Below are 57444 nucleotides of genomic sequence, written 5' to 3'. Positions count from 1 at the left end.
GCGCGTCAACCAGTTACAGGATGTCATGAAGGTTTATGTAAATAACAGTGATAATGAAAAAATCATCGGGAAAGAGACCTGGCTATTAATGAAAACAGCTGAGATACTCCCGATTGTTTCACCTTCCAGTGAGGATGAATTTTTATTCCTAATTGATTTATCATTAGCAACTAGGGATTATGAATGGTTTATGGAATTAACTGAAAAGCTTCAAACGAAGAAAGAGCTCAAAGAGTTTTTTATTCAACAACCCCTTAGGCGAAAATAATAAGGGAATTGATTTCTAAATGAAGAAGCGGACCAAAGTAAAGAAGGCCTGCTTTTTTATTTTTCAAAAATATTGTAAGGGTACATTGTGTTTTTTCCTCCTTTGTATTAGGTTAATTTTTACTAAAGTAATGAAAGGAATGGCAGTTTATGAAAATAGAAAGCGAACGAACGATTCAGGCCGACCGTCTTTGGGATGATTTAATGACGCTCGGAAAATTTGGCCGTGGTGCCGACGGCGGGGTTACAAAGACTTCATTTGATACAGAAGATATAAAAGCCAGGAAACATTTACTGCAAATGTTAGCAGACGCTGATTTAGATCCCTATATGGATGAAGCAGGGAATATTTTTGGGCAAATTCATGGAAAAAACTCTGATTTGCCTGCCATTCTTATTGGTTCCCATATTGATACGGTTCGTTCAGGCGGCTGTTTTGACGGTGCAATGGGAGTGTTAATGGGAGTGGAAGTTCTTCGTTCGATAAAGGAAATAGGACTTCAACCGGAACGAACTCTGAGGGTTGTAGCGTTTACCGATGAAGAAGGAGCCCGTTTTGATTATGCTTTTGTTGGCAGTACGGCATTGTCTGGTGCTTTTAGTGCTAATCAATTACGAGAGGATTTAGCGTTAGCGGTTGACCAAGAGGGAATATCTTACACGGACGCAATGAAACGTGCTAGTATGGAGGGAGGCTATTTTAGCCGAATTAATCCTGAACAAATAAAGAGGGCTCAGCTAGGAAAAGATGAGCTAAAAGCCTATATCGAGATACATATTGAACAAGGGAAGGTATTGGAAAGTCAAAATTTAGCGGTAGGGATGGTTAGCGGAATTTCAGGCGGACACTGGGCTGAAGTGACCATAAAAGGCGAAGCAGGACATGCTGGAACAATTGGGATGTCAGAACGGAAAGATGCTTTATCAGCAGTAGGTGAATGTTTGCTCGCGATTGAAAAAATTGCTCGTCAAAGCGGCGGAAGTGTTGCGACCGTTGGAAAATTAGCCGTTCAGCCGGGGAGTGGAAACGTGATCCCCGGACAGGTTGATTTTACATTGGATGTCCGGGATATTTGCGATGAACGCCGTGAACTTACTGTACAAAAAATTTATGAAGTCATTCGGGAAATTTCTGAGCATCGTGGCGTTAGTTGTGAAATCAGACCGTTTCAATCGCTTCCTTCGGTTATGAGTTCACCTGTGGTGGTAGAAGCCATTCGAGAGGCATTTGTTGATTTGGGGTATCCGATTTACGAATTGCCGAGCGGGGCAGCTCATGATGCGATGGTGATGGGCAGCATTACGGAAATAGGAATGATCTTTGTAAGGAGTCGTGGCGGTATCAGCCATCATCCGGAGGAGTGGAGCTCTTTTGAAGATGTCGCGTTAGGTTGTGAGGTTCTTTACAGGACAACGATGAAGCTGCTTTGATGAGTTGTATATTAAAGACCTCCCTAGCAAAAAATAGTTTTGCATTGGGAGGTGACTTTTTTGGAAAAAAATCAAACAAATCAGGATTTAACTTTGAATAAAAAGACGAATGATGAAGAACTTGTGATTAGTTCGACTGGTTATGGATTGGAATCAGTATCGAAAAAGGAAACATCAGCAGAGACAGAACGCTCAAACCCATCCTGTGGCGGGTTATAGGACAAGTGGTTGCCCTATTCTTCATTCGGAATAGGGTAATTTCTTTTTTGTTCAGGTTAGAGGGGGGAGCACATCCAAAAACCATTGCAACATGTCCTTCCACTGATGCTGGAGGGACAAAACTCACTCATAAAAAAAGTGACCTGTCCCTCAATAGTGATAAAAAAAATTCTATTTAGTTTTCTCGAAAACACTCTGAATCACAAAAAAACTACCACTTTCATTATTGAAACGATTCCACCGTCCTGATCATCTGATACAGTGCTTCCTCCTCATCATCACCACTCGCTTCAAAGGTTAATTCAGCTTCTTTGGAAACAGCGAGCGATAACACCCCCATAATCGATTTCACATTGACTCTACGTCCATTATGAGTCATAAAAATATCCGAATGAAAACGTGATGCTTCCTGGACCAATTGAGAAATATAGGGCGGATACAGACCTACTTTTGTTTGCAATTTTACCAATTGTTGAATCATTACAGTGACCTCCCCAATATTCAAAACTCACTCTTATGTATGAATCTCTTAAATAAAAAATGACCATTTTATCCTAAAAAATAAAGAAAAACCCCCAAGTCCACCATAGACTTGAGGATTACTTTCAGAAAATATTTTATTTACCAACAAACTCCTGAGTCCAATAACTTCCATCTGCAACATAACCAACACCAATATAGTTATAGTTAGGGTTTAATATGTTCTTACGGTGTCCTTCACTATTCATCCATGCCTTGACTACTTCCTCAGGTGTTTTCTGTCCCATCGCAATGTTTTCACCGGCATAGTTATAGGTAATTCCATATTTTTTCATCATATCAAATGGTGACCCGTAGGTAGGGCTTGTGTGGCTAAAGTAGCCATTAGCAGACATATCGCGTGATTTTTCATGCGCCATTTTACTCAAAGTCAAATCGACTTTAAGAGCAGGTAAGCCATATTTAGCCCGTTCCTGGTTCGTCAAATCCACCACTTTTTGCTCGTAAGCGCTTAGTGTGCCGGATGTTTGGGTTGTTTTAGGCTGCACAGGGGTAGGAGCTACTTGTTGAACAGGTTTTGCGGCCACAGCAGGCTGCTTTGTTTGTGTAACATGTTTTGCTGGTGTTTGCGCTGGCTGTCTTGTAACTGTTATGTTTCTGTCCATACCCATTTTATTAAAATAATCTTCTATGAATTTATTAATCTCATTTAGATTTGTATCTTGATATACATATACCTTTTTCTGGATGTTCGCTTCATTGGTTGATGTTTGTGGATTTTGATGTGGAGCCGCTCCGAATAATGTTGATGCGGCAGCTAAACTTAATAGTGCTTTGCTCATTAACATTTTTAATCCTCCTGTTATGAAAAAATTGCTCATCAAAGCAACTACATCTTAACATGGGATTTTTGTCATATTTCAGGAACGATTTTACAGCGGTAACGTACAATAATAATTTTTCATAGTAAAAGTAACTCAGAAATCTATTAAACTAAGGATATTTAGAATGTATGGGGGAATACGCAAAGATTAATAGATTTTTGAAAAGCTTCCATATATTATAGTGAAAATAGGGGTTGACACCCTATGGAAATGTCTGCTTAGTTAACAAATATTTCAGCAAAGCGTCAATTCTTACAAGAAAATAAGACAGATAAAAAGCCCGCATTGAGGATTTTATATCCTATGCGGGCTTTATAAATAAGACTACGATTGCTTTTTCTGATAAGCAATTACCACGAGATCATCGTGTCCATTTTGATTTAATTCGTGTTCAAAAGACTTTATTTTTTCAACCTGAGATGGCTCAAGGTCGGCTGTTTCATATCTCGAATCCTGTTGATTCATTATAATTGCCCCTTTCTTAACGATTCTTATTTTTCGCGATGGTTTTTCTCTTTTAATTCATAACGAATTTTTCCGGGATCTTGTTTTCCTTTTGGTACGGACCGTTTTCCACCTAAGCTTACATTTGGATAACTTGTGCCTTTTTCACTCATTAATTTTACCTCCCACTCGTCAAGTTTTTACATCAAATTTAGTGTAAGAAATTAGTGTTCATTTCATACAAATTTTATTTGAAGAAACCAGGGAACGCTGTTAATAATTCTCCCCTGTCTTTACTTTGGGATTTCTTCATATGCTAATTTTTTTATTATTTCTACATGTTGAGGGTATTTTTCTAAAAGCTCTACTTGAGTAAACAGTTCAAAGTCTTGAAAATCAAAGCCGGGGGACACCATGCACCCGACAAGGGAGTATGTATCCTTTTCCATAACAGAGGAGCCGAAAATCGAATTTTTCGGAACCAATGCTTGAGGTGCCTCGCCATTTGCGATATTCATACCAATTTTCATTTCTTCATACTCCCCATTTTCATGAATGACGTGTACGGTTAACGCACTACCTCCATGGAAATACCATAATTCATCGGATTTAAGCCGGTGAAAATGGGAAACATCCTCTGACGTTAACAGGAAATAAATACTGGTAAACAGCTTTCTATCGCCGTCAAATCTCTCCTGATCAATAAACAATTCTTTCGATTCAAATGTTCTTTTATAATAACCGCCTTCCGGATGGGGCTCCAGCCCGAGATCTGAGATTAAAGCAGATAATTCAGTTTTTTTCATCGTAAAAATCCTTTCCAAATGGTTTTATCTATAGGGCAAAGCAATCTGGTTATTCATGGCTCTATTTTACATGATGGCATTGTATAAAACTACTTGGAGGGAGAAATGATGCATGAGGAAGGATAAGTAGAGGTTAAAGGGGCGATGAAAAAACTGAATCGTTTTAAAAGGGGAAAATTGGAACCATCCTGATGAAACACTACAGGATGGATTTTTTATGGGAATGGAGATTGTTAATGATTAAGTTTTTCTGTATCCTTAGACTGTTTGCGGGAGGATTCCTTTCTAGGATTCTTTGCAATTTTTACTAAAGAAACAACAAACACAACCCCCAAAATAGCGATAAGCACCCAGGCAAAAATTTCAATTCCATCCATATCAATAAGCCTCCTTTGTCAAATGGTGTTTATTACATCTACGCTATTAGATAAGGAAATATGTGTAAACAAAATGTAAAAACCAAATTCCTTTACAGAATGGAAGCGTCATCATATTACAATTCTCCGCCAATTCCCGTTTTCCTTTAAATAATTTCGAATAATTGAAAAAGTAAATCCGACAAAATCTGTGTGGTGCTATCTACTAATCGGATTTTGTCGAAAGGCAATTTTAATGAATTTTTCATCTTTACCGTGTATAGTTTTTGTAAAGTTGGTGGAGGTGTTGCGGATGAGGAGATTTTTGGCTTTAGTTTTGGTGGTTGGTTCTTTGTTTTATTTGTCTAAACACGGGGAGCTTCCTTCAGTGGAACAAATTAAGGGATATTTTTCTAGTTCGCAGGTGGCTCATGTGGAAAAGAAGGTGGAACAGAAGATTGCAAATGTAAGTAAACAGACGAAGAATGTTTCATCGATTCCAACCACATATGACAAAAAATATTCACCCACAAAAATTCAAACCTATTGGGTGAACATAAAAAATGGAAAATTAGTCGTAACAGGAAAAGCGACTCCGTATGGCCAGTATTACAAGGCGGATGGCGTTATACTATATATTGATGAACCGAGATCGAATAAGAAAACGACGGTAAAGGTACCGTTTTCAAATAATCAACATTTTAAGTATGAATTTCCTCTTACTTATAACGTTGGAGATGTAGTAGTGAATCTTGATGAATATTATAATGGCAAAAAAAACGATCCCAATAAAGTGTTAGGCTATGCCCAATATCATTTAACTGATGGTAATCCATACTTACAGCCAAGTTTCATGGTACAAAGTAATGACCCGGCACTAAGGGCCCTTACTGCAAATATAACAGCCGGAAAACATACGAATACTGAAAAATCAAAGGCAATTTACAAGTGGGTTGCCACCCATATTGCCTATAATGCACCATTGGTGAATGCAACAAACCCGCCGATTTATTCTGCCCTGCAAACCTATAAATCTCGTGTTGTCTTATGTTCAGGGTATGCGGATTTAAACGCCGCGCTTCACCGAGCAGCAGGGATTGAAGCCAAGGTAGTGTACGGGGAAAATCACGCCTGGAATGAAATTAAACTAAATGGAAAGTGGCAGGTAGAGGATCCGACATATGGGTCAGGATTTATTAATTTAAATACAGGGCAATTTGTGCAAAGCTATCATCCTGCCTATTTTTATAAATCTGATAAGCATAAAGCAGGGGAATATCATTGGTAAAACCCTTTTAAAAATTCTTTGGAAAAGACCGCAACATTCATAAAAGTCTCCGCATTGTGTCATCCTATTTTTATAATCACAGCATAGAAAAGGGGCACATATGAAAGAGTCAGAGAAAAAGGGATGGTTTTGGTATTGGGGTATGAAAATGTACCAATTCCGCTGGTTCGTTGCGGCCTTTTGGATTTTATTGTTTATAGTTTCTGCAGCCTTTGCCCAAAAGCTTCCTGAACGGTTAAAGGACAGCGGGTTAACACCAAGAGGAAGCGAGTCAGACCGTGGTTTCTCCCTTATGCAAAAGAAGTTGGGAACAGCGCCATCTTCGATTCAAATAGCATATACAAGCAAGAACTTGAATTTAACCAGTGAAAAACAAAAAAATGCCATTTTGCAATCTTTACTTCCATTAAAAAAGAAAGACTATGTTGAAAGGATTTATTTCAACCAAACAGCTCGATTCACACATGGGAAAGGCGTTCAATCCGTGATTGTAGAATTAAAACTAAAAAGTTCAAATGCCCTTAACCATTTTCCGGAGATCAAAAGTCTGATCGGTAAGCCGTCAGGGATGGAAACGTATATCGACGGGGATACGGCAACGCTTTACGATATCCAGCGGGCAACGAAACAGGACATGCACCATTCCGAAATGATTGGCCTGCCGGTGGCATTAATGGTCCTGCTGTTTATTTTTGGAACAGTATGGGCTGCACTGATTCCGCTTGTGATCGGGATCATGAGTGTTTCATTGTCACTCGGACTGATCTATTATATATCCGCATCCTACTCTCTCTCCAATTTTTTGCCGAATATTGTCATGATGCTCGGTCTTGCGATTGGCGTCGATTATGCGCTTTTTCTTGTAAGCCGCTTCCGGGAAGAACTTAGACGGGGAAGCAATGTACCGGATGCTGTTGCGATGGCTGCGAATACAGCGGGTAAATCTGTGTTTTTTTCAGGGTTTACGGTACTAATAGGAATGTTTGGGATGTTATTTATTAAATTACCCATTATTTATTCGCTTTGCCTTGGGGGTGTGCTGGTTGTCTTCTCGGCCGTGATTCTTTCCTGTACGCTTTTACCGGCACTGCTCGGTATTTTCGGACCTCACATTAATTCACTGCGAGTATTTCCACGAACGCAAAAAAAATTGGAAAGTTCAACGATATGGGAAGGAATCGCCAAAGCTGTGATGAAAAGGCCGGCACTTCTGGCTATCATTATCAGTATATTATTGCTTTCTCTTATGCTTCCAATTACAAGGATGAGGATCGGCGTTCCAACGGCAGATGTCCTTCCACCCTCCTTTGAATCACGAATGGGGTCAGATATCCTTAAGAGTAACTTTGACAAACGTAGATCGAGCCCGATTTTCATTATTTTAAAAACGAATGACAGGATTAAGGATGAAGGGACGATTGGAACGATTCAGTCCTATGAAAACAAATTTCGCCGAATTTCAGGAGTCATGGACGTTAGCAGCTTTATTGATGTACTAGGGAATCATTCCCCAAAAGAAACAGCAATCCTTTTAAGTTTAGCGGCTTACAAGGAACAGATGGAAAAAGAAAAGCTAGTGAAAGGGAACTACACTCTCTTGAAAGTGGTTCCGAAGTCTGATCCGGGAACAGCAAATGCTGCTAATCTGGTCAAAAAAATCCGGAAGGTAAAGTTGGAGAAGGCAGAGCGTTATGTGACTGGGCAAACTGCATTACGGGTTGACATGCTTGACCGGATTTTTACCGGTTTCCCTTATTTAATGGGATTTATTATCACGGTTACATATCTTATTTTGCTTTTTGCTTTTAAATCGGTCTTAATTCTTCTGAAAGCAGTACTGATGAATATTCTTAGTCTCGGGGCCAGTCTCGGAATTGTCGTAATTATTTTTCAGTATGGCTGGTTTGCTGAATATTTACGTATTACCTCGACTGGCTATGTCAGCATCATCATGCCAGTAACAATTTTTTGTATTGTTTTTGGAATATCAATGGATTATGAGGTTTTTCTCATTTCAAGAATCAAGGAAGAATATGATCAAACAGGGGATAATAATCGGAGTACAGCGGTTGGACTGCAAAAAACAGGAGGCCTTATCAGCAGTGCGGCATTGATTTTAATGGTCGTTGTCGGGTCGTTTATTTTTACCAACCTTGAAATTACCAAGGCCCTAGGTGTCGGCTTGTTTTGCGCAATTTTTATTGATGCAACATTGATTCGAATCATTGTAGTTCCTGCACTTATGAAATTGCTCGGACCAATCAATTGGTGGGCACCAAAATGGATGGGAGGAAGGTAAAAAGCTGCCTCAAATATTGGGGCAGCTTAATAAATTATTTATATCGTCTTGCATTATTATATTTTTGTTGATGTAAATAATCGACTAACTCGTTGGAGAGTTCTCCTATATGGATCAGCTCTTCCCATCCAGCCACTACCCCTTTGAAAAATTCTGCCGGAAGGGTGAAATCAAGTAATAGTTCACCTTTTTTGCTGTAGATGGCAGTATAAAGGTTGCCGGATGGCACATTCATATTCAAAAGATCTTTTAAGGGAATTTCTTTATTATTTACTTTAAACTTAACTTGAATCTCATATAGGTCAAAGGCTGTCGTCAAGATTTGGGATAGCTCGTTAACTTGTTCGTTAGTCAAAGCTGTTGGATCCGCTGTTTCCAGAAATTTTTCGATTCGATAATCGAGTGAATCTATTTGATCGAGTTGATTTTTGTTCTTTTCTTCAATTTGAGACAAGTAGGTAAAGAAATGTTTAAGTTCCTGCTCAGTAACTCCTATTTTTTTCAACTCATCCTTAATACCGGCCATATAATCATCATGACCCTTATAAAAGCCTACCGTGGTATCCAAATCCTCGATGAATTTATATTTGTTTAAGGAATCACCATATTCAGCCAATAAGGCGTTTAGCCCACTTTGTGTCAAGTTGTATTTTGTTAGTAAATCCCGTAAATTTTTTGGATTAATCGGCGTTCCCAGAATACTTTTTAATTCCTCAACCGAATTGAAATCACTCAATGGGATTTCGTAATAATTCAGATATTTGATTAAATCCTGCTTCGTCCAGCCAATGTCCGACAAATATTGGTTCAGTTCATTTTCAGGAGGGGTAGCGCTAGCAAACGGGACATTGGACAAAAGAAGGATCGAAAGCAAACAGGTCATTAGCGTTTTTTTATAGGACATAAATCAACCTCCATATGATATCCTTCAACCAATAATCTTCCCTTAGGCAGGAAACTTAAGAGATAAAAATTATTGGTAAAAACTTGGGTGGATTTTACAAGGAAATTTTATAATGGCGAATTAGGGAGGAAATGTTTATTTTCACCATGACATTGGATTGGATGGAAGAGCTGTTTCCTTTACAATTTGTATGTATAAAATTTTGAGCGTTTACGATTTACTTGCCGTTGCCCTTTGTTTCGTGATTTTTCAACCGTCAAAGGTTACACTATAGGAGAAGAAAACGGCATCCACTGTTTAGGAAGGAAATCAGCAATGAATGTAACCTTAAGTCAAAAGATGATCAAACAATTATGTGGAGAGCATTCCTATAAAAAAGGCGAAGAATTGTCGAGGCGCAAAAAAGTGGTTTTGTCGGATTATTCTCCTGATCAAGAAATCTTTCATGCCACGGTTCTCGGGACGAGCGATTTTGTCGTAACCGTTACGAATAAACAAGGGCAAATCGAATCAGCCTGTACATGTCCAAAGTTGGCTTCTTATCAAAAGTCATGCCACCATGTTGCAGCAGTATTGGTCGAGATCTTAGCAAAACAGGCACCCAAAGATTTCGAGTTAACAAAGGGAATCTTGGGATTATTTCAGGAGCGGCCCATCCGGCCAAGTACAGGTGAACATCATATTGAAGGCAGACAATTATTTGCAGTTGAATTTTTTTGCAAACCCATTCCCATTGCCAAAGATGAATTTAAGATGGGTATTGCCATTCGAAGCGATTCCCAATTTCTAAATCTTGGAGATTTTTTAGCCAAAGTTGAGCGTAGGGAAGCTTATCAAAATTACAATCCGCAATTCCATTATTTTCAAAGAGAAACAGATAAAGTTCTTCAGGAATTAATTCGCATCAGTGATAGGGTGTTTTACAGTGATGAATTTACTTATATTGATGCCTATGATTGGGATCGGATTTTTCCCCTTCTTTTAAAAGCACCAACGGTCAAATTGGAACATAAGGGGAAAATTTTTACCCATCTTCAGTTTTCAAATGGAACCATCCCGCTTTATTTCCTTTTTGATTCAGGGCCTAATGAAGATTTTCAACTAAGCATTAAAGGTTTAGAAAAAATCACCATCATTTACGATTACGTTCTTCTTGAAGGTCGGTTTTGGAAGCCGGCAAAAGAAGATTTGGAACGTTTAACTGAACTGAAGAAAATGTTGGATGCAACCGGTACTCAGCAAATCTCGATCCAAGAAGAACAAATGGAATTATATCTTGAGCAAGTGATTCCTGGACTGAAGAAAGTTGGCCATGTCCGAATCAGTGAAGCGGTATCCAAACGATTGGACCAGACTTCATTAAAAGCAAAACTTTATCTTGACCGAATCAAAAATCGTCTCCTTGCCGGCCTCGAGTTTCACTATGGAAATGTAGTGGTTAATCCGCTTGAGGAAAGAATTCCGTCCTTGTTAGGAAACGGGGAGCAGGAAGAGCATATTTTAAATATCATGGAAGAAAGTGGCTTTACAAAAACAGAGAGCGGTTATTTTTTACAAAATGAAGAATTGGAGTATCATTTCCTCTATCATGTGGTTCCAAACTTTAAAAAACTCGTTCAGGTCTACGCTACTACGGCTGTTAAAGCACGATTATTTAAAGAAAATCCCCAGCCGCATTTTCGAGTGGATCGACGGGAACGAACCGATTGGCTGTCGTTCCGCTTTGAATTAAAGGGAATACCTGAATCTGAGATTCGTAATCTACTAACTTCGCTTGAGGAAAAGCGCAAATATTACCGTCTTCGCGATGGTTCTTTCCTTTCATTGGAAAGCCCTGAATTTATCGAAATGAATCGATTTTTGCAGGGAATTGGTGTTAAACCAAAAGAGATTCACACAGAATTTGAGCTTCCACTTACACAAGGATTAGCTGTGATTCAATCCTTTGAAAATTCTGTAAAAATTGGTTCGTCGCTAAAGCAGCTGTTAGCTGACTTGCAAAATCCTGCAGGAATCCAGTTTAAAATCCCGGCCAAACTTACTGGAATTCTTCGTGATTACCAAAAACATGGTTATCAATGGTTAAAAACACTTGCTCATTATGGTTTGGGCGGAATCCTAGCGGATGATATGGGTCTAGGGAAGACGCTGCAAAGTATTGCGTATATTCAATCGGTTTTACCTGAGATTCATAAAACGAAACAGACCGTTTTAATCGTTTCGCCCTCTTCTTTAACATATAACTGGTGGAATGAATTGAAAAAATTTACTCCAGATATACGGGCTGAAATCGTTGATGGCAGCAAAGCACAGCGAATGAATCTTTTGAAAAATCTTGACAAGGTCGATGTCGTGATTACCTCCTACCCATTACTTATGCGGGATCGTATTAGTTATGAAAAAATTACATTTCATACCTTATTTTTAGACGAAGCTCAAGCCTTTAAAAATCCTGTTACGCTAACGGCGAAGGCGGTAAAAAAGCTACAGGCCGGCCATCGTTTTGCTTTGACTGGAACACCCATCGAGAATTCACTTGATGAGCTATGGTCGATTTTTCACGTGGTTTTCCCAGAATTGTTTCCAAATCGAAAGGCCTTCCACGACTTACGGCGGGAAGAAGTTGCGAAACGGGTTCGGCCCTTTATCCTAAGACGGGTAAAGGAGGATGTACTTGGTGAACTCCCTGGAAAAATCGAATCGATGCACGCATCCGACCTGCTCCCAGATCAGAAAAAGCTATATGCCGCCTATTTAGCCAAGCTTAAGCATGATACGCTGAAACATTTAGATAAAGATACCTTTCAAAAAAATCGCATCAAAATTCTGGCCGGGATTACCCGTCTTCGCCAGCTTTGCTGTCACCCTGCATTGTTTGTTGACGGCTACAACGGGGGCTCCGCAAAATTTGAGCAGTTGCTAAAAATTATTGAAGAATGCCGGAGCACTGGAAGAAGAATGCTGATTTTTTCGCAATTTACGCAAATGCTTGCGATTATCGCCAAGGAGCTAACAAGTAAGGGAGTTTCTTATTTTTATCTGGACGGCAGTACCCCAGCAGCAGAACGAGTGGAATTGTGCAACCGTTTTAATCGCGGCGAAAAGGCTTTATTCCTTATTTCTTTGAAAGCGGGGGGAACAGGTCTTAATTTAACGGGGGCTGATACGGTGATTTTGTATGATTTATGGTGGAATCCTGCGGTCGAACAGCAGGCCGCCGACCGCGCCTACCGGATGGGACAGAAGAATACAGTCCAGGTGATTAAGCTGGTCGCGCATGGGACGATTGAGGAAAAAATGAACGAGCTTCAGGAAAAAAAGAAACACCTGATTGACGACGTCATTAAAACAGGTGAAGAGAAATTATCTTCTTTAACAGAAGAGGATATCCGGGAGATATTGATGATTTAATTCATATCGGAGGAATAATTCATGACTAATATAAATATTCAATTCCGTAATCGAATTGGGTTCCCGGAATACGAACCCATCACATTTGATAACCTAGCAACCGTTCTTGAAAAATCAGCGAAATCGATTCCGTTTGAAAACTTATGTATTATCGCAAACCGGACCAACGAGATCACGAAAGAAAACCTAATCAATAAAATCATCAGGAATAACGAAGGCGGGCTTTGCTACGAACTTAATGGCATCCTCCATATATTTTTGCTGGAAAATGGCTTTGACGCGAAATTAATTTATGGTGTCGTCTACGACCACAAAAATCAACGTTGGAGCACGACGGGAAGATCCCATGTTGCGAATATTATCACTCACAATGGGGAGAAATATTTAGTAGATACCGGATTTGGCGCAAATTTACCTTTAAAACCTGTTCCTTTAACAGGTGAAATAATAACCTCTTCTAATGGTAAATTTCGTGTCGAAAAAGTTCAAACGGAGCATGGAAATTATATTTTATATATGAAATTGAAATATAAAGATGCAGTTTGGAAAATAGGTTATGCTTTTGATACCACAAAAGCTATTACCGACCATTCAGAATTAAATAACGTACAAAAAATCATTATCGAGCATCCCGAATCTTCTTTTAATAAAAAGCCACTTATTACCCAACTGACAGACAAAGGAAGCGTGACCTTGACTGACAATTCTGTGACTGAATGGATCGATGGAAAAGTAGAGAAGCAAGATATTGATCCCAAAAGATACAAAGTCCTTGCAAAAAATTTTTTTGGTATTCAGGCCTAAAATAGTCCACCCTTGTAATAAAATGGGTGGATTACTTTAACCCTCTTTTCACCCGCACAAATGCAATAAACTCCGCCAATTCCTCCTTTGAAAGCAGCACACCATCCAAGGATAAAACTTTTTCCGGAGTGTCCATCAATTTCGTTATTTCAATTTGAGATTTTTTCAAAAAGGAATCTTCCGTTCTTCCCAATAAATAATCTACCGAAGTATGAAATAAATCGGCTATTTGTGACAGGGAATGTAAAGATGGTAAACGATAGCCCGATTCATATCCGGCATAGGTGCTTTTGGCAATCCCCAGCTGGTCGGCCGTTTCCTGAAGAGACCATTTTCGTTCTTTTCGTAATTCCGATAATCGTTCCAACATTCGTCTCAAACTCCACTCTAAAGATTTTGAAAAAATTATATCATAGGTTCCTAGATTAGAATAGAAAAAAAGTGCGCGTATTGAATAATAATACTTGATTTATATAAAAATAATTCTATAATTTAGAGTATAATACGCATAACGCGAATGAATGCAAAAATTTCCTGCTTATTCGGGGTGATACTTTTTGAAGAAAATTTTAATATTGGCAACAGGTGGCACGATTGCTTCTGTGGAAGGGAATGAAGGACTTGTTCCCGGATTATCTGCCGAAGAATTACTGCATTTTTTTCCAAAATCGGCCGGTAACATCAACATCGAATGTAAGATTCTTATGAACATTGATAGTACAAATATGCAGCCGGAGCATTGGGTTAAAATTGCTCAAGCTATATACGAACAATATGAAAACTACGACGGCTTTGTGATTACACATGGAACGGATACGCTAGCCTATACTTCTGCCGCTCTTTCTTACATGCTGCAGGGACTTCGCAAGCCGGTCGTTTTAACAGGATCCCAGGTCCCGATTAGCTTTAAAAAGACCGATGCGAAAAAAAATGTGGCCGATGCCCTAAGATTTGCAACAGAGGATATTGGCGGCGTGTTTATCGTTTTTGATGGGCGAGTCATCATTGGAACAAGAGCAGTAAAAATGCGCACGAAGAGTTATGATGCATTTGAAAGTGTGAATTCTCCGTACTTAGCCTATATAATTGAAAAAGAAGTAAAATATCAGTGGAAACCTGTACCATCCGGCGCAGGACTTGCATTGAATCCTAATATCAACACCGATGTTTTTTTAATGAAATTATACCCAGGGACAAAACCAGAAGTGTTTGATTGCCTAAAAAGACTATACAAAGGTATAATTATTGAGAGTTTTGGAAACGGCGGCCTGCCGTTTGAAGGGCGCAACCTTCTTGTGAAAATTAAAGAACTAACAGAAGCAGGGATTGCCGTTGTCATTACGACACAATGCTTGGAAGAAGGTGAAGATTTACTATTATATGAAGTCGGCCGAAAGGTAGCCCAGCATGAAGTCATTTTATCAGGCGATATGAATACCGAGGCAATAGTGCCGAAGCTCATGTGGGCACTTGGACAAAAATCATCTATTAATGAAATCAAGGACATTTTTGAGACACCGATAGCAGGTGATTTATCCATCAAAGGCGAAAAAGAAGAGTAGTAGATTTTTACTAAAAACAAAGAGGCGATAATGATGTTGACCAATAATGTAAACATGCGGGTGGAGAAAGATTTTTTAGGGGAAAAGGAAGTTCCTGTTGATGCCTATTATGGCGTTCAGACTCTCCGGGCGGTTGAAAACTTCCCAATTACAGGGTATCGAATTCATGAGGAATTGATTAAAGCAATGGCCATGGTGAAAAAGGCTGCTGCGATGGCAAACATGGATGTTCACCGACTATATTCCGGAATTGGTGAAGCGATTGTGAAGGCCGCTGATGAAATGATTGAAGGGAAATGGCATGACCAGATCATTGTTGATCCAATTCAAGGCGGTGCCGGTACTTCCATCAACATGAACGTAAATGAAGTCATTGCCAACCGGGCAATTGAAATACTAGGCCATGAAAAGGGAGATTATTATCACTGCAGTCCTAATTCACATGTGAACATGTCACAATCAACCAATGATTCTTTTCCAACTGCGATTCATATTTCGGTATTGAATCTTCTTGAAAAATTACTTGGAACCATGGAAATCATGCATGGTGTGTTCATGGAAAAAGCCGGGGAGTTTGCTCATGTGATCAAAATGGGGCGGACCCATCTTCAGGATGCTGTTCCGATTCGCCTCGGCCAGGAATTTGAAGCGTATGCACGAGTACTTGATCGTGATATTAAACGGATTAAGCAATCCCGTCAACATTTATATGAATTAAACATGGGGGCAACCGCCGTTGGGACAGGCTTAAATGCGGATCCTAGATATATTGAGTTTGTTGTAAAACATCTTGCCGATATCAGCGGTTTACCTGTAGTCGGTGCAGAACATTTAGTGGATGCAACTCAAAATACGGATGCTTACACAGAAGTATCTGCAGCATTGAAGGTTTGCATGATGAATATGTCGAAAATCGCCAATGACCTTCGTTTAATGGCTTCAGGACCGCGTGCGGGATTGGGAGAGATTTCCTTACCAGCACGTCAGCCAGGATCTTCCATTATGCCAGGAAAAGTCAACCCTGTCATGGCTGAGGTCATTAATCAGGTTGCTTTCCAGGTTATCGGAAATGACCATACGATTTGCTTGGCATCAGAGGCTGGGCAGTTAGAATTGAACGTTATGGAACCAGTCCTTGTATTCAATCTACTTCAATCTATTAGTATTATGAATAATGCTTTTGGTGTATTCACAGAGCATTGTTTAAAAGGTATTACCGCTAATGAAGCTAGATTAAAAGAGTATGTGGAAAAGAGTGTAGGCGTTATCACTGCAGTCAATCCACATCTTGGCTATGAGACTGCTGCACGAATTGCCAGAGAAGCGATTTTAACTGGCGCATCTGTACGTGACCTTTGCTTAAAATATGATGTTTTGACAGAAGAAGAACTTGACTTGATTCTAGATCCATATGAAATGACACATCCGGGGATTGCCGGAAATGCGTTATTGGAGAAAGATTAATAGAATTATTAGTAACGCTAGGCTTTTATGCCTGGCGTTTTTTTTTGCTTGAGGTCCAAGGATTACTTTCCAGTTTAAGTAAAATACTTTCCACTTGGAGTATTTTACTTTCCACTTCATAGACCTTTGCGAAATGTCATTACACTCAAAAATCAACCATAATATATTAATATTACGCTTATATCAGGAGGGTGTTTGGATGGATGACCGTTTTTTTCGAAATGTCATGGGAAATTTTGCAACGGGAATCACCGTTATTACAACTGAGGTAGAGGGTGGTGCTCATGGAATGACAGCCAATGCCTTTGTTTCAGTGTCTTTGAAGCCAAAGCTTTTACTTATCTCAATTGATAAAAGGGCTAAAATGTTGGGATTCCTCCAAGAGGCGAAAAGATTTGCAGTTAGTTTTTTATCCGTAGAACAACAGGAAGAATCAATGAGATTTGCCGGTCAAAAAAAGGATGAGGAATCTTATCGATTTGAGCGTTTTGGTGAATTACCTGTGATTCAAAACGCCTTGGCCAATGTGGTTTGTACTGTATCTAATGAAGTGGAGGCAGGGGATCATATATTGTTTATTGGGGAGGTACAGGATATAAAGGTGAGGGATGGAGAACCAATTATTTACTTCAAAGGTAAGTATCGAGAATTAAAAAATTTGGATTAAAGAAGATTTCTATAATCGTATTATGTAAACTGATAATTGAATTAGACTGTGCTACCCGGGCTCAGTCTTTTTGTTTTGTCTAAAATTAAAATTATCCTATGAAAACCACTCCGCCATCATGTATGATGAAAAAGACTAATCGTATAGGAGTGACATTCTTTGGTTCAGCTTCATTTATACAGCAAAAAAATTCCTTTTTCAAAAGAAGCATTTTTTAAAAAATATCGTGAAATTTCAGAAATTTATAGCCATCATGTCCTGCTCGAAAGCGGCAGGGGCGGCCGCTATAGTATAGCCGGATTCAATCCCGAGAAGATTATTACAGGGAAAAACAATCAACTTTCCATTGACGATGGCCATCATAAAGAAATTTTAGAAGGAAATCCTCTTCATTTATTAAAGGAATGGATGGGGCAATATCAAGTTGAAAAACTAGCAGAATTACCTGATTTCCAAGGCGGAGCAATCGGATACATAAGCTATGACTATGGTCGTTATATCGAAAAATTACCCGGACTGGCAAAAGATGACCTCCAATTGCCGGAAATCTATTTTTTCGTTTTTAAAGAATGGTTTGTGTTTGATCATATTACCAATGAGTTATGGTTATTATTTTTGCATGAAACAGGGGAATCTGTGGAAGAAAGAGCTGCTACATGGGAAAACCGCTGGCTTGAAAAAATTCCGCCTATTAAATTACCTGAAACGTTCCATACCCCTAAGGATTCACTAGAAGTATCAATGAATGAACAGCAATTTATTGATGCTGTAAAAAAAGTTCAACAATACATCGCCCAGGGTGATGTATTCCAAGTCAATCTGTCGGTTCGGCAATCAAAACCGATTGAGGTAGAAGCAATGAAAGTCTATGAACAATTGCGGGGGCTAAATCCTTCCCCATACATGGGCTATTTCCACACATCTGAGTTTCAAATAGTAAGCGGGTCTCCTGAACTTTTGGTAAAAAAGAAAGGCAGTGAAGTAAGCACACGGCCAATCGCCGGAACCCGATCAAGAGGGAAAAATGAGGTGGAAGACCAAGAACTTGCCAACGAGTTAATTGAGAATGAAAAAGAACGGGCGGAGCATGTCATGCTTGTTGATTTGGAACGAAATGACCTTGGCCGGGTATGTGCGTACGGGACAGTTGAAGTAAATGAATTTATGGTGATTGAAAAATACTCCCATGTAATGCATATCGTTTCAAATGTTCAAGGACAATTAGCTGATGGGAAAGATTGCATTGATGTCATTGATGCAGCTTTTCCGGGTGGAACGATTACCGGAGCACCTAAAGTCCGCACGATGGAAATTATCGAAGAGCTTGAACCCGTCCAACGGGGAATTTATACAGGTTCACTTGGATGGATTGATTTCAGTGGAGATATGGAATTAAATATTGTGATTCGGACCATGCTGGTCAAAGACAGAATGGCACATGTACAAGCCGGTGCAGGGATTGTCATCGATTCCAACCCTAAGCATGAGTACAAAGAGTCCTTGAAAAAAGCGGCAGCGCTGTGGGGCGCAAAAGAAATGGCAGAAGGAAAAGGGGAACAGCGATGATCTTCATGATTGATAATTACGATTCTTTTACCTTTAATTTAGTGCAATATTTAGGGGAATTAGGCGAAGAATTGATTGTTAAACGAAATGATGAAACCACGAATGAGGAAATTTCCAAGCTGAGTCCGAAATTTTTAATGGTATCTCCAGGTCCATGCAGCCCGAATGAAGCCGGAATTAGTCTTGAGGCAATTAAAACCTTTGCAGGAAAGATTCCGATATTTGGTGTTTGTCTTGGACATCAGTCGATTGCCCAAGTATTTGGCGGGGAGGTAGTTCAAGCCGAGCGTCTGATGCATGGGAAGACTTCGGAGATTTTTCATGATGGAAATACGATTTTTGCAGACTTACCTAACCCTTTCCCTGCGACTCGCTATCATTCGCTGATTGTTCGAAAAGAAAGCTTACCCGATTGCTTTGAGGTTTCTGCCTGGACTCTAGAAGGAGAAATCATGGCGATTCGACACAAGGAATTTTCTATTGAAGGAGTTCAGTTTCATCCGGAATCGATTATGACGACTGCTGGGAAGGATTTGTTGCGAAATTTCGTCCGTCATTATGAGAAAGTCACGGAAGCGGTAAGAGTCTAAGCTTATGTTTATTTATGTTAACGGAGAAATTGTTAATAAAGAAGCTGCAGTGATTTCGCCATTTGATCATGGCTATTTATACGGGATGGGACTTTTTGAAACGTTTCGGATTTATGATGGACATCCCTTTTTATTGGATAATCATCTTGAACGCCTTAACATGGGGCTTGAAGTATTAAATATTCAGAAACGGTTTACAAGGGAAGAAGTAAAAGATGCTCTTAAGCATTTACTGGATGCTAATGGTTTTACGAACGCCTATATCCGTTTAAATGTATCGGCCGGGGTTGGTGAAGTTGGTTTGCAGGTCGAACCCTACCAAAAGCCAAATGTGCTGATTTTTGCAAAACCGTTGCAAGAGGCGGGAGAAATGGCAGAGAAGAAAGCTGTTTTGTTAAAGCTAAAGCGAAATACGCCAGAGGGTCTTACCCGTTTAAAGTCACATCATTATATGAATAATATTTTGGCAAAAAGAGAGATTGGGAGCACTCCGGATGTGGAAGGCATCTTTTTAACTGAGGAAGGTCATATCGCAGAAGGAATCGTTTCAAATATTTTCTGGAGAAAAGGAAAAACCTTGTACACTCCTGCCGTTGAGACAGGAATATTAAATGGAATCACTCGGCAGTTTATCATCCAGGCTGCTAAAGGTTTGGAAATGGATGTTGAAGAAGGATTCTTCCGGCCGACAGAAGTATTTACAGCAGACGAAATCTTCGTTACCAACTCTATCCAAGAAATCGTCCCAATCTTAGAGTATGAAGGTCATCAAATGCCGGGGAAAAGCGGACCAATCGTCCAAAAACTCCACCAAATTTACCGGGAATCCTCCGTGGTGCTATGGTCAATAGAATAGATAACGACAAAAATCGGGTGGTGCCTGGCATCGCTCGATTTTTGTCGAAAAACTATTTACTTCTCTAAAGTTGCTTTGTAATCTCGTCCTTTTTGAACGTAGACATCGATGGACATTTGAATTAATTCCAGGTCTTTTTCTGTGATTTCACGGACGACTTTTCCAGGGGAGCCGACGACGAGGGAGCGGGGTGGGATTTTGGTTCCGCTTGTAAGAAGGGTATTTGCCCCAATAATACATTCATCACCAATTTCGACGTTATCGAGCAGGGTGGAGCCCATCCCGATGATGCTGCGATTGCCAATCTTACATCCGTGTAAAATGACGTTATGACCTACTGTTACTCCATTACCAACTTCAACGGGACAGCCTTCATATAAATGGATGGTCGTGTTATCTTGGATACTGGTTTGTTCTCCAATCGTAATCGGACCTTCATCCCCGCGTAAGACAGCATTAAACCAAACGGTTGATTCCTTGCCAATCTTAACATCCCCAATTAAATAGGCTCCTGGTGCTACAAATACAGATTCATTGATCGATGGTGTAACGCCATTGAATGGTACTTTCATATTCTCTCTCTCCTTTAACTTTCCGAATAATCTATGTATTCAGGATTAGTATATCACCAAATTGTACCAGAAGAAAACGATAACTATTTTTATCTAAATTTGCCTAGATAAAAATTAAAATTGTCAAAAATCTTTAATAAATATTCGACAAATTTGTTAAGAAACCAACAGAATTCCCATGCTAAATTTAGTGAATGGTAAAATAATCCTATCAAAGTAGTAAAAACTAGTGATTCAATGAAATTAGCGGATAAAATAATTTGTATCAGAACGCTAAATTCGATTCCAAGAAGGGAAGTTTTATATGCGATGGAAAGAAAAATTCAAGCCTGGTTAAACAAACCGATATACTTCCGCTATGGCTTTCTTGTTATTTTAATAGCTAGCACATATTTAAACTTAACATATTTAAAAGATGAACGTATTTATATTTTTTATGTTCTAGCTACCGTTTTCCTTGGGATTGGCTTTTTTAATCAATCTCCTTTATTTCTAGTAATATGTACTTCTCTCATCGTCACCTGCCGGTATTCCTTCGCGCCAAATTTTCCTGGAGTTGGAACCTTTTTTGTTCAACTTGGCACTTATTTATTAATCATGGCCATTTCGGTCGGGCTAATGAAGCATAACCAGCGGATTAAAAAGGACCATATTGAAATGATTATCACACTCTCCAAAGCATTGGATTCCCGCGATACCTATACGTCCCAACATTCCGAGAATGTCGCGAATTATTCGCTAAAGATAGCTAAAAAGATGAAGCTATCGAGTACGTATTGTGATTTAATATACAAGGCAGGTTTATTACATGACATCGGAAAAATAGGAATCCCCGAACATATTTTAACGAAACCAGGAAAGCTTACGGAAGAGGAATATTCCATCATTAAAGAGCATCCAATGATTGGAAATGAAATGATCAAGCATGTTTACAATTTTCGTGAGACAGGAATTTTAGAAGGAGTTTTATATCATCATGAACGTTATGATGGCAAAGGTTATCCCCAAGGGTTAAAAGGAAATGAGATTCCTTTAATTGCTCGAATTTTGGCTGTTGCTGACACATTCGATGCGATGACATCAAAGCGGGTTTATCGAATGAAGCTCGATTTAAGATCCGCTCTTACTGAAATCGAGAAAAATAAAGGGACACAATTTGATCCCCAGATAGCTGAGGTTTTTTTGAGTCTATTTAATAAGGAGCAGCAAATAGACTACCAAATGGAATCTCCGAAAATGAGTTTTAATTCACCCATTAAGAATAACCTCGGCCTTTAAATGGTACGAGGATTTTTACACTTCTTTATCCTTACCAGCGGTTTTCCTCGAGTGGTATATCGCAGAAAAATAATAGCGGTGGGTGTGAAATATCTCCTTTTTCCAATGTAAGCGTTTTAATTTTGACAAAATAATAAAAATAGTCAAAAAATATTGACGAAGCGGAGTTACGGTGGTAACCTTATTACAAAATTAAGATGAATCGATGACGAGAACAGTAGGATTTGTTTTTGTTTTACAGAGAGTCGGCAAAAGGTGGAAGCCGATAACAAAGCATTTCTGAATATCATCTCCGAGATGCGTAGCTGAATTTAAAGTAAGCTAGGCCGGAAAGTCCACCGTTACATAGGAACTCGTATCATAAAATGGTACGTTGCATTGAGAGCCGCAGCCGTTTAAGATTTTTCGCTGCGGAAGTAGGGTGGTAACGCGAGCTAACTCGTCCCTATATATAGGGGCGGGTTTTTTATTGTCTAAATTGATATTGATAGTGTAATTATTTAGGAGGGACTATGAAATGAAACAACAAGTAGAACAACAACAAGTAGAACAACAAGAACCAACCTTAACTGCGGAGGATGTAATCCTTGCCAGTCACAATATAAAGGATGAGATTCAACCAACTCCTCTGCAATACAATGCGATTTTATCAGAACGATATGAGTGTAATGTATATTTAAAACGTGAAGATCTCCAAAGTGTGCGCTCATTTAAAATTCGCGGAGCGTATAATCGAATCAAAAAATTAAGTGGTGAAGAAGTCCAAAATGGCATTATCTGTGCAAGCGCCGGCAACCATGCACAAGGTGTAGCCTATTCCTGCCATCTACTAAAAATTAACGGGAAAATTTTCATGCCAAGTACAACACCAAAGCAAAAAGTCAACCAGGTAAAATTCTGGGGCAGGGAAGATGTGGAAATTGTTTTAGTAGGAGATACCTTTGATGATGCCTATGAAAAGGCAATGGAATGCTGTAAGGCAGAGAATCGGACTTTTATCCATCCGTTCGATGATTTTGATGTCATTGCCGGTCAAGGAACCGTTGCAGTCGAACTCCTGAATGATTGCCAAGATCCAGTTGATTATCTATTTGCGGCCATTGGCGGAGGCGGACTTGTCTCCGGGGTTGGAACCTATCTGAAACAATATTCACCAAATACCAAGATCATTGGCGTAGAACCAATGGGTGCTCCCGGAATGAAAGAATCTCTTTCAAAAGGAAAAGTTACATCTTTAAAAGAAATTGACTCTTTTGTTGACGGTGCAGCAGTTAAAACAGTTGGGGCTCATACGTTTGAAATTTGTAAGGATCTGGTAGAAAATATTGTTGTGGTTCCAGAAGGTAAGGTTTGTACCACATTGATTTCGTTATATAATGAAAATGCTATCGTAGTGGAACCAACAGGTGCCTTATCTATCGCCGCTTTGGATTATTATAAAGAACAAATTAAAGGAAAAACAGTCGTTTGTATTGTCAGCGGCGGCAACAACGATATCGGAAGAATGCAGGAAATTAAAGAGCGTTCCAAGATGTATGAAGGACTGCAGCATTACTTTATCGTTCAATTTCCGCAGCGTCCTGGTGCATTAAGAGAGTTTTTATTGGATGTTCTTGGACCAAATGATGACATCAGCCATTTTGAATATACGAAAAAGAACAACCGTGAAACAGGTCCAGCACTCGTGGGAATTGAATTAAAGGATAAAGATGATTACTTCCCATTAATGGAGCGGATTAAGGCAAAAGGATTTTTATATCGGGAAGTGAATAAGGATAAGGCATTATATCAAATGCTGATTTAATAAAACCATTCAAAAAACTTCGGACCTTTTGAGGTACCGAAGTTTTTTTATTTTTGGGATTAATGGTACGCTATAATTCAAAAGACCAATTTGAACACTCACTGAAAATTACATTAATAATCCATTAAAAATCCAGAATAATGGAAGAAACATGATAAATTTGAAGAAGAGTTGTATAAAAGGAGAAGGAAATCATGAAAAAACGCATTTTAGTCATTGAGGATGAAGTCAATATTGCCAAGGTGCTTAAAATAGAACTTGAATATGAGGGTTACGAAGTATTTGTAGAACATAATGGGAAATCAGGATTAACTGCCGCAACGGAAAAATCTATCGATCTTATTTTATTGGATGTCATGCTTCCTGAACTAAATGGAATGGAGGTATTGCGGAGACTAAGAAAAACGGGGAACCAAACCCCTGTAATCCTTTTAACGGCACGAAATATGACACTGGATAAAGTTACTGGGCTCGACCAGGGAGCGAATGATTATATCACGAAACCATTTGAAATAGAGGAACTTTTAGCAAGAGTACGCGCGTGCATCCGCGACTTCTCCATTCATGCACCAAAGGAAGAGACAAACGTGCTTTCAGCAGGTGATTTATCGATTGATACCAACACCCGAGAAGTGACAAGAGGAGGGGAATCGATTACCGTCACTCCTAAAGAATATGATTTATTAATCTACTTAGTAATGAATAAAAACAAGGTTGTTACAAGAGATAATATTATTTTGAATGTTTGGGGCTATGAATACGAAGGAGAGACCAATGTTATTGATGTGTTCATACGGCACCTTCGTAAAAAAGTGGATGAAGGATTTGATTCTGAATTGATTCATACTGTTCGAGGAGTAGGTTTTACCATCAAGGAGAAATAACATATGAAAATAACCAACAAAATAAACCTGATAACCACAGCATGGCTGCTTTGTGTGTTAATGCTTTTTAATGTAGTTGTCTTTGTTTCTTTTATAAAAATAACCGTGAATATGGAAGAGGATGCGTTATTACAAAAGGCGAATGATATTATCACTGAAATCCATACTGGACATCCTGGAGACCTCGCAGAAACATTGAAAGATTTTTTAACTATCCATTCTTATATCAGGGTTGTCAATCCAGATGGAAAAATCCTTGCTGAAGTAACCAATGATAAGGAAATTTCGGGTCAGATTAGGCCAAAATATACGAGTGAACAAGAAACAGGCAGAATACTGATAGGAACCGATACAGGCGAAAAACAAGTCATTTATGTCCGTGTCCCGATTAAAATGAGCGGACACCTGCGGGGAACACTTGATTTCGGAGAAGCCTTGATGGGGCTTGAAATGAGAAAAGATATCTTACTCTGGATTCTTGGAGTATGCACAGTTCTTTCGGCAATTTTGTCCCTCTTAGGCGGGAGATGGTTATCAGGTCTCATAATGCGTCCGATTTCGAATATGATCAAAACGATGGAAGATATTGAACAAAGTGGTGTTCCGAAAAAAATTGTGATTCAAAATCGAACTCGGGATGAGCTAGAACAAATGGCTTCTACCTTTAATCGGATGATTGAAAGGCTTAGCGAAAACATGGAAAAACAGGAACAGTTTATTTCCGATGCCTCTCACGAATTAAAAACACCCATTACGGTCATTAAAAGCTATGCCAGCCTTTTAAGAAGAAGGGGCGTGCAAAACATTGAGATGTCAACGGAAGCGATTGAAGCCATATATTCGGAAGCAAATCGCATTCAAAAAATGACCGAAATGTTTTTAAATATAGCCACATCTGAAAAAGAAACGACCCTAGATGTAACGAAAGTGGATTTAATTAGTTTGTGCAAGGAGATTCAAAAGCAGCTTAAAAATGCCTATAAGCGAGAGATTCATCTCCATTACAACGAAGAACATATCTTTATTCAAGCAGATGAACTGAAGCTTAAACAGATCGTGATAATCCTCCTTGATAATGCAATCAAATATAGTAAAGACCAAATCGATTTATATTTGAAAAGGGATGAACAGCGCGCAACCATTGTGGTAAAAGATTATGGGATTGGCATACCGGAGCAAGATCTTCAGCGGATATTTGAACGATTTTATCGGGTAGATAAAGCAAGAAGCCGTGAAACAGGCGGTACTGGTTTAGGGCTTGCAATCGCTAAAAATATTATGAAAATGCATAGAGGGGAAATAAAAATAATAAGTAAAGAAGAAAAAGGAACAGAAGTTGAATTACAATTTCCGCTTTAAAAAATGTGAAAAATTCACACTGTGCCTGTCACTGTAGTGAATTTTTCACATTGCATTTTATGTGCGTTTTACAGTGGATAAGATAAAAATAGTGGCGAGGATGGATGCTGCACCAAGCCATTCAAAAATGCCAAATGGAACGTGAAGCCATGCCACTGCTAAAAACGCCGCTGACAAAGGTTCAACACAAGCCAAAAGACTCGCTTCAGAGGCCTCAATGTATTTCAAGCTTTCCATATAGCAAAAAAAGGCGATTAACGTGCCAAAGACAACAACAAATAGAACTGCCATTAATGCCGGGAACGACCAATGGCCTTGAAACTGCCAAGGTGGCTGAAAAAAGCTAAATACCACACCGCCAATGAGCATCCCCCAGCCGGAGGTCATCAGGGAACCCCATTTATTTAATAGCTTTCCCGGATACAGTGTATAAAAAGCCAAGGCAAAAGCGGAGAGAATCCCCCAGAAAAAAGCAGGTCCGGAAATCGAAAGCGATCGGATATTTCCATTCGTAACAAGGAAGAAGGTTCCTAAAAGTGCTAAACCTATCGCCATTACCTCATGTTTAGCAGGTAATACCCGGGCCCGGAAACAAAGAAAACAGGTTATCATTACAGGCGCCAGATATTGTATAATGGTGGCTGTAGCGGCATTTGCTTCCCGAACAGCTGCAAAATAAGTATACTGAACACCGAGCATTCCAATGATTCCAAATATAATTAATTGCAATACATCCGATTTATTTTTCCATATGCTCCATATATTTTGTTTTCCAACCAAACGGGAAAACAGCAACAACCCCATTCCAGCAAAAAGAAGCCGGATGACAACGAGCCAGCTGACACTGAATCCTTGTTTTTGAAACAAGAATTGCGCAACAGTACCCGAAATTCCCCAAAAGGAAGCGCCAATAAGTACCAAAATTACGCCTTTTGGTCTCGGGTTCGGCATAACAACAACCTGCGAATCCAAACTAATCCCTCCAAAACATTAAAACTACCAACAAAGTAAATTATAACAATCTTTTTTAGATTTTGGATATTTAATTTCCAAACTGCAATCTAGAAAAAGAACATCAGTTTTTGTATAATGGTAAGGTAACACTTTTTTAATAGAAATATATGGAAATTATAGTTTTTTTGGAGGTCTATATGAATAAAAATAGATATGTATTTTGGGGCCTTGTCATCACTACCCTTATATCGGCATTAGATGCCAATATTATGCAAACGGCAAGTCCGACGATTGTAAAACAACTTGGCGGGATGGAACTGTTTGCCTGGATTTTTTCCGTTTATATGCTGGCAAGTACGGTTACCGTACCGCTTTACGGCAAGTTATCCGACCAGTACGGGAGAAAGAAGTTATTAATCATTTCTGTAGCGATTTTTACAATTGGTTCTTTGCTAGCAGGAATGGCAAACTCCATGGTATCTCTGATTATTTACCGCGGTATTCAAGGATTAGGGGCCGGGGGAATGCTGCCGATTTCGATGATCATTGTCGGTGATTTGTTTACCATTGAAAAACGCGGGAAAATTCAAGCGGTCTTTAGTGGAATTTGGACATTGTCTTCGATTGTTGGGCCTGTTCTCGGTTCTTTTTTTGTTGAAACCTTAACATGGAGATGGATTTTCTTTATCAATATTCCAATTGGAATTGCGACCGTGCTTTGCTTAATCCCATACAAGGAACAAAATGAATTTAAAAAGACATTTATTGATTACAAAGGGTTTGTATTATTTGGTCTTTCCATCACGTTTTTATTGCTGGCAACAAATGTTGCACACCCATTATGGTATGTTGTTGCAGGTATTCTAGGTATGATTATATTCCTGCTTGTGGAACGAAAAGTGGAACAGCCATTTCTTCCTGTTTCCTTGTTTAAAAACAGAGGAACCCTAATGGTCAATCTTTACATGTTATTTTTCTGTATCTCCTTTTTCGGAACCCCGAATTATATCCCGTTGTTTTTGCAAGATGGCAGGGGTATGAACATCTACAAAAGTGGCTTGATTCTATTAAGTATTGCGATTGGCTGGATGTTTGGAAGTACACCAGCAGGAAAATGGATTTTGCGCTATGGTTATAAAAAATTGTTTGTTATTGGTAACCTTATGTGTACTCTTGCAGGTCTGATCATCTTTTTTGTCATTAAAGATGTTTCCTACTTTTTACTGTTTGGTCTTTTGACCGTGCAGGGGTTTGCGTTTGGTTTATTATTCGCAGTCGGGACAATTGCTTCACAGGAATTTGTTGAAAACAATATAAAGGGGATGTCAACTTCCCTGCAAATTTTTCTCAGAAATATCGGCACCTCCATTGGGGTAACCGTAATGGGTCTATTGATCAACCAAGCAGCGTCAATGGTCATCGGGATGAAAAATATTTATCTTTTTGCCCTATGTGTCAGTGTGCTTTCGTTTGTGATTACCTTTTTAATCCCGACAAAGTCGCCAATTAGTAATGAGGGTTAATCGTTTATAAATAGCATAAAAAACCGACTCTTTTTTTAATGAGTCGGTTTTTTCCTTTCATTTATGCCGCTGATTTTTTCAAATTGCTTGGCTCTTTTTTATTTGAAACATAACTATGCAAAATCATGCCAAGGACAACGAGAAGAATACCGCACCAAGATATTGGAGATGGAATTGGCAGCGACAAAAATAATAGTTCACCTGATAAAGTAAAAAGGACCTCCATTGATTGTGTCGCTTCAACGGATGCTAACTTTTGAATATTACCTCGTACCATATCAGTTGCTTTGAAAAATAGGACTGTGGCAACGACTCCAGAAAAAAGTGCAACCCAGAAAGATTGGAAGACCTGCCCCTTGCTTGGTAAACCTACGGTGAAAAAGCCATATAAGGATAGTAAAAACCAGAATGGAAGACTTGCAAGAGTCATCCCTAGAACTCTTTGAAAAGTATCTAAGCGTCCTTCACAGTGGTCCATCATTTTACGATTCCCTAAAGGGTATGCAAAGGACGCAATTAAAATAGGGATCACTCCTAATAATAAACTTTCCATGGGAAGACGTTTAGCATGTTCAAATTGCATTAAAACAATACCCGCTAAAATGATGAGTGACATAAATAGACCATTAAAAGGAATTTTTCCCCTTTTATGAATTAGACCATTTTTTGTATATACAGTTTCAAAAAATAATGGTGCAAGTAAAGAGCCTGATATTATCGTAATTTGCCATGTTCCTGCAATAAGCCAACCTGGCGAGTAGGCAGAAGCAAAACATAAAGGAGCATAGAATAACCCAAATCCCACAGAACTCCACAGTACCCATGTTCCGGGTTTTTTCCTAATTTCATCTATGAGTGGACGTAGTTTTTTTCTAAATAGCACGATACACAAAAGCAATGGAGTCATAAAGATATATCTTAGTGAAGCACTCCATATCCAACTACCACCAGATAACTCCATAGATGTATTAAGAACAAATGTAAAAGCAAAAAAGAAAGAGGCACAAATGCCGATTAAAATTGGTTTCAACTGATCTTCACCCCTGTTCTATTTCAAAATAATAAAGTTTCAATTCGTTTTATAATGTTATTTTCCATAAAACCAATATATCGCATATTGGATGTAGAGGCAATTATTTTATAAGTAAATTATCAGATTTTTAATTTAGAAAAGATGGAAGGAAAATAGGAAAAGATGGAGAAATATGAAAATAGAAAATACAATGCAGGAGGAATAAAATGGTGGTTTCACAAAGAATTAGTTTGGTTACAATCGGTGCTTTTGATTTACCAACGCTTCGCAGCTTTTATCAATCATTAGGCTGGGAGGAGAGCGAAACAAGTTCTGACAGTTATGCTGTATTTAAAACTGCAGGAGTAATTCTTTCACTTTTTCCTTTGGAGGAGCTGGCGAAGGATGCTGGAATTGAGTTTCAGTTATCAACTGAAAGCTATCGGCCGATTACTTTAGCGATTAATCTTGATCATCCCGAACAGGTTGACTCTACCATTGAAAAGATTCGCGAAGCCAGTGGAAAAATCTTACGGGAGCCGAGTGCTGCTTTCTGGGGAGGCCGAACTGCTTATTTTTCTGACCCGGAAAACAATCTTTGGGAGGTTGCATGGAATCCGACAGCGGTGTTTGATGAGCGCGGGGCGATGATTTCTTTTTAAAAAGTTAATAAAAAAGGATTTTTAGAGACAAAATTGATTGTGGAATAATGAAAAATATCCTTATTGCGTGGAACTCGGCAACTTACAAAGTATTTGCCGGGTTATTTTTTGTTTTAAAGGGAAAAATAGCCAACAAGGAGGGACAGATTATGAACAAACAAGAGGCTTTGAAAATTTTAATCCTGATTGAATCCATTTATAAAGGCTATTTAACCAAAAATGAAACAGTTACCTTTTGGTTAAAATTTTCCCCTGAATTAGATTGGACTATAGTTATGACAAAACTAAAAAGGCATATCCGAACAAATCCGTATCCTCCAACAATTTCCGATTTGACTGAAGAAACCGTGAACAGACCCTTTCATTGGCTGCAGGAATATAAAAAAATATGAACAGTTTTCCCCTTACATCCCAATTGACATCCAAAAAACTCATTGATATATTGGTTTTATGAAAACAATTAAAACCATTGAGCGTCCAGTATTAAGAGATCAAATATACGAATCTTTAAAAAAAGCAATCATTACATTGGAATTAGAACCTGGGAAGCGGATCTTGGATAAGGAATTGGCGGCTGAATTCGGGGTGAGCCGTACTCCTGTCAGGGAAGCATTAAAAAGGCTTGAAGATGAAGGGCTTATCGAATCATTGCCAGGTTCACAGACAAGAATCACGAAAATCAATTTAGAGGAGGCTAGAAATGCGTTTACGGTTGTGGCAACATTAAACAGTTTAGCTGCACGTCTTGCGATTCCGCATATTTTGACTCAAGAAATTGAGCAAATGGATGCAAATAATAGTGAGTTACAGAATGCTTTAGAAAAAAAGGATGTTGTCGGAGCAGTGGAGGCAGATGATCGATTTCACCTTGTTCTTTTAAAAGCATCTCGCAATCCTGAAATTGAAATAGCGCTGGAACGAATTATGCCCAAAATCAGAAGATTGGAATTCTCAAAGTTTAGTTCTGTTGATGGCCATCATTCACTCGAGCAGCACAGGCAAATCATTGCAGCGTGTAAAGCGAAAAATAGCACCTTAGCATCTGCTTTAGTCGAGGAAAATTGGCTGAGTTTAGGCAGAGTTTTAGTTGGGGATTCAGAATAGAGTGCGGCAAAGGCTGCGCTCTTTTTTAAAGTGTAATTAACTTAATTATCAAAAAATTCATTGACCATTTATTTAATATGCGATATATTGGTTTTAAACGAGGCCTAAATCATTTTTTACATAATATATGCCTTGAAGATACACATAACTCCAAATTCAGTCAAAAGAAAAGGAATCCATTCATTGACACGATTAGGAGGAAATTTAAATGAATTCTACGACTACCACCACTCAAAACTTCGAGGTTCATGACCAAAAGGTATTAAACTGGGCAAAGGAAATCATCGAACATAGTTCTTCACCAAGATTAATTCAAAAAGAGATCCTTGATGCAGCCGATCGAAACGCAATTTGGCGCGGGCAGGAATGCCTGAATCTATTGGCTCCAGAAGCACCGACAAGTCCAACCGTCCGCCAATTATTAGCATCTGAGGTAGGTACACGTGCTGCCGAAGGGCATATCGGACCAACCCAAAGATGGTTTTCCGGAACAAAGTATATCGACGAAATTGAATCCCTTTGCGTTGAATTACTCAAAAAAGTTTTTAACTGCAATTATGCGGACCATCGTCTTGTTGCCAGTATGATTGGAAACATGACGGTTTATGCTGCCCTGACAAAACCGGGGGACAATATTTTAACTATCGCACAGCCACTCGGGGGCCACTCAAGTAATCGCTACGATGGACCTGCAGGGATTCGCGGCTTGAACATTTTTGATGTTCCAATGGATCCTGTTGATTTAGTGGTAGATATTGACGAATTTGCCAAAGTGGCAAGAGAGGTCAGACCGACATTGGTTACCCTTGGTGCCTCTATGACACTGTTCCCATTCTCACTGAAAGAAATGTCCGAAATCGTCAGTGAATGGGGCGGAAAAATATTTTTTGATGGCGCTCACCAGCTCGGACTTATCGGTGGCGGACAATTCCAGGATCCGCTAAACGAAGGAGCATGGATTATGACCGGATCAGCTGGAAAAACCTTCAGCGGTCCGCAAAGTGGTATCATCGTTTGGAATGATCCCAATCTTACGCAGCCTGTTTGCGATACGATTTTCCCAGCACTTGCAGCGACCCATCAAGTAAACCGTGTTGCAGCACTTGCCGCATCAGCCGCTTAATTCCTTGCCTTTGGTAAAGAATACATGGCTCAAATCGTAGCAAACTCAAAGGCGCTTGCCAAAGCACTTCATGATCGAGGGATTACAGTCCTTGGCGCTCATAAAGGATTCACAGAAACCCATCAAGTTATTGTTGATGTGAAGAAATTCGGCGGCGGGCTAGATGTTGCCCATAAGCTTGCCAAAGCAAATATTATCACCAACAAAAATCTGATCCCAAGCGATAAACCGGATGATTGGGATTATCCAAGCGGCCTGCGGATTGGTACGATTGAAATTACCCGCTTAGGTATGAAGGAAGCAGAAATGGATATCATCGCAGACTATATCGTTCGCGCTCTTGAGAATCAAGAGCCAGTTGAATCCGTTAGAAAGCGCGTAATTGAGATGCGCACTGGCTATCAAAAAATTCATTATTGTTTTGATTAATATGTGAATGTTTTATGAAATTCCCCAGTTCCCGAGTTGAACTGGGGAATTTTTTGATAAGATGAATTCACTTACACAATGGGAAGTGAGTTTGGATGCTTGAAAAACTTGTTAATGAACTGGAACAAAAAATAAAGCTTGACCCTGAAAATGCAAATTTAATCTCTGAATATGCACTTGCATTACTCGCGTTTGGCGATTTCCGGGAAGCATTAAATCATTTTGAAAAAGCGGCAAAAATAAAACCTAACATTCAAAACCTGCAAAATTTGGCCTACTTTTATCATTATGAAGGGGTGCCATTGGACCGTGATTCTTGGCAGTTTAAGGAGAAAGAAGCCATCGATATATTAGAAGAAATCATTAAGCAGGAGCCAGCCTCTTTTTTTCCATATAACCTGTTGGGAGAAATCTATACCTCCAATGGACATTATCATCGAGCAATGGGGCTATTGAAAAAAGCCTATCTTATTCAGCCAACATTGGAAAATTTAAATAATTTAGGAATTTGCTTTTATCATAAATCCATGCTGAAGGAAGCTGCAGAATGTTTTCGAACGGCTTTTTTAACAAATAATCATCAGCAAACTTTAAATCCAATTCTAAGTTGTGGCATCTGTATGGCCAAAATTGGAATGAGAGAAGAAGCATTACTGCTTGCGGAAAATTTACTTACTGAAAGTGCAAAGTTTGATAACTGGATGGAGAAACTTGAAGACCAAATAGCCGGTATGTATTATCTTCTTAATGATTTTGATAAATTTGTTGAAATTTATTCGGAATTAGACTTGTTCCGCTATGAAGTTCATTGTCTGCCGCCTTATCTCTATTCTTTATGGAAGCTTGGCCAGTTTGAAAAAACGGAAGAATGTTTTGAAGAACATATCAACAAACTGGAAATCGATATGCAAGATATTGTCCGGGATGATGACCCTGACTGGGATGTCGTCAGTAAGGAAGAACGGATCGAAGAAATCAAAGCGGATATTCAATTTTTGAAAACGACTAAGGAAAATATATTTGAAGGGAAAAAGCCTGAATTCGTGTTTGAACCAGAGATTGCCAGAGGGTGTTATGTATTTGGATGCAAGGTGCACAATCATCCCTATTATATTGAATTAGAGGAGAAGAAAAATGGAGAAGATACAATTCAAATATAATTTTTCTGGAATCAAATTGGACGATATGAGGGAAGTCTACGAATCTGTAGGCTGGTGTGTGGAAAATAAAAAACATGGATCTGTTATGTAGAGATCCATGTTTTTAAATCTTATAGATCAATGTATTGCATTCAAAGCTAGATGAAATAGAAAACGGTCCGGTAGATAGGCATATTCTAGACGACCATTTTGGGCTTTCGTAACCGAATACGGTCAAGTAGACCTGTTCTAGGCGACCGTTTTGTAGGTTCTTAACCGAAAACGGTCAAGTAAACCTGTTTTAGACGACTATTTTGGGGTGTTTAACCATGAACTGTCGCCTACAATCAATGAAGCCGACCCATATTTATTTTTATCATTGAAACCTTGCAGGTAAAAACAACACTAATTATCTCGGTGTCAAAGGCTTCACAGAAATTGCAGGAGAACAGGTTTTAATAATACAGCCATCCAAATGCTCTTGGTTTAATAAGCCAAGTTGAATAGCTGCTTTTATTTTAACATCATCCGGTTTTTTAACTATTTGAATCAAATCATTCATTTGCAAATCTTCTAATCTCTTAATGATGACATCTTCATTATATTTTTCGGTATTCCGAATTTGACGTTGAAGTTTGTACCCAGCTATCGTAATATCACCTTTTACATTCTCACCAACAAAGCTGTCAAAATATTGTTGAAAGGATTCCTTTAATTGATTCATTTCCAGTTCAATTTCTTTTTTCTGTTTATTAAGTTCATAGTATTTAATCAACATTTCTCCCGTCACCAAAGTTTCGTTTTTGTTTTTCATGATGTCTCCTCCCTGGATGAGAACGTACATTCTATAATATGGTGAACTTAATAAAATTATTACTGTTTAGAAAATTTTCACAATTTGAGTAGTGGTTATTAAAAAAGATATGCTAGAATAAAATTAGAAAATTCTAATTATTACGAGGTGAAAAGGATGAATGTACCTTTGGTGTTAACGGAGTTCTTAGATCGTGCAGTAAAATTGTACGGGGACAAGCAGGCAGTTTATTGTGATGAACGTATTTTTACATATAAAGAATTAAGCTGAAGGGCCAATCAACTTTCAAATGGATTAAGGGAACTGGGAGTGGAAAAAGGGGACCGGGTTGCCTATTTGGCACCCAATACAGTTGAAATGCTGGAAGGATTTTATGGGATTTTTCAGCTTGGAGCCATTATGGTGCCGCTTAATATTCGTTTAACACCTCAAGATTATTTATTCATCTTAAACCATAGTGAATCGAAAGTGCTGTTTTTGACCAAGATCTTTACCATTTAATCGTCCCGATTAAGGACAAGCTGTCAACGGTTGAACAGATTATTGTCTATTATAAAAATCAGGAAACGGATGAAATCGATTATGAGATATGGCTTGCGGGTTTCAGTGGGACAACCTTTGACCGCACCGATTTGGATGAAAATGATGTTTGCAGCCTGCTTTATACTAGTGGTACAACCGGGAGTCCAAAAGGGGTTATGCTGACACACCGCAACAATTATCTTCATGCCTTAAGTACAATGCTCATTTACGAGTCAGCGATCGTGACGTTTATCTTCATGTTCTGCCAATGTTCCATGTGAATGGCTGGGGGGCGCCATTTTACTACACAGCAAATGGATCGACTCATATTTGTTTGAAAAAAGCGACACCGGAAACCATTTTTAAGGCAATTCAAGACCATAAAGTTTCTGTCTTGCATATGGCACCAACCGTGCTAAATTCGCTATTGCAGTTTTATGAAAAAAATAAACCAGTTTTAGAACAGGATATCCGTGTGGTCATAGCTGGTTCAGCGCCTCCGCCAGCGTTTGTTATCAGAGTGGAAAAAGAATTAGGCTGGGAATTTATTCAGGTTTATGGAATGACAGAAACCACACCATTGAGTTTGGTTTCAACCATCAGGTCCGAGTTGACTCATCTTAAACCCGAGGAAAAGGCAAGAATTAAAGCAAAAGCCGGTTATCCAATGATTGGATGTGACGTAAAAGTCATCAATGATCATGGGGAGGAAGTCGCCCACAATGGAAAAGAAATTGGCGAGGTAGTCACAAGAAGTCATGGTGTGATGAAAGGATATTGGAAAAATCCTGAGGCAACAATGGAAACCATTCGCAACGGCTGGCTGCATACGGGTGATATGGGTACAGTTGACGAATATGGGCATATCGATATCGTGGACCGGATGAAGGATATCATCATCAGCGGCGGGGAGAACATTTCTTCGATTGAAGTGGAAGGAGCATTATACGAACATCCTAGTATTCTAGAAGCCGCTGTTATCGCCGTACCGCATGAAAAATGGGGTGAAACTCCTCATGCTTTTGTTGTTTTACGAGAAAACCAACAAATCAGCGAGCAAGAAATTATCACTTTTTCCAGAGAAAAATTAGCTCATTTTAAAGCGGTTACAGGAGTTACCTTTGTTGACGAACTTCCAAAAACTGCTTCAGGAAAAATCCAGAAGGTTCATCTTCGTAACGAAAACTGGGAATCCCACAGAAAGGCAGGTCGATTGGTGAATTAATCACAAGATACCTTCACCATTGGTACCAAGCACCGATATTGTCATGAATATTTGGAGAAGATGGAAAGGCTAAGGTACTAACTACCTTCCCAACAGAATTAATCAGGATTGGTTAATGTAGAAAAAAGAGTGACGAATCGCAAAGATTCATCACTCTTTTTTTAAATAATACTATTTTTCGTTATAATCGAGTCATTTAAATCACTGTCAAAAATATACGATATTGGTATAATGATTGGCACTATGTCTCCGTTTTGCTCACCAAAGGCCTGGTTCCTTTTATAGGAAATAAATTGGTCTGTAATTTGGTTTGCACCAATATTCATTACGGATGCATGGTCAAATACATTTATTTTGTAGCCCAGCAAATTGATTTCTGTCGGTGCGAAAATCACCATCAAAAACACCTCATGGAATAAGACATCTCAAATACACTGCAGGGATTTTAATTAAACAATACTGTTTTTCGCTCCATTTGAATCCGCAATATCCGGGTCGACAACCCAAGAAATCGGAATATTGATAGGGGATATATCACCGTTCTGCTCTCCCACACCTTGATTTCGCTTATAAGCAACAAACTCATCGATTATTTGATTGGGGCCAAAATTTACGTAAGAGGAGTTATCAATAGCATTTACTTTAAAACCAAGCAGATTAATCGCATAAGGCCCAACGATCATTTCCATCACTCCCTGTTTAATTTTTCCCGCATTAACTGGCGGAAACCCCCCCCCACTAATTGAAGTTTAGCTTAACTCTAGGTGAATCGATTGGGTCGTCATCATACGTCACATGGATAGGAATCATAATGGTAGACAAATCTGCCATCTGCTGCCCATACCCTTGATTTTTTTTCCCCGCCACATTTACACCAACAATATACGTTGATCCAAAGGAAACAGATGCTGCGTGATCGGGGCTGCTAATTTTCAAACCACCTATATTAATTTTTGTCGGAATGAAAAACATGTGAATGCCCTCCAAATTACAACATTTTTAAGAAAAAAAGGACGGTATTTTTAAAGTGTATTCACCTAAAAGTGAAATAATAACTGTTATAAAATTTGGCAGCCCTTTTAAGCATATGCAGATTTATTTTTATATTTGGGATATCTGCCTATGCCTTTTTCCTTCTTTTACATAGTCTAGACTGTAACCTATAAAAAGGAGTGTGTGCTTCATGGGATTTAATGTAGGATCTGGAGCCACGGGTGGATTCCCTGGTATGCCAGGAATGGGCACTACGGGCGGAGTTCCCGGTATGCCAGGAATGGGCACTACGGGCGGAGTTCCCGGTATGACGGGAATGGGCACTACGGGCGGAGTTCCCGGTATGCCAGGAATGGGCACTACGGGCGGAGTTCCCGGTATGCCAGGAATGGGCACAATGGGAGGATTCCCCGGTATGACGGGTATGGATGGAATGGGGGGGGTTCCAGGTCATGTGTATGATGGGATGCATGGAGTTCCCGGCCATTTCGGTATGGGAACATACCCAGGTCACGGATTTGGAACTATGGGAGGATTCCCTGGACACGGAAGCATGGGAGGTTATCCTGGCTACAGTGGCTTTGGAGGATTCCCTGGAGCAGGAGGTTACCATGGGTACCCTGGTTTCCCGGGAGTGGGAGGAACACCAATGTACGGTGGTCAAACAGGTATGACTGGTTACCCGGGATTTATCCCAGGAACGATGGGGGGCTTCCCCGGTTAAATTAGGCGAATCTTGCTGAAGAATTACAATTAAAGGTGTCCCAAAAATATTTTGGGGCACCACTAAAAAAATCGAAAGTGGAGATTTCCACTTTCGAAAGAAGGAAAAATGTTTGGGTTACTACAAGGTATGTCGTTGCTGTACGTTGATGTAGTTTACTTGTCCTATATAAAAAAAATGGGTCTTTAAAATGGGTTTAACAAATTTTTTGGACTAGTTCGATTGAATTATTTTTAGGTGAATTCACAAGAGAAGATACCTCGTATGCTTCCATTAACTCTTCGTTGAAGGGCTTTAAAAATTTCTGAATATATTCAAGATCAGTAATAGCCGGATTCAGCCATGTTTTTTCATCCTCAGGTGCAAGGATGACAGGCATACGGTCATGAATATCTTCCATTAATTTATTAGGCTGAGTCGTAATGACCGAACAGGTAAAAAGGGACTTGCCATCATTTGATTTCCAAGTTTCCCATAATCCCGCCATTGCAAATAACTGGCCGGTCTTTAGCTTAATGCGAATCGGTGTTTTTGAACGATCCTTATGACGTTTCCATTCATAAAAGCTATCAGCTACAATTAAACAGCGTTTTCGTTTAAAAGGACTGCTGAAACTGGGTTTCTCGGATAAAGTCTCCGCTCTGGCATTAATCATTTTATTGCCAATGGATAAATCCTTTGCCCAAGGAGGGACTAGACCCCATTTTAAAAAACCCATTCGATTCATTTTTCCATCATTTATAATCGCTAAAACTTGTTGAGAGGGTGCAATATTGTAACTTGGACTATATAGCTCTTCATCTAAAAAGGACTGAACATCAAATCGGTCTAAAATTTCTTCAATGGTTGCAGTTAACGTAAATCTACCACACATTTTTATCCCCCCAGTAAACTAAGTGTAACAAAATCTTCACTTATTTTTCAAAGTTTCCAACAAAGTATATTGACAAGACAGAAAATTTAAATTATTTTTATAGTAATTAAAGATTAAAAAGAATTCCACAAAATTCATCATAAGATAACCTTCCATCCTAGTTTTCCTATTCAATTGAAAGCGCTATTCCACATCATATGTACCTATTCTATCTAGATTTCTCTTACCATTTGATTAATTTTTTAAATTTACCCTTAATGGTATATACCATTTTAAATGGGAAGTGAGATAATAAAAAAAACTCTAAAAAAATTGGAGAACGTTAAATGCGTAAAATGATGAAAGATGAGGAAACCCTTCCATTTTATAAACAATTAAAAGATAAAATCCTTGATGATATTGAACTAGGAAAATTAAAGCACGGCGATAAGCTGCCTTCAGAAAGGGAACTTGCCGATCAATATGGGATTAGCCGGATGACTGCCAGACATACATTGTCGATTTTAGAAAGAGAAGGTGTCGTAGAAAGACGGGTCGGTGCTGGGACTTTTATTTCTAATAAGAAGATCGAAATGGATTTTATTACATTTAACAGTTTTACGAGAAATATGATTAATAGAGGTTTAACTCCAAGAACCCAAGTATTATCGATTCGGAAAATGGAGGCAAAACCGATGTTGGCAAATAAATTAAAAGTACCAATCGGAGAGGCAATGATTTCGATTAAACGCTTGCGGCTTGTCGAGGATATGCCTGTGACTATTGAAGAATCCTTTATTCCCGAAAAGCTTTGTCCAAACCTGGATCAAATTATTAACGACAACGATTCGCTTTACGAAATATTAGAAACCCATTTCGGTATTGTCCTTGTCAAAGCGAAGGAGTACATGCAGGTTACATTTTCTGAGGAAAGTGATAGTAAGTTATTAAAAATCCGTTCAGAAAGTCCATGTATTTTTCAAGAATCGGTTGCTTTTGACCGCAATGAACAAGAAATTGAATTTTCAACATCATTAACAAGAAGCGACATTGTTAAATTTTATTCTGAATTGAATCTAAATTAATTTAAGATTCATTTCAGTATTAATTCAAATGGTATATACCATTTTAAGCCAAATTAGGAGGACAAAGTCATGAAAGTCATTGGTGTAGGCGATAATGTTGTCGATCAGTATCTTTATAAAAGAACGATGTACCCTGGTGGAAATGCTCTCAATTTCAGTGTTTATGCAAAACAACTTGGAGTGGAGTCCGCCTACCTTGGGGTTTTTGGCAGCGACCGAGCCGCAGAGCATATTGCCGAAACCTTAAGGACTCTGGAAGTTGATTTATCCCATTGTAGATATCATGAAGGTGAAAATGGCTATGCTCAGGTGGACCTAGTAGATGGTGAACGGGTTTTTATCGGCGGCAATGGGGGAGGCGTCCAAAAGGAACATCCAATCATTCTTACAGACGAAGACTTGGAATATATCAAAACCTTTGAAATCGCTCATAGCAGCATCTATAGCAATATGGTTGAGGAACTACAAAAATTAAAAGCTGCCGGCGTCATGGTTTCCTTTGATTTTTCAGCTGATTATAATTACGAAATTCTTGAAATCACCTGTAAACATGTGGATGTAAGCTTATTATCCTGCGGGCAATTAAAGGAAGAGGAAGTGGAGGAACTTTTAAAAAGGGTTCACGGTTTAGGAAGCAGTCTTGCCATCGGTACATTGGGTTCACGGGGATCAATCGTTTATGATGGGCAAAGCTTTTACCGCCATAAGCCACACTTTGTACAGCCTGTGGATACACTAGGAGCAGGAGATTCTTTTTTCACCGCCTTTATCCTGCATTACTTGAAAGGGAAGAAAGAGAACCAAGCTAGGGGAGATGCGGAATTAATAGTAAGCAGCTTGGAAGAAGGAGCAAAATTCGCTGCGAAAACTTGTCTAGTCGATGGTGCCTTTGGTTTTGGGATTTCATTCTAATCCCCTTTAGGGGGAGGAATTTATTAAAGAATCCACAGGGGGTGTCATGTTTCGAATAATCTGAATGTTTTATATTTTTAAAAAACGGGAGGTTCTTGTATGAGTAAAAAAGTAAAGATTTTATTAGTAGCTATGTTGATGTTTGCTCTCGTTTTAACGGGATGTTCAAGCACTTCGTCTTCCAAAGAAGACGATTCGGGTAAAATCGTTTTAAAATTTTTGCATAAGTGGCCACAACCAGAGTACGCTCCCTATTTTGAAGAAGTGGTTAAAGAATTTGAAAAACAAAACCCAAAAATCAAAATTAAGATGGAAGCGATTGCAGACGAACCCATTAAGGATAAACTTCGTGTGATCCTAGGCGGCAGCGATGTTCCTGACATTATGTTCTCATGGTCAGGAGAGTTTGTAAGAAAATTTGTTCGTGCCGATGCAGCCTTGGATTTAACTTCTTATTTAAACGAAGATACTGCATGGAAAAACAGCTTTATTCCGGCATCCCTGCAGCCTTTCACTTCAGAAGGAAAAAACTATGGAATTCCGCTTCGTTTTAACGGAAAATTCTTTGTCTATAACAAGAAAATATTTGATAAATATCAACTTCAGACACCTAAGACCTGGGATGAATTTTTACAAGAATTAGATACATTGAAAAAGGGCGGCGAAACTCCGATTATATTTGGGAACCAAAGCCCGTGGGCGGCCATCCATTACTTAACTGGTCTTAACCAAAAACTTGTACCGCAAGATGTAAGAATGAAAGACTATAATCCTAAATCAGGCGAATTCACTGATCCTGGTTATATTAAAGCAATGGAAATGTTTGCAGATTTGAATAAAAAAGGTTATTTCATGAAAAATGTCAACTCTACTTCCCATGATATGGCAAAACAATTGTTCCTGGCTGGTAAAGGGGCCATCATGTATGTGGAATTGGAAGAATTCCCTGATATTGAGAAAGGTTTGAAAGGGAACTGGGGCTTCTTCCCAATGCCGGCGATTGCGGATGGTGCAGGAAATCAAAACTTTATTACAGGTGCACCGGATGGATTTATCGTTTCATCTAAATCGAAACATCCGAAAGAAGCGATTAAATTCTTGAAATTTTTAACAAGCAAGGAAAATGCGCTGAAACTTACCAAACAGCTTGGGTGGCCTAGTCCAATTGACGGAGCAACGAACCCGGATACTGCTTTGAAGCAAGTTGCTGAAGGTGTAGATTTCATGAAGAAGGAAGAGGGAATGGCTGAATGGCTTGATACCGATGTTCATGCCAAGGTTGCCGATGCCTACTTAACGAATATCCAGCTATTGCTCGATGGAACTAAAACACCTGAGCAAATCATTAAAGAAGTTCAAAACGTAGCAAAACAGGTACAAAGTGAAGTGAACTAAGACAAAAGGGTAGGCAGTGATTAAACTGCTAACCCCCTCTAAGGAGGAAGAAGGATGACAAAAACATTTCGAAATGGCCGTACTGCATTAATCTATATTTTACCAGCACTTCTTCTCATCCTGTTGTTTGTGTTTCTGCCAATTGTTCTGAATCTATATAACAGTTTATTTCGGTGGAATTCATTTGAAGCAGGAAAAACGTTTGTTGGCTTCGAGTATTATAGCCGGCTCTTTAAGGATCCCGTATTCTATACTGCATTAAAAAATAATTCTCTTTATGCTGTCATTTCCTTGTGCTTCCAAGTTGGAGGCGGATTAGTTATTGCCGCAATCTTGGAAGACAAACTGATTAGAAAATTTCAACCTTTTTTCCGGACTGTATTTTTTATTCCTTCTGTTATTTCCATTGCAGTGGTTGGCTTGTTATGGCAGCTTCTGTATAACCCGGAGGTCGGTCTTGTCAATGGCTTTTTAAAATTAATCGGCCAATCAGAATGGGCCCATTCCTGGCTGGGTGAGAGTAAAATTGCCATTTATGCAGTTGTCGCCGTATCACAGTGGCAGTATACAGGCTATATGGCAATGCTTTTCATCATCGCTATGCAAAAAATTCCATTTGAATATTACGAAGCTGCCATGATTGATGGTGCATCTAAGATAAAAACCTTTTTTAACATTACATTACCACAAATTAAAGAAATGACACTTGTTGGTACCGTTATTACCGTCATTGGTGCTTTCAAAGTATTTGATGAAGTTTATATTATGACATTTGGGGGACCGGGTCAATCAACAGAGGTTTTAGGAACAATGCTATACCGTGCAGCATTCCGAAATGATGAAATGGGCTACGCGTCCACAATCGGCACGATTATCTTCGTGATTACCCTAATCCTTTCTTTGTTTCAAATGAAATTGGGAAAATCGGGACAGGAGGCGTAGAAGCATGACCACAAGAGAGAATCCAATCGTTAAAACAAACGAGTTCACACAAGTGAAAACTGCTGGTCCTAAAATATCAACAAAAATAAAAAATAGACTTTTTCAAACCGTTGCCCTTGTCTGGTTTAGTATTTTTGCAATTTGCATTATTTACCCGATCATTTGGCTTTTGTTAAGCGGACTTAAATCAAATAGTGATTTCTTTTTAAGTACTTGGTCTTTACCAAAGGAATGGCATTGGAGCAATTATAAAGTGGCATGGGACGCAGGAATTGGACATTTCTTCTTAAATAGCGTTCTTGTCACCGGCATATCCGTACTATGTGTATTATTTTTTGGATCGTTGGCTGCCTTTGGTCTTAGCCGATTCCAATTTAAAGGCCAGAATTTCTTGTTGATTATTATCTTAAGCGGTTTAATGCTTGCGCCGCAGGTTAGTTTAATTCCGCTCTATAAATTGCTTCAGGCTTTAGGGCTTTACAATACCTATGGAGCATTAATTCTTCCTTATGTGGCCTTTCAATTGCCATTTGCGATTTTCTTAATGCGTTCCTATTTTTTATCCATCCCGCACGAGCTTGAGGAATCGGCAATCCTTGATGGGTGTAATAGCTGGAAGGTTTACAGGCATATTATTGTACCGATGGGGAAACCAATTATTGCTTCCTGTGCTTTATTAACGGGTATGAATGTGTGGAATGAATTCATGTTTGCCCTTGTTTTCGTAGAAAATTCCAGCCTTCGAACCATACCGGTTGGTTTAATGAATTTAAGAAGCCAATTGAACACAGATTTTGGAATCCAATTGTCCGGATTGGCGATTTCAGCACTGCCGATGATTATTGCATATATTATCTTCCAAAAACAATTTGTTCGCGGCTTATCGGCGGGAAGTGTAAAAGGATAATTGGACAACCAGCAAAGGAATGGGGAAGTATTATCCTTTCCTATTCCTAAATGATTTCGTTTCTTATGATTGGTCGAAATGGTATATACCAAATAGCCAATTTGGAAAAATATTAAATTTATTTATCTTTGATAAGGAGGAAATGACATGTTACCAGAAGTTCAAAAAGCTTTAGAGGTATTTGAGGAAAGGAATATAGACCGTGTTTATTTCGTGGCATGCGGCGGCTCGTCCTCACTTATGTTTGCCAGCAAATTTGTGCTTGATCGTGAAAGCGGTACAATTGACTCTGACCTTTACAGTTCAAATGAGTTTATTCACCGTAATCCTAAGAAATTAAATGAAAAATCATTGGTTATTTTATGTTCCCACTACGGGAAAACCCCGGAAACTGTTGAGGCAGCTCGTTTTGCCAAAGAGAAAGGTGCGTTAACGGTTTCCTTAACTTTTGATGCCGAATCACCGCTTGCGAAAACCTCAGAATATGTAATTGTTTACCTTGATAAAGACGACTCAAATTATGTGAATGAAGCACCGGCCATCATGCTCGAACTGGTTTTTGGTCTGTTAGCTGTGAAAGAAGGAAATGAAAAATTCGATGATATTATTTCTTCTTTAGAAAATTTAAGACCAATTTTAACTAAAGCAAAAGCGGAGACTTTAGTTCAAGCGAAAGAATTTGCTGAGGCTTATAAAGATGAAAAAATTATTTACACGATGGGAAGCGGTGCAAACTATGGTATTGCCTATTGGTTTGCCATCTGCATTCTGATGGAAATGCAATGGATTCATTCCCATGCAATTCATGCAGGCGAATACTTCCACGGCCCATTTGAAATTTTAGATAAAGAAGTTCCGATTATCCAGCTAGTGGGGGTAGACGAGACTCGTCCATTGGAAGAACGTTCACTAGAATTTACCGAGCGTTACGGAGAAAAAGTCATTGTCCTTGATGCAAAAGAGTTTGATTTAACCGGTACTGCCGATAGTGTGAAAGGATATATTGCACCACTCGTATTACAGACAGTTTTACGGCAATATGCTGGAGAGTTAGCTGAAGTCCGGAACCATCCATTAACGACTAGAAGATATATGTGGAAGGTTCCATATTAATTCGAAACGTAAGCTAAGCCTATTTAGAAGACTTAAACAATACCAAATATTTTTTGGAGGGATTGTCATGTTAAAATTTGAACAGGATGTTTTTTTTGAATACGTTGGAAAAGAGGCACTTGCAAAACGAGAAGAAATTGAAAGAATAGTAGACGAAATTTCCTCTAAAGACTTTAAAAATATCTTTTTAATCGGTTCTGGCGGAACAATCGCCATGATGTATCCATTCGAATATATTCTTAAATCGAACTCAAGCCTTGAGGTACATGCGGAAATTGCCGCCGAATTATTAGTTATGAATAATCGCCACCTTTCAAAGGATTCGGTTTGCATTTTTGCTTCTGTTACCGGAACCACAAAAGAAACAGTAACAGCAGCTCAATTCTGCAAGGATAAGGGGGCGACCACCATTGGCTTGGTTGCGGACCCCGGTACACCGCTGGCCGAAGCAGTTGATTATTGCATTACATCAGGCCATGACAAACATTCTTTCGATACGTTCTTCCTTCATTTACAATTGTTTACATTCCGTTTTATTCATAACAACGATGAATTCCCTCAGTACGAACAATTTGCAAAAGAAATCGCCCTGCTGCCAGAAGGAATTTTCAATGCATTAAAAAACTTCGATTCCCGAGCAGAACAATTCGCCATCAGGCATAAGGATACAGGTTATCATATGCTAGTCGGTGCAGGAAATCTATGGGGGAATACCTATTCCTATGCGATGTGTATTTTAGAGGAAATGCAATGGATAAAATCTAAGTCCATCCATGCGGCTGAATTCTTCCACGGTACACTTGAGTTAGTGGAAGAGGACTCAAGTGTTATTCTTTTTAAAGGGGAAGATGAAACCCGTCCATTAGTTGATCGTGTGGAAAGATTTGCTGAGAAAATCACCAAAGAGTTATTTATTATTGATACAAAGGATTATCCATTAGAAGGAATCAGTGAAGAATTCCGCAAACATTTTGCCATCAACCTGAACTGGGCATTAACAGGACGAATTAGTGTTTATTTGGAACGTGAAAGAAAACATCCGTTAGAGCTTAGAAGATATTACAGAAAAATGGAATATTAACGGTTCTTAAAATATTATTGTAATTTACCTGTTTATCAATTCAAATAGATGTAAATTAAATTTTCTGTCTCTTTTGCGCTTTAAACTGTTGAAAGAATATTTAGAAAATGGTACTATTTAATTGTTTAAATTCTTCTGAGTTTAGACCTCCTAAACTAAAGCTTAGCCTTGACCACTAAGCTGATCTTTGGACCTTTGAATTTGATCAAAGGTTCTTTTTTTGAATTTAATTTTGTAAATAACTGCGTTAAAAGGAAAAAAATGATACATTGTGGACAGGGAAGAAATTGTTTCCAAAAGAAATCTAAGGGAGTGTCTAAATGAAGGGGCAAATTACACCCTATTTAATGTTTGATGGCAATGCCAGGGAGGCTTTAGAATTTTATCGCGAAGTTTTTCAAGGGGAAATTTTAAACGCTCAAACCTACGGAGAGGCTGGCTATAACAATTCACCTGAAGCACAAAATCTTTTGATTCATGCGCAATTCAAAAAAGATGATTTATTCATCATGGCTTCGGACGCATTTCCAGGAAACACTATAAATATAGGAAATAATATTTCATTGGCACTTGATTTGGATAGCGAAAAAGAAATTCTACGTTTATACGATGCCTTACGGGAAAAGGGAAAGGTCTATATGGAGCTCCAGGATACCTTCTGGGGAGCGAAGTATGCAAAAGTTACAGATCCTTTCGGTATCTCATGGGATTTGAATTATCAAAAATCCTAAGATATTCAAATAACAAGTACTCGTTTTGAGTGCTTGTTTTTTTCGATATGTCAAAGTTCTACTTTGTAAAAGCAGTCTTTCACTTACTGCTATGATAAAGTATTATTGTAGTAAAATTCAGAAAATTAAATTGACAGAAAAGTCTGCATCAACTAGAATAGTAATGAAATTTAAGAATTTTAGTTGGGAATGATCGTCATGAGGCATCGTAAAAAAATGAAACAAACTTCAAAAAATAGTTTTAAAAAGAGAGGCTGAAGTCCAATTCAAATCTGAATCGGAATTCAGCCTCTTTCTTTATTAAACTAATTTGACAGAAGGGAGCTTGGCCGGATAAGTTTAACACCTATCAAAAGAATCATTCAAACCAGGATCATCAGTATTTCACACCTCAAACCTATTAAAATTGGAGGATTTCAAAATGTGGGTCATCACTCTCTATACAATGGAAAATATCAAAATGTTTGAATTTGAAAAACAAGAGGAAGCAATAGAAGTCTTCGAAAGTATCCAAGGCACCAAAATCCTGTCCGAAATTGTATACTTTAATGATCCTTGTTTTCTAAATTAAATTGTCGATTGATTGAAAAAAATCCTGTATTATACGGGATTTTTTTCTCTATTATTAAAGGGACAAAGGAATCCTGTTCTTTTTATAAAAATTGCGGATATATTTCTTTTAGGCAGTGAACAAAATTTACTCCCTAATATGGAGGTGATGCAAAGTGGAGTATATTCTAGCATTTGATGCAGGTACGGGCAGTATTCGGGCAGTATTATTTGATTTGTCGGGAAATCAAATCGGTGTTTCACAAATTGAGTGGGAACATTTAGCGGATGAACGGTTCCCGGGGTCAATGGATTTTGATTGGAAAACGAACTGGAGCTTAGTTATCCAATGTGTTAGAAATGTTATAAATGACACGGGGATTCATGCAAAAAATATCAAAGCAATCAGCGCTACATCTATGCGGGAAGGAATTGTCCTTTATGATCAACAGGGCAATGAGATTTGGGCTTGCGCTAATGTCGATGCAAGAGCCTCAAAAGAAGTAGGAAAATTAAAAGAAATCAATTCTGGATTAGAAATAGACATGTATAACTTATCTGGGCAAATGTTTGCCTTAGGTGCATTACCAAGGCTGTTATGGATTAAAAATCATTTACCAGAAATCTATGAAAAAGCCGCTGCGATGACAATGATTAATGATTGGGTACTTTTTAAGCTCTCAGGGAAGCTTCAGGTAGACCCTTCAAATGGATGTACGACCGGTATTTTTGATTTAAGAAAACGCAACTGGGAAAGGAAAGCAGCTGGTATATGCGGGATTAAGGAGGACCTGTTTCCACCGGTGAACGAGGCAGGAACCGTTTTAGGAGCTGTCACTGAAAGGGCCGCTGCTCTAACCGGTTTAACTCCAGGAACTCTTATTGTCTCAGGCGGCGGAGATGCACAAATGGCTTCCGTTGGAGTAGGTGCAGTAACGGAAGGGCAAACAGTGGTTTCAGGCGGTTCGTTCTGGCAACAAGAAGTAAATGTAACACAGCCCATATTAGATACGGGCGGACGAATCCGCGTAAACTGCCATGCGGTACCTAATCTATGGCAGCTTGAAACAATAGCCTTTTTCCCTGGTCTTGTGATGAGATGGTTCCGAGATGCTTTTTGCGATTTGGAAAAAGCAGAAGCGGTTGCAACCGGCCGCGACCCCTATGAAATTTTAGAAGAAAAAGCCAAAGATGTGCCGATTGGCTCGAATGGAATTATTCCGGTTTTTTCCGATACGATGAATTTCGTTTCCTGGCGGCATGCCGCTCCATCCTTTATAAACCTCACTCTTGATCCTCAAAAAACTGGAAAAAAAGAACTGTTTAAATCCCTTCAAGAAAATGCAGCCTTAATCACACTAGGAAACTTAAAGCTGATTGAAGAATCGACCGGTACTTATCCGAAGGAGGTTATTTTTGCCGGAGGGGCTTCAAAGGGAAAGCTGTGGAGTCAGACCCTTGCAGATGTTTTAGGTGTACCTGTTAAAGTTCCTGTTGTAAAAGAAGCAGCGGCTCTAGGCACAGCTTTATTTGCAGGAATTGGGGCGGGACTCTATAAAAATATAGAAAAAGCAGGGGAATTGGTAGTGAAGTGGGAGCAAACCTATCAACCTAATTTAGATAATCATAGAAAATACCTGGAACTCTTTGAAAAATGGAAGCAGGTATATAAAGAACAACTCATTTTGGCTGACCGCGGTTTAACCAATCATATGTGGAAAGCACCAGGATTGGATTAAGGTTTGAAGGGGGGGTAAGGGATGAAGAAAGTCAATGAGAGCGGCTTTGAATACCGGTTTGGAGACAACGGACCAAAGTATTTAACGAAGGGGCCCAATGTAGATGTGGGAGTTGTTGCCTTGAAACCAGGGCAGGACTTTCAAAACCATTATCATACCGTTTGCGAAGAAATTTTCTATATTTTAGAAGGTGAAATTGATTTTTATATTAACAGCGAACGGGTTCAGGTAAAACCGGGGGACATGATTCAATGCCGTCCGTATGATTCTCATTATTTGATTAATAAATCGGAGCAGTTGTTTAAAGCTGTGTTTATTAAGTCCCCGCATATTGCGGAAAGAGATACGGTTAATATTCCAAATCCTGTGATTAAATAAAGGAGCGTGTGATGGTGATGAGTTGGGGTTTAAAAAACCGTTTGAATAAAATTTTGCCGAATAGAAGGGCTGTTATGCTGGCGATTGACCATGGGTACTTTTTGGGGCCCATCAGGGGTTTAGAAAAACCGGGGGAAACGGTAAAGGATTTGCTTCCGTATACAGATTCCCTTTATTTAACCCGTGGAACACTTGCTGCCTGCATTCCCGATGATACGGAAAAACCGATGGTCTTGCGTGTGTCTGGAGGTCCAACAACACTTGGAAAGGATTTGGCAAATGAAACGATTGTCACCTCCGTAAAGGAGGCGCTTCGCCATAATGTGGTCGGTGTGGGGGTTTCCGTATTTATTGGCTCTGATTTTGAAACGCAAACTGTAACAAATCTTGCACATGTAGTCACCGATGCACATGATTATGGGCTCCCGGTTTTAGGGATTACAGCAGTCGGTAAAGAGCTTGAAAAACGTGATGCGAGATTCCTTGCTTTAGCCTCCAGGGTGGTAGCTGAAATGGGGGCGGATATTGTAAAAACTTATTACTGTGAAGATTTTGAACAGGTGACAGGCAAGTGCCCGGTGCCAATTGTGATTGCCGGTGGGCCGAAATTTGATACGATTCGGGAAGCGCTTGAGATTACGTATAATGCGATGGAACAGGGAGCGGTAGGCGTTGATATGGGGCGGAATATTTGGCAGTCCGAGAATCCGCTTGCCATGATACAGGCGATTCATTCAATTGTACATCATGGTTTTTCCGTAAAGGAAGCAGTGGAATTGTATGAAACAAATACGAAAATTAAAGCATAAGTGGTCGGTAAACGCCTGAAATCTATTTTTATATTCAGGCGTTTATTAATCCAAAAACCTATTTTTCAAACTTGGTGAGGGAAGCATACAGCTGTTTTTCCGGCCAAACCATTTATAGCGGTTTTTCGCTATGATATCATAGATGTAGTCTCTTATAAAAGGTGGGATAATCATGAGGATTACGAACAACTTCCATGGACCGTTTAGCTTACCGCAAATCCGTAATGCGGCAGTGGATTTTCGATAAGCTTTTTCATTTTCTATTAATATGAGGCTTTCCAATTCGGCAGGAATTCCGAAGTCCGAAATAATTCTTTTTCCCCTTTCCCCTTGGAGAGAGGCAAACTTAAATATTCCGGATGGATCTCTCTTGATAATAAACTGGACACTTTGATTACATAAATTACATACACCATCAAAAAGAACAATTCGTTCCATTACATCACCACCGTCCCTATATTTTAGATGTCCGTCCCACACGGAAAAAAGAAGATTTGTCCACGGACGGTGCCTGTCACCTTATTATATTATGAAAGGCGGTAAATCGCATGTGGCAAAATGAATTTACTCAACGATTAGGAATTGATTATCCGATTATTCAAGCTCCAATGGCGGGTGGACCAACGACTTCAAGATTGGTGGCTGCTGTTTCCAATGCTGGAGGACTCGGAATGATTGGCGCTGGTTACCTTAATCCTGCACAAGTTCGCCATCAAATAAAAGAAGTCAAGCAAATTACGGCCAAACCATTCGGAATCAATCTATTCGTTCCATCTATCTATCAACATGATGAGCAAAAAATAAAGTCGGCAAAGGATCTACTCCACCCAATTGAACAAGTTTTAGGTATAGAAACCCATCCTAAATTACCAACATACGAACAGGACCTCGAAATTTTTCATGAGCAGATACAAGTCGTTCTTGAAGAAAATGTACCAGTCTGTTCCTTTACATTTGGATTGCCGTCCCAGGATATCCTCGAACGTTTGAAAAAGAATTCAATTCATACAGCCGGCACGGCCACCACGGTTCACGAAACCATCTTATGTCAAAAAGCAGGTATGGACTTTGTCGTGTTACAGGGAAGCGAGGCAGGAGGACACCGCGGTACCTTCATAAATGATCCAGAGCAGGGTTTGATTGGATTAATGTCACTAATTCCCCAGGCAGCAGACCATATCCATATTCCAATCATTGCTGCCGGAGGTATTATGGATGCTAGAGGAATATTCGCAGCAAAATGTCTCGGTGCTCATGCTGTTCAAATGGGAACCGCGTTCCTGGTGTGTGAAGAGAGTGGAGCATCTCAAATCCATAAGGAGGCAATCATCCATGCTCAAGAAGACCAGGTGGTTCTAACAAAAGCCTTCTCAGGAAAAATGGCAAGAGGGGTAAATAACGGCTTTATTGAATCCATGAAAGAAAAGGAGAACAACTTACCGCCATATCCGATTCAAAATGAACTGACAAAAGGGATCCGAAAAGCATCTTTAGCCACACGAAACCCGGATTATATGTCCCTTTGGTCCGGCCAAAGTCCCCGATTAGCAAAAACATTAACCGTCCAGCAATTAATGAATCAATTAATCGAGGATACAGCAAGATTAAAGACCAAGTTAATATTTTAAGTTGTTAAAAAATGGTAAAATCATGGTTGTAGAACTTGTTTGTTTTGTTGTTTATTTCTTTTTCCAAACGACCGTACCTAGCCCCGAGTTAACGAGGAACGGCCTACTCATTAGGCTTGTCCAGTTGATTCATGGAAAAATCTGATACTGTTTATCTAAAAAATGAATTAAATAATTGAAAATAAAAAGCGGACTGTCACAGTCCGTTTTTAAGTGTCCTTAAAAGACACTCATTTAAGTCATATGAACTGTTTTGATATGCTGAAGATGCAAATAAACCGGTTCTTCTTTAGCTCGTATAATTTCAACGAAATTGTCTTTTATTCCTTTCACTTTTCCGATTACATGGTCACTTTCACCCATATTAAAAACGATTAGTTCTCCTACCAGTTTTTCAATTTGCACCTCAAAAGACCTTGAAAATGAAATGTTTGATGGATTTACTGGGAAATTCGCATTGCTTAGTCCATATGGACGTTGATTTTCGGAGTAAGGAATTAACCACTTCAGATGATTCAGGGAAATAAACATTGTTTTGTAAATAGGGGAGTAAAAAACGAAATAATTGTTCATGATGCTTATAATATATCCATGCAATGCTTTGTTGCCTGTTACATAAATTTCTGTGAAAATTCCTTTTGCAGAAGTTAGCGTCTTGCGAAGTGAAATTTCTTCATTATGGTTATATATAGGGGAGGGTTCTGTAGAAACATAGATTTCATCAATCTCATCTTCATTTAGAAATTCCCAATTTTGTATATTGATGGATGGAATATATAGATAATCATACCCATCAAAAAGAACCCATAAATCGCTTCCAATGTCAATTAACATGCCACTTAGTATTTTTTTTCCTGAAATCTCTAGTTTTATATATTTTCCGATATGTTCCTTAAAATTCATTAGATCACATCCTTTCTAAGGAGTTACAATATACAAGATGAGATGGACTGGTGTTTTAAGGACAACCTTAAAAAGACCAGTCCAAAATCATTTTGTAAGGATTTCTTTAGGATGCTGAAAGGGACAATGACATGGAAGGGAACTATGTTCATATTCATATTGGCTTTTTCTGGTTAGAGGTGCGAAATTAGAATCGGTTTGCTCTGTTTCTCCTACTTGGCCAACCAGCGTATGGGAAAGCTTCCTTGCTATCACGGGTAATTGGTTCCCCTGCAAAACGGATTAACCGTGATTCCTCATCCTGTTGGAGATTCATAGCACTCGTCGTATCCTTACTATTTGTTTCTTTCTTTGATTCTTTAATTTCCTTCATTTCCTTCATTAATCCAAAGATATTGGCTGTGTCGGCAAATTTCAATGCAGTAACTTCTTTATTTGTTTTTTCAGAATTAACCTCTTGTTTTACCTCTTCAACTTTTGTTTCAGATACTTCCTTTTTGGAAGATCCTTCTTTTTTGGAAGAACTTTTTGATTTTGAGTTTTTGCTAGAACTTTTGCTGCTTTTTTTACTTTTCTCTTGTTTGGAGGAGGATGAATCACGATTGCTCTTGGATGACTTTTCTTTTTCGTTTGATGTTTCTAAAACCTCCGTTACAAAATTTTCAACCGTTGTCGGTCTTATTGATTGTGACCAAACGATAGATTGAGAATTATCACTAGTTGATTGGCTGGAGATCTCAGGAGACTCTTCTTTGATGTGCTCAACTTTTTCTCCAGTTACTTCTTCAACGATATCGTTTGATTCGTTAGAACTATCTTCTAATTCCACGTACTGATAGGTTACTTCCGTTTCATTTTGTTCTTCTTCATTTTGTTCTTCTTCATTTTGTTCTTCTTCATCAGTTTCAGAGTCTGAGTTATTTGAATTATCTTCTATTACTCCCATTACAATGTTCGAAACATGGGTTAATTTTATAAGAATCCTTTCTTCACCACTAATTAAAGTGACGAAATCGGAATCCACTTCATTTACAATACCGCTAAACGTTTGTTTATTTAAGCAAAGGATACTTACCCAAGAATTGATTAAAGAGTCTAATAACTCTTTTAAGCTGGTTGTTTTTAAATATTTAGATGAAATTTCCTCTGCTTGGAATTGTTTTGTGTTCTTGGTAATTGCCTGTATTTTATCCAGGCTATAGTAAAAGATGTAATTATTTTCGTTTTCTAAAATTAAATGGTCTTCTTCCACTCCCATTAATTTTCCTTTAATGATTTCTTCACTTACATAAAGATTTACCCAATAGCCTTTGAATAAATCCAGTGTAGATGAAAAATTATCTTGACTCATACATAAATCCTCCTTAAGGGAGTAATTGTCGCTTCCCCAAAATCGAGAAGCGACGAATTATTACTCTTTATTTATTCTTATCATTGGAACTTTTATCATTTGAGTTTTTATTCTTAGAACCTTTATCATTTGAGCCTTTATTATCTGAACCATTATCCTCATCTATATTACTTTCAATTTTTAGCCCGTAGCTGATATTTCTAAGATGGATCCTTGACAAACGAACAATCTCATCCTTAACAATTACGGATACATAATCAGGATGAACTTCACTTAGAACTCCCTCAATGCTCTCAGGTCCACGGTTCAAGTGTACCCATTGGTATTGCATGCCCCTTAATAATTCCATGAAAGTTGTTGCTTTTTTATATTCAAATCCATCAGGAATTTCAATGCCAAATTCGATTTTGTCCTGAGTGCTTTCCGTAATACTTTTGATATGTTGCATACAATAGTATAGAACTCCATCCTTTTCGGTTAATAAGACAAATCCATCATCAAAAACCTCCATTAATTTTCCGACTCTGGAATTTGGCCCATGTCTATCAACCCTGATGGTTTTACCGACAAAATTACTCATCATTTCCTTATTCATACCACCATTTTCCTCCTTAAAATTAAATAAACATTTACACTGCATCTATATGTATCACGGGGTGATGTTGTACTATTATAGGTGCCTGTTTTTGAGATTTATGAAAAAAATAGGCAAAAAAAATGTATATGGAACTTGCCATATACGTCATACTGCCTATATTAAGGACATCATTTTTTCTTTCAGGTAGGAATTTCTTTTTTGAATAAACCTAATAATGTATGTTTTTTCTTTTTCAAGTGTTTGTTCATTTATGGTTAAATACGGATCTAGGCCAATATAGGGATTTAATTGTTTGAAAAGGATGGAAACAATTGGTTCCATGGTATTGACCGTTAATAGATTTTCTAATGTGGATAATAACGTATTTAAATATTTTTTCCTGAATTGTGGAATATTTAGAAGCCTGTTGGTTAATGTATTGTACCCGGAAATAGGTACGAAATCATAGCTTAATTTACGTCCATGAAGATCCCGCCCCCAAGTCCCATCATAATCCCAAGGAGATATTTCATATAGGTTACTTTCGCTATTGTGATACAAGGCATAGTTATGGATAAAACCATCAAAATTTTGCGTGCAAACGACCCCAGTAAGCCAATTTACATATTGATCTGTATCTAAATATTTAGGTATTTCCTCTTCAAATTCCGCGTTATTTAAGGTGTTAATTTTCGCAATGAACTCCTCTAATCTTTCCAGATCTTTTTCAGAACCATTCTTTATTGTATAACCTTGATCTAAGCTGGATTTTAGTTTACTTTTTGGCGTTAATAAAGAAAAATTGGCATGATAATTTGTAGCATAAATGATTGGACCTGGTGGTAAATTCCTTTTTTTCAACATGTATTGGTCAAAGGACTCGATTTCTAAATAGATCCCTTTACAATATCCATTGATATAGAGGAGCACATGCCTCGAGTGTGGGGAGATAACTCCTAATGAATCAAAAAAATCCAGTGAAAGTTTGTTCCTGCATAATGAAATATCAGAATATTCTGCGTTGAGATGGATTTCATGGGCTCCGTTAACAAGAAACGGCTTTTGAAAAATGATATCGTATGATTTTTTCTTCTTTTTTCTGATGACATTCCCACGATAGGCCAGGTGAACTGTGTATTTTTCTTTTCCAATTTTCAACACTGCTGGAACCGGCTCGTCTTCCCAAATATCGTTGTCTAAATTTTTTAGTACTTTTGGGTTTATAAAGATTTCATATTTTAACAATTTTAATACCCCTAAAAAATTTATTTTTAGAATTGTATGCATTTTTTTAGGTATTTGTGCAGTTAGACGAAGGCCATGAGTCAAATTATAGGCGAATTTTTCTAAAAATGTATTAAATGTCCATGTCAATACTGACTTAATTCCCATAAGTTAGAAAGGAAAATACTTATTTTTGGAAGTGGTGAAAAAATGGTATTAAAATTGGACATTGAACAGTTATTAGCCCAAGCCAAAGAAAATGGCTTATTAACCTTTTTAGATAGTAACCCAAAAGATGTTGTAGCAAAGCATAAAGGAAAGGGTCCAAAATCTAAAGGTGGCCCTAAACCACCTGAAAAAAAACCAAAGCCTGGCAGCCATAGTTCCGGCAGTTCCGGAAGCTCTGGCAGTTCGGGCAGTTCGGGCAGTTCCGGAAGCTCTGGCAGTTCGGGCAGTTCCGGAAGCTCTGGCAGTTCGGGCAGTTCCGGAAGCTCTGGCAGTTCGGGCAGTTCCGGTAGCTCTGGAAGCTCTTGCAGTTCCGGAAGCTCTGGTAGTTCGGGCAGTTCTGGTAGTTCCGGCAGTTCCGGCAGTTCGGGTAGTTCCGGTAGTTCCGGCAGTTCTGGAAGTTGCGGGTCCTGTGGCAGCTGGGATTCCAGTGGAAGCAGCGGCAGTTGTGGAACCTGTGATAGCTCCGGCAGCTCGGGAAGCAGCGGGTCAAGCGGCAGCCACGGGTCCGGGAAAAGTAAAGGTGGGAAAAATTCCGGAAAGAATAAGAACAATAAACATTCCGGGAAAAGTAAAGGCAGCCATGGATCAAGTGGCAGCTCAGGCAGCTCGGGAAGCAGCGG

Annotated in this window: 60 protein-coding genes, 1 pseudogene and 1 other annotated feature (1 of these 62 only partly in view); of the genes and pseudogenes, 40 read left to right on the top strand and 21 right to left on the bottom strand. The window is 38.8% G+C overall.

What is annotated here, in order from left to right:
* The 3 genes from BIV60_RS08170 to BIV60_RS29550 all read left to right on the top strand — a co-directional run.
* A protein-coding gene (locus tag BIV60_RS08170; RefSeq protein WP_177177248.1) for an IDEAL domain-containing protein crosses the window boundary here: on the top strand, positions 1 to 268 show its 3' portion. The gene continues 80 nt to the left of window position 1, outside the view; the window shows 268 of its 348 coding nt (coding positions 81-348); its start codon lies off the left edge, out of view; the stop codon is at positions 266 to 268.
* 149 nt (positions 269 to 417) lie between these two features.
* A complete protein-coding gene (locus tag BIV60_RS08165; protein ID WP_071355228.1) occupies positions 418 to 1698 on the top strand; it encodes a Zn-dependent hydrolase in 1281 nt (426 codons plus the stop codon).
* A gap of 60 nt (positions 1699 to 1758) precedes the next feature.
* Positions 1759 to 1917: a hypothetical protein gene (locus tag BIV60_RS29550; RefSeq protein ID WP_177177247.1), complete on the top strand. Its 159-nt coding sequence runs from the start codon at positions 1759 to 1761 to the stop codon at positions 1915 to 1917.
* A 223-nt stretch (positions 1918 to 2140) separates the two neighbouring features.
* Here BIV60_RS29550 and BIV60_RS08160 read toward each other — a convergent pair whose 3' ends face one another.
* The 6 genes from BIV60_RS08160 to BIV60_RS29540 form a co-directional block, all read right to left on the bottom strand.
* Positions 2141 to 2398, bottom strand: coding sequence for an HPr family phosphocarrier protein (locus BIV60_RS08160; RefSeq protein ID WP_071355227.1), 258 nt, complete (start codon positions 2396 to 2398; stop codon positions 2141 to 2143).
* A gap of 136 nt (positions 2399 to 2534) precedes the next feature.
* Positions 2535 to 3239, bottom strand: a complete 705-nt coding sequence (locus BIV60_RS08155) for a CAP domain-containing protein (protein ID WP_071355290.1) — start codon at positions 3237 to 3239, stop codon at positions 2535 to 2537.
* A gap of 366 nt (positions 3240 to 3605) precedes the next feature.
* Complete coding sequence (locus BIV60_RS29545) at positions 3606 to 3746, bottom strand: hypothetical protein (RefSeq protein ID WP_177177246.1); 141 nt, start codon at positions 3744 to 3746, stop codon at positions 3606 to 3608.
* A gap of 26 nt (positions 3747 to 3772) precedes the next feature.
* Positions 3773 to 3898, bottom strand: a complete 126-nt coding sequence (locus BIV60_RS30260; protein WP_256218342.1) for a hypothetical protein — start codon at positions 3896 to 3898, stop codon at positions 3773 to 3775.
* A 120-nt stretch (positions 3899 to 4018) separates the two neighbouring features.
* Positions 4019 to 4531, bottom strand: coding sequence for a cupin domain-containing protein (locus BIV60_RS08150; RefSeq protein WP_071355226.1), 513 nt, complete (start codon positions 4529 to 4531; stop codon positions 4019 to 4021).
* A gap of 233 nt (positions 4532 to 4764) precedes the next feature.
* Positions 4765 to 4908 carry a hypothetical protein gene (locus tag BIV60_RS29540; RefSeq protein WP_177177245.1) on the bottom strand — a complete coding sequence of 48 codons (144 nt, stop codon included), beginning with the start codon at positions 4906 to 4908 and terminating at the stop codon, positions 4765 to 4767.
* A 292-nt stretch (positions 4909 to 5200) separates the two neighbouring features.
* Here BIV60_RS29540 and BIV60_RS08145 point away from each other — a divergent pair, with 292 nt between their 5' ends.
* A complete protein-coding gene (locus tag BIV60_RS08145; protein WP_071355225.1) occupies positions 5201 to 6175 on the top strand; it encodes a transglutaminase domain-containing protein in 975 nt (324 codons plus the stop codon).
* A gap of 100 nt (positions 6176 to 6275) precedes the next feature.
* Positions 6276 to 8474, top strand: a complete 2199-nt coding sequence (locus BIV60_RS08140) for an MMPL family transporter (RefSeq protein ID WP_071355224.1) — start codon at positions 6276 to 6278, stop codon at positions 8472 to 8474.
* A 34-nt stretch (positions 8475 to 8508) separates the two neighbouring features.
* On the opposite strand, the gene BIV60_RS08135 is transcribed toward BIV60_RS08140, so the two are convergent.
* The gene (locus tag BIV60_RS08135) at positions 8509 to 9378 is read right to left on the bottom strand and encodes a processed acidic surface protein (protein ID WP_071355223.1); all 870 of its coding nucleotides are present in this window, start codon (positions 9376 to 9378) and stop codon (positions 8509 to 8511) included.
* Between the two features lie 315 nt (positions 9379 to 9693).
* On the opposite strand from BIV60_RS08135, the gene BIV60_RS08130 reads away from it, so the two are divergent.
* Both BIV60_RS08130 and BIV60_RS08125 read left to right on the top strand, forming a co-directional pair.
* Complete coding sequence (locus BIV60_RS08130; RefSeq protein WP_071355222.1) at positions 9694 to 12789, top strand: DEAD/DEAH box helicase; 3096 nt, start codon at positions 9694 to 9696, stop codon at positions 12787 to 12789.
* Positions 12790 to 12810: 21 nt separating this feature from the next.
* Positions 12811 to 13593, top strand: coding sequence for an arylamine N-acetyltransferase family protein (locus BIV60_RS08125; protein ID WP_071355221.1), 783 nt, complete (start codon positions 12811 to 12813; stop codon positions 13591 to 13593).
* A 31-nt stretch (positions 13594 to 13624) separates the two neighbouring features.
* Here BIV60_RS08125 and BIV60_RS08120 read toward each other — a convergent pair whose 3' ends face one another.
* Positions 13625 to 13963, bottom strand: a complete 339-nt coding sequence (locus BIV60_RS08120; protein ID WP_071355220.1) for a helix-turn-helix domain-containing protein — start codon at positions 13961 to 13963, stop codon at positions 13625 to 13627.
* 187 nt (positions 13964 to 14150) lie between these two features.
* Between BIV60_RS08120 and BIV60_RS08115 the strand changes: the two genes are divergently transcribed.
* The 6 genes from BIV60_RS08115 to pabC all read left to right on the top strand — a co-directional run bounded on the left by BIV60_RS08115 (position 14151) and on the right by pabC (position 20298).
* On the top strand, positions 14151 to 15155 hold the full coding sequence (locus tag BIV60_RS08115) for an asparaginase (protein WP_071355219.1): 1005 nt from the start codon (positions 14151 to 14153) through the stop codon (positions 15153 to 15155).
* Between the two features lie 33 nt (positions 15156 to 15188).
* Entirely contained in the window at positions 15189 to 16619 is a 1431-nt protein-coding gene (gene aspA / locus BIV60_RS08110; protein WP_071355218.1) for an aspartate ammonia-lyase, read from the top strand.
* Between the two features lie 199 nt (positions 16620 to 16818).
* Positions 16819 to 17286, top strand: a complete 468-nt coding sequence (locus BIV60_RS08105; RefSeq protein WP_071355217.1) for a flavin reductase family protein — start codon at positions 16819 to 16821, stop codon at positions 17284 to 17286.
* A gap of 159 nt (positions 17287 to 17445) precedes the next feature.
* Positions 17446 to 18852: an anthranilate synthase component I family protein gene (locus BIV60_RS08100; protein WP_071355216.1), complete on the top strand. Its 1407-nt coding sequence runs from the start codon at positions 17446 to 17448 to the stop codon at positions 18850 to 18852.
* A complete protein-coding gene (pabA, locus tag BIV60_RS08095) occupies positions 18849 to 19442 on the top strand; it encodes an aminodeoxychorismate/anthranilate synthase component II (protein WP_071355215.1) in 594 nt (197 codons plus the stop codon). The genes BIV60_RS08100 and pabA overlap by 4 nt, the downstream gene beginning before the upstream one ends.
* 4 nt (positions 19443 to 19446) lie before the next feature.
* Positions 19447 to 20298: an aminodeoxychorismate lyase gene (gene pabC / locus BIV60_RS08090; protein WP_071355214.1), complete on the top strand. Its 852-nt coding sequence runs from the start codon at positions 19447 to 19449 to the stop codon at positions 20296 to 20298.
* A gap of 56 nt (positions 20299 to 20354) precedes the next feature.
* Here pabC and BIV60_RS08085 read toward each other — a convergent pair whose 3' ends face one another.
* Positions 20355 to 20870: a gamma carbonic anhydrase family protein gene (locus BIV60_RS08085; protein ID WP_071355213.1), complete on the bottom strand. Its 516-nt coding sequence runs from the start codon at positions 20868 to 20870 to the stop codon at positions 20355 to 20357.
* Positions 20871 to 21179: 309 nt separating this feature from the next.
* On the opposite strand from BIV60_RS08085, the gene BIV60_RS08080 reads away from it, so the two are divergent.
* From BIV60_RS08080 to BIV60_RS08065, 4 genes are all read left to right on the top strand, one after another.
* Entirely contained in the window at positions 21180 to 22148 is a 969-nt protein-coding gene (locus tag BIV60_RS08080; RefSeq protein ID WP_071355212.1) for an HD-GYP domain-containing protein, read from the top strand.
* Between the two features lie 196 nt (positions 22149 to 22344).
* Positions 22345 to 22598 (top strand) — a binding site (T-box leader).
* A gap of 67 nt (positions 22599 to 22665) precedes the next feature.
* Positions 22666 to 23952 carry a threonine ammonia-lyase IlvA gene (ilvA, locus tag BIV60_RS08075; RefSeq protein ID WP_071355211.1) on the top strand — a complete coding sequence of 429 codons (1287 nt, stop codon included), beginning with the start codon at positions 22666 to 22668 and terminating at the stop codon, positions 23950 to 23952.
* Between the two features lie 194 nt (positions 23953 to 24146).
* Positions 24147 to 24836 carry a response regulator transcription factor gene (locus BIV60_RS08070; RefSeq protein WP_083402155.1) on the top strand — a complete coding sequence of 230 codons (690 nt, stop codon included), beginning with the start codon at positions 24147 to 24149 and terminating at the stop codon, positions 24834 to 24836.
* A gap of 3 nt (positions 24837 to 24839) precedes the next feature.
* The gene (locus BIV60_RS08065; protein ID WP_071355209.1) at positions 24840 to 26195 is read left to right on the top strand and encodes a sensor histidine kinase; all 1356 of its coding nucleotides are present in this window, start codon (positions 24840 to 24842) and stop codon (positions 26193 to 26195) included.
* A gap of 57 nt (positions 26196 to 26252) precedes the next feature.
* On the opposite strand, the gene BIV60_RS08060 is transcribed toward BIV60_RS08065, so the two are convergent.
* Complete coding sequence (locus BIV60_RS08060) at positions 26253 to 27167, bottom strand: DMT family transporter (RefSeq protein WP_371261514.1); 915 nt, start codon at positions 27165 to 27167, stop codon at positions 26253 to 26255.
* A gap of 179 nt (positions 27168 to 27346) precedes the next feature.
* Here BIV60_RS08060 and BIV60_RS08055 point away from each other — a divergent pair, with 179 nt between their 5' ends.
* Positions 27347 to 28672 (top strand): MDR family MFS transporter, encoded by a 1326-nt coding sequence (locus BIV60_RS08055; protein WP_071355208.1) that lies wholly within the window; start codon positions 27347 to 27349, stop codon positions 28670 to 28672.
* 61 nt (positions 28673 to 28733) lie between these two features.
* Here the strand turns inward: BIV60_RS08055 and BIV60_RS08050 are convergent, their stop codons facing one another.
* Entirely contained in the window at positions 28734 to 29702 is a 969-nt protein-coding gene (locus tag BIV60_RS08050; RefSeq protein WP_071355207.1) for a DMT family transporter, read from the bottom strand.
* Between the two features lie 209 nt (positions 29703 to 29911).
* Between BIV60_RS08050 and BIV60_RS08045 the strand changes: the two genes are divergently transcribed.
* From BIV60_RS08045 to BIV60_RS08025, 6 genes are all read left to right on the top strand, one after another.
* A complete protein-coding gene (locus BIV60_RS08045) occupies positions 29912 to 30346 on the top strand; it encodes a VOC family protein (protein ID WP_256218341.1) in 435 nt (144 codons plus the stop codon).
* 149 nt (positions 30347 to 30495) lie between these two features.
* Complete coding sequence (locus tag BIV60_RS08040; RefSeq protein ID WP_071355206.1) at positions 30496 to 30738, top strand: replicative helicase loader/inhibitor; 243 nt, start codon at positions 30496 to 30498, stop codon at positions 30736 to 30738.
* Positions 30739 to 30796: 58 nt separating this feature from the next.
* Positions 30797 to 31450 carry a GntR family transcriptional regulator gene (locus BIV60_RS08035; protein WP_071355205.1) on the top strand — a complete coding sequence of 218 codons (654 nt, stop codon included), beginning with the start codon at positions 30797 to 30799 and terminating at the stop codon, positions 31448 to 31450.
* A gap of 208 nt (positions 31451 to 31658) precedes the next feature.
* Complete coding sequence (locus tag BIV60_RS08030) at positions 31659 to 32573, top strand: hypothetical protein (protein WP_256218340.1); 915 nt, start codon at positions 31659 to 31661, stop codon at positions 32571 to 32573.
* 24 nt (positions 32574 to 32597) lie between these two features.
* The gene (locus BIV60_RS30255; RefSeq protein WP_256218339.1) at positions 32598 to 33002 is read left to right on the top strand and encodes a PLP-dependent aminotransferase family protein; all 405 of its coding nucleotides are present in this window, start codon (positions 32598 to 32600) and stop codon (positions 33000 to 33002) included.
* Positions 33003 to 33097: 95 nt separating this feature from the next.
* Positions 33098 to 34162, top strand: coding sequence for a tetratricopeptide repeat protein (locus BIV60_RS08025; protein WP_071355204.1), 1065 nt, complete (start codon positions 33098 to 33100; stop codon positions 34160 to 34162).
* A 388-nt stretch (positions 34163 to 34550) separates the two neighbouring features.
* On the opposite strand, the gene BIV60_RS08020 is transcribed toward BIV60_RS08025, so the two are convergent.
* Positions 34551 to 34955 (bottom strand): hypothetical protein, encoded by a 405-nt coding sequence (locus BIV60_RS08020; protein ID WP_083402152.1) that lies wholly within the window; start codon positions 34953 to 34955, stop codon positions 34551 to 34553.
* 156 nt (positions 34956 to 35111) lie between these two features.
* Here BIV60_RS08020 and BIV60_RS08015 point away from each other — a divergent pair.
* Positions 35112 to 36702 (top strand): annotated as a pseudogene (locus tag BIV60_RS08015) (long-chain-fatty-acid--CoA ligase).
* A gap of 161 nt (positions 36703 to 36863) precedes the next feature.
* Here BIV60_RS08015 and BIV60_RS08010 read toward each other — a convergent pair.
* From BIV60_RS08010 to BIV60_RS08000, 3 genes are read right to left on the bottom strand one after another with little or no spacing between them, the layout of a single operon-like run.
* Positions 36864 to 37100 (bottom strand): hypothetical protein, encoded by a 237-nt coding sequence (locus BIV60_RS08010; protein WP_327966804.1) that lies wholly within the window; start codon positions 37098 to 37100, stop codon positions 36864 to 36866.
* Positions 37101 to 37151: 51 nt separating this feature from the next.
* Positions 37152 to 37385: a hypothetical protein gene (locus tag BIV60_RS08005; protein ID WP_071355203.1), complete on the bottom strand. Its 234-nt coding sequence runs from the start codon at positions 37383 to 37385 to the stop codon at positions 37152 to 37154.
* A gap of 55 nt (positions 37386 to 37440) precedes the next feature.
* Entirely contained in the window at positions 37441 to 37674 is a 234-nt protein-coding gene (locus BIV60_RS08000) for a hypothetical protein (protein ID WP_071355202.1), read from the bottom strand.
* Between the two features lie 211 nt (positions 37675 to 37885).
* Here BIV60_RS08000 and BIV60_RS30250 point away from each other — a divergent pair, with 211 nt between their 5' ends.
* Entirely contained in the window at positions 37886 to 38419 is a 534-nt protein-coding gene (locus BIV60_RS30250; RefSeq protein WP_071355201.1) for a hypothetical protein, read from the top strand.
* 196 nt (positions 38420 to 38615) lie between these two features.
* On the opposite strand, the gene BIV60_RS07990 is transcribed toward BIV60_RS30250, so the two are convergent.
* Positions 38616 to 39293 (bottom strand): SOS response-associated peptidase, encoded by a 678-nt coding sequence (locus BIV60_RS07990; RefSeq protein ID WP_071355200.1) that lies wholly within the window; start codon positions 39291 to 39293, stop codon positions 38616 to 38618.
* Positions 39294 to 39619: 326 nt separating this feature from the next.
* Here BIV60_RS07990 and BIV60_RS07985 point away from each other — a divergent pair, with 326 nt between their 5' ends.
* From BIV60_RS07985 to lsrF, 12 genes are all read left to right on the top strand, one after another.
* Entirely contained in the window at positions 39620 to 40357 is a 738-nt protein-coding gene (locus tag BIV60_RS07985) for a GntR family transcriptional regulator (RefSeq protein ID WP_083402151.1), read from the top strand.
* A 69-nt stretch (positions 40358 to 40426) separates the two neighbouring features.
* Positions 40427 to 41269 (top strand): PfkB family carbohydrate kinase, encoded by an 843-nt coding sequence (locus BIV60_RS07980; protein ID WP_071355199.1) that lies wholly within the window; start codon positions 40427 to 40429, stop codon positions 41267 to 41269.
* Between the two features lie 99 nt (positions 41270 to 41368).
* On the top strand, positions 41369 to 42664 hold the full coding sequence (locus BIV60_RS07975; RefSeq protein ID WP_071355198.1) for an ABC transporter substrate-binding protein: 1296 nt from the start codon (positions 41369 to 41371) through the stop codon (positions 42662 to 42664).
* A 54-nt stretch (positions 42665 to 42718) separates the two neighbouring features.
* A complete protein-coding gene (locus BIV60_RS07970; RefSeq protein WP_071355197.1) occupies positions 42719 to 43606 on the top strand; it encodes a carbohydrate ABC transporter permease in 888 nt (295 codons plus the stop codon).
* Between the two features lie 4 nt (positions 43607 to 43610).
* Entirely contained in the window at positions 43611 to 44513 is a 903-nt protein-coding gene (locus tag BIV60_RS07965; protein ID WP_083402150.1) for a carbohydrate ABC transporter permease, read from the top strand.
* Between the two features lie 147 nt (positions 44514 to 44660).
* Entirely contained in the window at positions 44661 to 45626 is a 966-nt protein-coding gene (locus tag BIV60_RS07960; RefSeq protein ID WP_071355196.1) for an SIS domain-containing protein, read from the top strand.
* A 67-nt stretch (positions 45627 to 45693) separates the two neighbouring features.
* On the top strand, positions 45694 to 46707 hold the full coding sequence (locus BIV60_RS07955; RefSeq protein ID WP_071355195.1) for an SIS domain-containing protein: 1014 nt from the start codon (positions 45694 to 45696) through the stop codon (positions 46705 to 46707).
* A 320-nt stretch (positions 46708 to 47027) separates the two neighbouring features.
* A complete protein-coding gene (locus BIV60_RS07950; RefSeq protein ID WP_071355194.1) occupies positions 47028 to 47438 on the top strand; it encodes a VOC family protein in 411 nt (136 codons plus the stop codon).
* 421 nt (positions 47439 to 47859) lie between these two features.
* A complete protein-coding gene (locus tag BIV60_RS29535) occupies positions 47860 to 48009 on the top strand; it encodes a hypothetical protein (protein ID WP_177177244.1) in 150 nt (49 codons plus the stop codon).
* Positions 48010 to 48163: 154 nt separating this feature from the next.
* The gene (gene lsrK / locus BIV60_RS07945) at positions 48164 to 49726 is read left to right on the top strand and encodes an autoinducer-2 kinase (protein WP_071355193.1); all 1563 of its coding nucleotides are present in this window, start codon (positions 48164 to 48166) and stop codon (positions 49724 to 49726) included.
* Between the two features lie 21 nt (positions 49727 to 49747).
* Complete coding sequence (locus BIV60_RS07940) at positions 49748 to 50104, top strand: cupin domain-containing protein (RefSeq protein WP_071355192.1); 357 nt, start codon at positions 49748 to 49750, stop codon at positions 50102 to 50104.
* Between the two features lie 17 nt (positions 50105 to 50121).
* Entirely contained in the window at positions 50122 to 50913 is a 792-nt protein-coding gene (lsrF, locus tag BIV60_RS07935) for a 3-hydroxy-5-phosphonooxypentane-2,4-dione thiolase (protein ID WP_071355283.1), read from the top strand.
* 45 nt (positions 50914 to 50958) lie between these two features.
* Here lsrF and BIV60_RS07930 read toward each other — a convergent pair whose 3' ends face one another.
* On the bottom strand, positions 50959 to 51351 hold the full coding sequence (locus BIV60_RS07930; RefSeq protein WP_071355191.1) for a thiol-disulfide oxidoreductase DCC family protein: 393 nt from the start codon (positions 51349 to 51351) through the stop codon (positions 50959 to 50961).
* Positions 51352 to 51461: 110 nt separating this feature from the next.
* Between BIV60_RS07930 and BIV60_RS07925 the strand changes: the two genes are divergently transcribed.
* The gene (locus BIV60_RS07925) at positions 51462 to 52541 is read left to right on the top strand and encodes an NAD(P)H-dependent flavin oxidoreductase (RefSeq protein ID WP_071355190.1); all 1080 of its coding nucleotides are present in this window, start codon (positions 51462 to 51464) and stop codon (positions 52539 to 52541) included.
* 234 nt (positions 52542 to 52775) lie between these two features.
* Here the strand turns inward: BIV60_RS07925 and BIV60_RS07920 are convergent, their stop codons facing one another.
* From BIV60_RS07920 to BIV60_RS07905, 4 genes are all read right to left on the bottom strand, one after another.
* Positions 52776 to 53444 (bottom strand): DUF2642 domain-containing protein, encoded by a 669-nt coding sequence (locus tag BIV60_RS07920; protein WP_071355189.1) that lies wholly within the window; start codon positions 53442 to 53444, stop codon positions 52776 to 52778.
* A gap of 187 nt (positions 53445 to 53631) precedes the next feature.
* On the bottom strand, positions 53632 to 54795 hold the full coding sequence (locus BIV60_RS07915) for a hypothetical protein (protein ID WP_071355188.1): 1164 nt from the start codon (positions 54793 to 54795) through the stop codon (positions 53632 to 53634).
* Between the two features lie 67 nt (positions 54796 to 54862).
* Entirely contained in the window at positions 54863 to 55390 is a 528-nt protein-coding gene (locus tag BIV60_RS07910; protein WP_071355187.1) for a hypothetical protein, read from the bottom strand.
* 156 nt (positions 55391 to 55546) lie between these two features.
* Positions 55547 to 56617, bottom strand: a complete 1071-nt coding sequence (locus BIV60_RS07905) for a CotH kinase family protein (RefSeq protein WP_141770426.1) — start codon at positions 56615 to 56617, stop codon at positions 55547 to 55549.
* A 316-nt stretch (positions 56618 to 56933) separates the two neighbouring features.
* On the opposite strand from BIV60_RS07905, the gene BIV60_RS07900 reads away from it, so the two are divergent.
* Positions 56934 to 57444: hypothetical protein (locus BIV60_RS07900; RefSeq protein WP_218145932.1), on the top strand; the 511-nt coding region annotated here is incomplete at its 3' end.

The sequence above is a fragment of the Bacillus sp. MUM 116 genome, assembly GCF_001866655.1.
GTDB lineage: Bacteria > Bacillota > Bacilli > Bacillales > Cytobacillaceae > Neobacillus.
Note: the sequence above shows the minus strand (reverse complement) of the source record. Positions and strands in the feature narration are given on the sequence as shown.

What these genes read in the sequence shown, in the direction of transcription:
- aspA (WP_071355218.1), top strand. Translation starts at nt 15,189, where the DNA reads ATGTTGACCAATAATGTAAACATGCGGGTGGAGAAAGATTTTTTAGGG.
- BIV60_RS30255 (WP_256218339.1), top strand. Translation starts at nt 32,598, where the DNA reads ATGGCTCAAATCGTAGCAAACTCAAAGGCGCTTGCCAAAGCACTTCAT.
- BIV60_RS08160 (WP_071355227.1), bottom strand. Translation starts at nt 2,398, where the DNA reads ATGATTCAACAATTGGTAAAATTGCAAACAAAAGTAGGTCTGTATCCG.
- BIV60_RS08025 (WP_071355204.1), top strand. Translation starts at nt 33,098, where the DNA reads ATGCTTGAAAAACTTGTTAATGAACTGGAACAAAAAATAAAGCTTGAC.
- BIV60_RS08130 (WP_071355222.1), top strand. Translation starts at nt 9,694, where the DNA reads ATGAATGTAACCTTAAGTCAAAAGATGATCAAACAATTATGTGGAGAG.
- BIV60_RS07920 (WP_071355189.1), bottom strand. Translation starts at nt 53,444, where the DNA reads ATGAATTTTAAGGAACATATCGGAAAATATATAAAACTAGAGATTTCA.
- BIV60_RS07915 (WP_071355188.1), bottom strand. Translation starts at nt 54,795, where the DNA reads ATGAGTCAAGATAATTTTTCATCTACACTGGATTTATTCAAAGGCTAT.
- BIV60_RS07960 (WP_071355196.1), top strand. Translation starts at nt 44,661, where the DNA reads ATGTTACCAGAAGTTCAAAAAGCTTTAGAGGTATTTGAGGAAAGGAAT.
- BIV60_RS07975 (WP_071355198.1), top strand. Translation starts at nt 41,369, where the DNA reads ATGAGTAAAAAAGTAAAGATTTTATTAGTAGCTATGTTGATGTTTGCT.
- BIV60_RS08005 (WP_071355203.1), bottom strand. Translation starts at nt 37,385, where the DNA reads ATGATCGTTGGGCCTTATGCGATTAATCTGCTTGGTTTTAAAGTAAAT.
- BIV60_RS08000 (WP_071355202.1), bottom strand. Translation starts at nt 37,674, where the DNA reads ATGTTTTTCATTCCGACAAAAATTAATATAGGTGGTTTGAAAATTAGC.
- BIV60_RS30250 (WP_071355201.1), top strand. Translation starts at nt 37,886, where the DNA reads ATGGGATTTAATGTAGGATCTGGAGCCACGGGTGGATTCCCTGGTATG.
- BIV60_RS08085 (WP_071355213.1), bottom strand. Translation starts at nt 20,870, where the DNA reads ATGAAAGTACCATTCAATGGCGTTACACCATCGATCAATGAATCTGTA.
- BIV60_RS08145 (WP_071355225.1), top strand. Translation starts at nt 5,201, where the DNA reads ATGAGGAGATTTTTGGCTTTAGTTTTGGTGGTTGGTTCTTTGTTTTAT.
- BIV60_RS08150 (WP_071355226.1), bottom strand. Translation starts at nt 4,531, where the DNA reads ATGAAAAAAACTGAATTATCTGCTTTAATCTCAGATCTCGGGCTGGAG.
- BIV60_RS07925 (WP_071355190.1), top strand. Translation starts at nt 51,462, where the DNA reads ATGTGGCAAAATGAATTTACTCAACGATTAGGAATTGATTATCCGATT.
- BIV60_RS08065 (WP_071355209.1), top strand. Translation starts at nt 24,840, where the DNA reads ATGAAAATAACCAACAAAATAAACCTGATAACCACAGCATGGCTGCTT.
- BIV60_RS07985 (WP_083402151.1), top strand. Translation starts at nt 39,620, where the DNA reads ATGCGTAAAATGATGAAAGATGAGGAAACCCTTCCATTTTATAAACAA.
- BIV60_RS07965 (WP_083402150.1), top strand. Translation starts at nt 43,611, where the DNA reads ATGACCACAAGAGAGAATCCAATCGTTAAAACAAACGAGTTCACACAA.
- BIV60_RS08055 (WP_071355208.1), top strand. Translation starts at nt 27,347, where the DNA reads ATGAATAAAAATAGATATGTATTTTGGGGCCTTGTCATCACTACCCTT.
- BIV60_RS29535 (WP_177177244.1), top strand. Translation starts at nt 47,860, where the DNA reads ATGTGGGTCATCACTCTCTATACAATGGAAAATATCAAAATGTTTGAA.
- BIV60_RS07940 (WP_071355192.1), top strand. Translation starts at nt 49,748, where the DNA reads ATGAAGAAAGTCAATGAGAGCGGCTTTGAATACCGGTTTGGAGACAAC.
- BIV60_RS08010 (WP_327966804.1), bottom strand. Translation starts at nt 37,100, where the DNA reads ATGGTGATTTTCGCACCGACAGAAATCAATTTGCTGGGCTACAAAATA.
- ilvA (WP_071355211.1), top strand. Translation starts at nt 22,666, where the DNA reads ATGAAACAACAAGTAGAACAACAACAAGTAGAACAACAAGAACCAACC.
- BIV60_RS08045 (WP_256218341.1), top strand. Translation starts at nt 29,912, where the DNA reads ATGGTGGTTTCACAAAGAATTAGTTTGGTTACAATCGGTGCTTTTGAT.
- BIV60_RS30260 (WP_256218342.1), bottom strand. Translation starts at nt 3,898, where the DNA reads ATGAGTGAAAAAGGCACAAGTTATCCAAATGTAAGCTTAGGTGGAAAA.
- BIV60_RS08040 (WP_071355206.1), top strand. Translation starts at nt 30,496, where the DNA reads ATGAACAAACAAGAGGCTTTGAAAATTTTAATCCTGATTGAATCCATT.
- BIV60_RS08035 (WP_071355205.1), top strand. Translation starts at nt 30,797, where the DNA reads ATGAAAACAATTAAAACCATTGAGCGTCCAGTATTAAGAGATCAAATA.
- BIV60_RS08105 (WP_071355217.1), top strand. Translation starts at nt 16,819, where the DNA reads ATGGATGACCGTTTTTTTCGAAATGTCATGGGAAATTTTGCAACGGGA.
- BIV60_RS08135 (WP_071355223.1), bottom strand. Translation starts at nt 9,378, where the DNA reads ATGTCCTATAAAAAAACGCTAATGACCTGTTTGCTTTCGATCCTTCTT.
- BIV60_RS08140 (WP_071355224.1), top strand. Translation starts at nt 6,276, where the DNA reads ATGAAAGAGTCAGAGAAAAAGGGATGGTTTTGGTATTGGGGTATGAAA.
- BIV60_RS08155 (WP_071355290.1), bottom strand. Translation starts at nt 3,239, where the DNA reads ATGAGCAAAGCACTATTAAGTTTAGCTGCCGCATCAACATTATTCGGA.
- BIV60_RS07970 (WP_071355197.1), top strand. Translation starts at nt 42,719, where the DNA reads ATGACAAAAACATTTCGAAATGGCCGTACTGCATTAATCTATATTTTA.
- BIV60_RS07990 (WP_071355200.1), bottom strand. Translation starts at nt 39,293, where the DNA reads ATGTGTGGTAGATTTACGTTAACTGCAACCATTGAAGAAATTTTAGAC.
- lsrF (WP_071355283.1), top strand. Translation starts at nt 50,122, where the DNA reads ATGAGTTGGGGTTTAAAAAACCGTTTGAATAAAATTTTGCCGAATAGA.
- BIV60_RS08125 (WP_071355221.1), top strand. Translation starts at nt 12,811, where the DNA reads ATGACTAATATAAATATTCAATTCCGTAATCGAATTGGGTTCCCGGAA.
- BIV60_RS08080 (WP_071355212.1), top strand. Translation starts at nt 21,180, where the DNA reads ATGGAAAGAAAAATTCAAGCCTGGTTAAACAAACCGATATACTTCCGC.
- pabA (WP_071355215.1), top strand. Translation starts at nt 18,849, where the DNA reads ATGATCTTCATGATTGATAATTACGATTCTTTTACCTTTAATTTAGTG.
- BIV60_RS08020 (WP_083402152.1), bottom strand. Translation starts at nt 34,955, where the DNA reads ATGAAAAACAAAAACGAAACTTTGGTGACGGGAGAAATGTTGATTAAA.
- BIV60_RS08120 (WP_071355220.1), bottom strand. Translation starts at nt 13,963, where the DNA reads ATGTTGGAACGATTATCGGAATTACGAAAAGAACGAAAATGGTCTCTT.
- BIV60_RS07955 (WP_071355195.1), top strand. Translation starts at nt 45,694, where the DNA reads ATGTTAAAATTTGAACAGGATGTTTTTTTTGAATACGTTGGAAAAGAG.
- pabC (WP_071355214.1), top strand. Translation starts at nt 19,447, where the DNA reads ATGTTTATTTATGTTAACGGAGAAATTGTTAATAAAGAAGCTGCAGTG.
- BIV60_RS07980 (WP_071355199.1), top strand. Translation starts at nt 40,427, where the DNA reads ATGAAAGTCATTGGTGTAGGCGATAATGTTGTCGATCAGTATCTTTAT.
- BIV60_RS07910 (WP_071355187.1), bottom strand. Translation starts at nt 55,390, where the DNA reads ATGAATAAGGAAATGATGAGTAATTTTGTCGGTAAAACCATCAGGGTT.
- BIV60_RS08070 (WP_083402155.1), top strand. Translation starts at nt 24,147, where the DNA reads ATGAAAAAACGCATTTTAGTCATTGAGGATGAAGTCAATATTGCCAAG.
- BIV60_RS08165 (WP_071355228.1), top strand. Translation starts at nt 418, where the DNA reads ATGAAAATAGAAAGCGAACGAACGATTCAGGCCGACCGTCTTTGGGAT.
- BIV60_RS07930 (WP_071355191.1), bottom strand. Translation starts at nt 51,351, where the DNA reads ATGGAACGAATTGTTCTTTTTGATGGTGTATGTAATTTATGTAATCAA.
- BIV60_RS29545 (WP_177177246.1), bottom strand. Translation starts at nt 3,746, where the DNA reads ATGAATCAACAGGATTCGAGATATGAAACAGCCGACCTTGAGCCATCT.
- BIV60_RS07950 (WP_071355194.1), top strand. Translation starts at nt 47,028, where the DNA reads ATGAAGGGGCAAATTACACCCTATTTAATGTTTGATGGCAATGCCAGG.
- BIV60_RS29540 (WP_177177245.1), bottom strand. Translation starts at nt 4,908, where the DNA reads ATGGATGGAATTGAAATTTTTGCCTGGGTGCTTATCGCTATTTTGGGG.
- BIV60_RS08030 (WP_256218340.1), top strand. Translation starts at nt 31,659, where the DNA reads ATGAATTCTACGACTACCACCACTCAAAACTTCGAGGTTCATGACCAA.